Source organism: Alkalihalobacterium elongatum (genome assembly GCF_019024285.1).
GTDB lineage: Bacteria > Bacillota > Bacilli > Bacillales > Bacillaceae_F > Alkalihalobacterium > Alkalihalobacterium elongatum.
The window spans coordinates 57,672-112,395 of sequence record NZ_WMKZ01000011.1 but is presented as its reverse complement, the minus strand read 5'-3'; the positions used below and the strand labels follow the sequence as shown (position 1 = coordinate 112,395).

Below are 54,724 nucleotides of genomic sequence, written 5' to 3'. Positions count from 1 at the left end.
TGGCGGAATTGGCAGACGCGCTAGACTTAGGATCTAGTGTCTTTGACGTGGGGGTTCGAGTCCCTTCACCCGCACCAAAAGAGCGCCCTTAGCTCAGCAGGATAGAGCAACGGCCTTCTAAGCCGTCGGTCAGAGGTTCGAATCCTCTAGGGTGCGCCATATAACTATACATATATATAACGTTAGTAAATTTTATATATCAATAACCCAAAAGGACAAAGAACATTGTCCTTTTGGGTTATTTTTGTTGTGAAAGTCTTAAAATCTTGCGTAGAATTTGACATGTTTAAAAACATGGAGTATACTTTTATAAAACAAAAGGGGGAGATAATTTTGAAAAATCAATATTCTGAAAGTACAGATATAACAGATATTCTAAATTCATTTACAAGATATCTCTCTCAAAAGGGCAGATCTGAGAATACAATTAAAACGTATTGCGGTGTATTACAATCTTTCTTTTATTGGTTAGAAAGTCAAGATAAATTCCTCAAAAATCTTAATAAAGACGATGTTAAACGATATATCTGTTACTTAGAAAATGAACAGCGTAGTGCATCAACAATTAAGAAGATTATTAATACAATTAACACATATGCTAAGTCCATTAATCAATTAGAACTCACCAAAGATATAGAATATGTAGAGACTAAAAGTGGTAAAGTGGAAATTACTCCAGGATTTTTATCTAATAAAGAGGTTGGGTATCTATTAAACAAAGTTGAAAAAGATGGTAATAAGCGTAATGTTGCCATTGTTTATACTTTATTAGAAACAGGGATAAGGGTATCAGAACTTTGCTCGCTTAATAAAGCCGACGTTGAATTTAATCAAAAAAATCAAACTGGTCAAATGGTTGTTAGAAGTAAAGAGGAAGCAAACACTCGAACGATTCCTCTCACAAAACCTATTGTTCACCATTTGAAGGAATATTTAAACAATAGAAACGATACTGAGGAGGCACTTTTCTTATCTAATTACCAAAAACGAATTGCCCCTCGTACCGTTCAGCATACGCTAAAACAATACGGAGTTCACCCTCATAAGCTGAGACATACTTTTTGTTACAATTTAGTACAAAAAGGGTTAGACTTATCGATGGTTGCTCAATTAGCGGGCCATTCTGACATTCACTTAATAAAACAATATTTAAAGTCTCAAATACAAAATACTACTGATGAAAAATATGCCTAATAAGAGGATTTAGGCTAAACACAGAGTGATTTTTTAGAGAAGATAAAGCAGTATAAAAAATCTTGTTAGGTACACAAAAAAGCATTCTTTATGAGAATGCTTTTTTGTGTACAGTAATTAGATAGAGGTGTAAGGTTGGCTCGTCCAAAGAGCCTTGTTAGTTTTATAAGCTAGCATTTTAATGATGAGTAAATAATGAATTTAAAATTGTTTCATATAAGAACATATTCTTTCTCTGTTTAAAATTGCTTATATTTTTTAGTGATAGATAGTGTATGAAAAATCAATTCTTAAGTATTAATGTTTAGTTGTATTTCTATCTCATGGTTCATCTTTAATGATCCTCTAGTATAGCAAATCAACTACAGTATTAGTTTTTAAATACATGAGCTCCAATGACAATGGTTGTCTCTCTAGTATCTAGCCATCGACTTGTGGCTATGGCTGGATTGTAAAAGAATAAGGAATCTTGAGAGATGTTTCTCATGTCTGATAGTGCAGCTGTTACTGCTTTAATAGACTCTTTACATGCTGGGTTATTGATTTGACCGTTTGCAACAGGTTGAAATTGTCTAGGTTGATAAATGACTTCTTTTAATGTATTAGGGAATTTGGGGCTTTCTATTCGATTTAAGACTACATCAGCAACTGCTACTTTACCTTCGAAAGGTTCTGTTTGCGCTTCAGCTCTTACTATTCTAGCCAAAAGATCTAATTCCTTTTTGGAGAAATTAAATTCGTTAGAATAACTTGTTCCAACCCTTTGTTCAGTATTTTTGTCATTACTATTCACACGTTTACCTTTATCTTTATTCTTATCTTTATCTTTATGTATATTGATATGCTGTCCTACGAAGATCATATCAAGATTTTTAACTTGAGGGTTAACCTTTGCTAACTCTTCTAAGGTTACGTCATGATTTTTTGCTATCTGGGACATTGTATCTCCTTTTTCAACAGTATAACCAAAAGCAGGTGTAGCAAAGAATAGAGCTGCTAGTAGTGTTAGTAGAAAAAATAGTTTTTTCATAATATTCATATTCCCCCTAGTTAATATAGTTTTTTGGAAGCTCTTATATAACTCTATCTCTATGAAAGAATGACGTAGATTAGTATTACAATAAGATTACATAGAAATTAGGGTTAAACTAGGGTGTTTTTTACTAGGTTACCTAACTGACATTATTAGTATCCTATAATTTCAGATTTACTAACCCAAGGAATTTTATATATTCAAATTAAAGAATACATTTTCAGAACCTTCTAAAACACAAAGGTGTAATTTTCCAAGAGATTGGGGATTACACCTTTTATGTTTCAGCTTCCTACAAACTGCTGTAGTTCTTCGGTGTGTTTTTGGTTTCCTTTGTTCCTTACTTTGCTTGAACTATAATGAGGCTGGCTCAAAAATTAAAGAGTCAAGCACCACAACCACCACAAAAAGAGGTGCTATTAACCATAGAAACATCTATTTTTTTTGTGAAATCCAGGAGACAGAAACTTTGAGCTACTCTCTTTGAAATTTGACTTTGAACTACACCTATTCAAACCACTGTAGATGTCAATAGGTAAATAAATTCAGAAAATTCAAAAATAATATTGAATTTCACAGTTGAAGTGATATAATGTAAATCAAACAAACGTTAGATTTATTTAATAACCAAAATTACTAAAAAGGGTGTGGTAACATGTTCAACCAGATTGAAGAGGCAATTGTTGATCTGCAGCTTGGGAAAATAGTTATTGTATGTGACGATGAAAATCGTGAAAATGAAGGAGATTTTGTCCTATTAGCTGAACATGCAACACCAGAGAATATAAATTTTCTCATTAAATATGGGAGGGGTCTTGTTTGTGTTCCAGTTGCTGAACAACTTAGTAAGAAATTAGGACTTTCCCCAATGGTTAGTAACAATTCAGATATACACGGAACAGCTTTTACGGTCAGCGTTGATTATAAGAGTACAACAACTGGGATATCAGCCTTCGAACGGTCAGAAACCATTTTAGCTATGATCGATAATCAATCCGAAGCAAACGATTTTAAAAAACCTGGTCATGTATTTCCACTGATCGCAAAAAATGAAGGAGTATTTGAAAGACCTGGACATACAGAAGCAGCAGTTGATTTGGCTCGTTTAGCAGGTTCAACACCAGCTGGTGTCATTTGTGAAATTATAAAAGATGATGGAACAATGGCTCGGGTAAATGATCTAAAAAAAATTGCAGACAAACATCAGTTGAAAATGATAACGATAAAAGATTTAATTCAATATCGCATGACTAATGAAGTATTAGTAAAACAAGAAGTAAAAATTAATCTACCAACAGAATATGGAAACTTTCAAGTTGTAGGTTATTCAAATAAAAGAAATAAAGACGAACACATTGCTATTATTAAAGGAAAAATCGATTCTAATAGTGTACCTCTTGTACGAATTCATAAACAGAATTTGTTAGGAGATGTATTTGGCTCTTTCAATACTAAATCCAGTTTATACCTACATTCAATATTTGGTGAAATGGAAAAGTATGAGTCAGCAGTATTACTTTATTTAAGGAAAGAAGAAAAAGAAGAGGAACTTATAAGAATGCTAAAAGTTTATAAGTTACAAGAACAAGGTTTTTCCACTAATGAGGTTGATGAAAAACTTCGTCTCAACTCAGATTATGAAGACTACCATATGGCTGCACAAATTCTAAAAGATCTTGGGATCAAACAAATGAAACTTCTTGAAAATAAACGCAAAGAAGTTGAGATATTAAAGCGGTATGATTTAGATATTGATAGAATGAATTTACACCAATCCAACAGTCATATAGCAAATCATTTACTTTTTAAACATAGTATTAAAAAACAAGCTCAATTAATAAATAAATAATTTTTATTTGTAATTAAATCAAACTAACAATTGTTCGAGTTTCGTACAGAAGGATGATGTAAACTATTACAGTTTAGCATCCAACTTATTATGCCAGACTTTATATAATCTTTAACGGTAAATTGACTTATCTCCATTGAGCTACATTTCATTGTAATCTCCACCTGGGAAATTCAGACTATTTCTCCAGGGTAATAATGGTATCATTCTCAGGATTTTCCTTTCACCCCTTCTAATAACATTTTAATTTGTTTACTACTTTCTTTTACAAGGTCAAAATTATTATTTGCGGCAATTGACCAATCATAAATGGCTCCACGCATCCATCTAGTAATTAACTTAGTAATCTCTTCGGCTGTAAATGTTGACGTGAATTCACTTGTATTTTGACCTTCAACAATAAGTGTATTGATTAATTTGTAAATTTGTCGGTCTGTACGAGCAAGATAATTTTGATATTCTGGATTATAAAGGTATAGAACCCTTAATAATTCTCTACCAATGATTTCACAAATATAGTGCATTTGACCTTCAGTAATTTTAAGTATTTTATCGGAAGAGCTCAGGTTGGGTGACAAGGTTTGTAAAAATTCATCATAAAATCTATCCATTTCAATGAAAATTTCAAAAAAGATTTGATGTTTCGATTTGAAATAAATATAAAAAGTTCCCTTTGAAACTCCTGACTCTGCTACAATTTTATCAATTGTAACATTATCATAACCGTGCGTACTTACTAGACGAATAGCGGATTCCAATAGTTTCTTTTTTGTATTTTTTGCTTGCTTTTGTCTGGTAGTCATAGTAGTAACTCCTTAAAGTTCTGAAAATTTTAAAAATTTTAAATATTGACAATTAAAAACTAGCAGTTTAAGATGTTTTTGAATAGGTGACTATCAGTCAGTGACTGATAGTATAAAGTTATGTTATAGAATTCTCACTTTTTCGTCAATAAAAATATGTTCTCATATTAGAGATGGAGGGAATGAGTTGAATTATGGCAATTTACACACTGGCTTGGCGGTTCATGCTAAAAATAAACCTAATGATAAAGCGGTCGAATATTACAATGAGTCAAGAACATTTAAGGAACTTTATGAAAGGGTTAATGCTTTAGCTAATTCTTTGCGTGAATTTGGAGTAGAAAAAGGAGATCATATCGTTCTCTATATGAGAAACCGGTTGGAAATGATGGAAATCCTGTTTGCTATATCTGCATCGGGCGGTGTGTCAGTACCAATTAATTATATGGTTGAAGGAGACAGTCTCCAATCATTAATTAATGATTCTGATGCGAAATACATTTTTGTTGAAGAGGAACGGCTAGCTTCGTTTAATGAAATTAGTAACCGCTTACAAAATATAAGTGAAGCAACAACAATCTTGGTTAGTGAATATGAAATGAATACTCGCTACTTACCCTATCAGGATTTTATAAATAAGGGGTCAATTCAAGCACCAAATGTTGAAGTAAATTCTGATGATATGGCTTCTATGCTTTATTCATCAGGTACGACGTCTTTACCTAAAGGAATTATGATTAACCAAGGAAATCAAATTTTTAGGACGTATTCGTTTGCTGTTGAGTGGGGAATAAACTACAACGATGTTGTGTTAGTTACTCTGCCAATCTATCACGCAGTTGGGCATTTTTATATGTTCTGCCTCAGTATCCTTGGTTGCAAAATGATTATTACAAGAGATTTTGATGCAGAAAACACTTTAAAAATGATTGAAGATCATAAAGTTACCCATTCTTTTTTTGTACCAACTCAGTACATCATGATGCTTGAATTACCAAATTTCAATCAATATGATCTCTCCTCATTACGGTCACTTGTTTCAGCAGGAGCTCCTTTGGCGGAAGTAACGAAAAAGAGAATTATTCAACATTTTAATTGTGACTTTAACGAATATTACGGAACAACAGAAATTACTCCACTAGCTTGTTTACGTCCAGAAAATGTACTAAGGAAATCATCGAGTGTCGGACAACAACTTTCCTTCATGGAAATTCGCCTGATTGATGGGGAAGGGAATGATGTCGGGGTTGGAGAAGAAGGGGAATTTGCTGCGAGAGGGCCATCGATGTTTACTGAATACTATAAAAATCCAGAAGAAACGAAAAAAACGAGAACACCAGACGGATTTCATCGTACAGGTGACATGGGGATGATGGACAAAGACGGATTTTATTATTTACTAGATCGTAAAAAAGACATGATTATTAGCGGTGGTGTTAATATTTATCCAAAAGATATTGAGGAAGTCATTTATAAGCATCCTTTAATATTAGAAGCAGCTGTAATTGGAGTACCCGATGAAAAATGGGGAGAAAAAGTGAAAGCATATATCGTTTTAAAACAGGAAGCTGTCTTGGATAAGCAAGAACTAATCGATTTTTGCAACAGTAAGCTAGCAAAATATCAATCAATTAAAGAAGTAGAGTTTATAGATCGATTACCGCGGAATCCTTCTGGAAAAATTTTAAAAAGAGAACTGCGTAATTTAAAGGAAAGCACCCAATAAGGAAAAGTGTAATCTATAGTTAAACGGTTAATATTGTAAGTCATCATTAGTTTGAAGTAGCAGAAAGGAGCTTGAAAATGATCTATCAATTTCTTCCAGTGGATCGAATTCATTACGGGATTAACGTTGTGAGTAAACAGCTTATAAATGAAATAAAGAACTTAAATGGAACGAAGGCTTTAATTGTAACAACAAACAGTATGCTAAAAACGAAAGCGTACCAAAGTATGATTCAAGTAATTCAGGATAACGAAATTGAAATAATGGAAACATGTTCAAAACAACATGTTCCTGGTGAAGTATTAATGGAAGATATAAAAGAGATTTACAAATTTCATCCTGATGTAATTATTAGCTGTGGAGGAGGGAGTCCGATTGATGCAGCAAAGATTATTTCCTTTGTTTTAGCTGAAAGAGTTCAAATGGAAGAGGAAGTGTATCCTTATTCAGAAAATTTTGGGGAAAAAGAATTGACAATGGCAAACCATCTTCCCCATATTGCAATCCCAACTACACTATCAGCTTCGGAGTTTACAAGTATTGCGGGAGTAACAAATGGAAAGGATCATTTGAAGTATAAGTTCTCTCATTTAAATATGACACCAAAATACGTTTTTCTAGATCCTGTTTTCACAGAAGAAACGCCAGACTGGCTTTGGATTTCAACAGGAATTCGTGCAGTAGATCATGCAGTAGAAACGCTATATTCCCCAACTCCGAATCCGATTAATACAGGTTTGGCATTACAAGCGCTAAAAAAATTATATAATTATTTACCGCTTAGTAAAAAGGAGCCGAGCAATTTAAAATATCGACTCGAATGCCAAGTTGGAGCATGGCTTTCTCTATTTTCAGTTGTCAATATTAAACTTGGATTATCACATAGTATTGGACATCAATTAGGAGCTACTTACAATATACCTCATGGAATGACGTCAGCAATCATGTTACCTCATGTAATGAAGTTTCTTTTGCCACGAACCTACGAAGAGCAGGCACAAATTCCAGAAATATTAGGGAAAGCCGAAATACACAAAAGTGTTCATGAAAAAGCGAATATGGCTCCAGCTTTAATTAGAGGATTGATTGAAGATTTAGATATTCCACATAAGTTAAGAGATTTCAACGTTCCAAACGAAAGCATTCCAGCAGTCGTTGAAAATATTCTTAAAGATATTCAAGGAGAAGAGAATTCCTTTGTTTTGAGTACAGATGATTTAAAAACAGAAATTACTCATTTGTTAGAAGCAGCATGGTGAAATTTCTAACAACCTGGAGATAAAAGAGTATTAAAGGTCTTTCTTAAAGGTTGTTTTCGTGAACTTTGTTGCTATTGGACCGTTTTTTGACATAAATTAGCCCTAATGGACAAATTCATTTGTCCATCTGGCTAATTTATGTTCAAAAGCTTCACGCTAAAGCGTGAAGAACCAAGCTTCGCTTGGTTAACGGTCCAATAGCTTAGAGCAACAATCTTTGAGAAAAGAGCTTTCTTTACAGAGTAATTCAAACAGTTATTTGTTTGAAAAATCAAGACCATTTTACTAAATAAATTTTACTATTAAATAGGAAGCTTTTAGTCATGAGGATCTATTTTACATGAAATAGGCAAATACAAAACGTTTTTTCTAATTTGTTTTCAAATAAAGCAGGTTAATGAAAGTTAGCAGGGAGGGAGACCATGATGTACAAAGGTATAGAAACATTTGGAAAAATTGTAGAACATCGTGCAATAGAAAAGCCTCATGCCAGGTTTGTTCGATTTGAGACTGCAGACCTTAATTATGAGGAGTTCCATAAAAGTGGGAATAAACTAGCTCATGCCATTTCCTCATTAGGACTTTCAAAGGGAGATACTTGTGCTGTTATGCTTCCCAATAGTCCCGAGTTTTTGGCAACATGGTTAGGCTTAGCTCGGCTCGGTGTTATTGAAGTTCCAGTTAATGTTGGATTACGCGGAGACCTGCTCGCATACATCCTTAACAAAGCAGAGTGTCAAGCCATTGTTATATCATCACAATGGGTGGACCGTATAGCAGAGCTATTAGAAAAATTACCTCATCTCAAGCATGTTATAGTCGTTGGAGAGAAATTTGAACAGGGCTTAAACCAAGTAAATTGGTATTCTTATGCAGAGCTAATCGATAAGTCAGTTGATTTGCCAGTCGATGTTGAAATTACGCACAGTGATCCGTCACTTATTTTGTTTACATCGGGGACAACAGGTCCATCAAAAGGTGTCCTCCTAAGTCACCGCGCGAACTTTAGTCTTGCTCAAACAGCCTGTGAATTGATGGATTATGGACCAGAAGACCGTTTATTTACAGTGTTTCCACTATTTCATGTCAATGCTCGTTATACAACGATTTTAGTTGCGTTAATGGCAGGTTGCGATGTCGTCATGCATGATAAATTTTCGGCATCAAAGTTTTGGGACATATGTCGAGAAGAGCATATAACAGCTTTTAACTTTATGGGTTCCCTTTTAACGATACTTATGAAACAGCCTGAGCGGCCTGACGATGCAAATAATCCAGTCCGAAAAGCTTATGGAGCACCAACTCCATTAGAAATCTATGAGGATTTTCAAAATCGTTTTGACGTACAAATTTCTGAAGTTTATGGATCGACAGAGCTAGGAACGGCGTTATATAATCCAGCTAAATCATTTCGAAAAGGTTCTTGTGGTTTCCCTGTCTCAATTTATGAGGTTGAGATTCACGATGAGAATGACCAACCTTGTCCAGCAGGTGTGCCTGGTGAGATTGTCGTCCGGCCGAAAGAACCTTGGATTATGTTTTCAAGTTATTATAAAATGCCAGAAGCAACCGTAAACGCTTGGGAAAACTTATGGTTTCATACTGGGGATCGCGGACGTATGGACGAGGATGGATACTTTTACTTTTTAGATCGAATGAAAGATGTTGTGAGGCGCCGTGGCGAAAATATTTCATCGTATGAAGTGGAAAGTGTAATAAATGAGCATCCAAAAGTTTTGGAAGCAGCCATAATCGGTGTTCCTTCTGAACTGTCCGAAGAAGAAGTGCTAGCGGTTGTTATTTTGCGCGAGGGTGAAGAATTAAAGCCAGAAGCATTGCTAGATTTCTGTCAAATGAGATTGGCTCATTTTGCTTTACCTCGTTTTGTACGGTATGTAGAGAAGTTACCTCGAAATACATCGCATAGAGTTGAAAAATATAAACTTCGTGAAGAAGGTGTTACTCTCGACACGTGGGACCGGGAACTTGTAGGGTATAAGGTACAACGGTAAAATGTTTTTTTCAAAGGCGCTCTTATTTTTAAGTAGTTAATAATTTTAAATAGCACGGAGCTCAAACTAGCGAACCGTCTAGAAAATTAAACTATAATACAGACATTGTTCCCTAGAAATAGTAGGAGCTTCGAGCAATATATAAAATAATTAAAGGTAAAAGACTTCATCAAAAGAATAAAATACAGAATATTTAAAAAATGGTATTGAAATTAGTTTTTTAGGTTGATATAATTACACCAAACAAATGTTAGTTTTATTAGGTAGATTGATATAACTGAAAGATGCTACACATTAAAAAACAATTCAATCTAAAAGCCCGATAAGATCTAATGTCTACTACATCCAAATTATACAGCGCTTACTACTCCATTTACCTTTAACCACTTCAATTTTTGAATAATAACGCTATGAAACTACTGATTAAACTACCTCCGCATAGCTCGTAAAACTTTCCTGAAAAAATGTTGTTAATTAATAGCCAAGACAAATGATTATGTTCCTTGAGAGGGGTGATGTCGTAAAGGTTTGAAATAACTATTGACCTCTATATGAGTGCTTAAGAGGGTTTAACTAAAAATCAGCTTGATTAATTTTGTACAATCTATCTTTATTCACATGTAGAGTAAAAATTAGAATTCCACAGTTGAATTTTAAGGTTTAGTATATTCAGAAAAAGAGGAGGATCAAATTTGGAAAGGAATGTTTTATGTAAAAAGGAAGATATCCCCCAGGGTGAAACAAAAGTTTTCCAAATTAGAAGAATGTCAATTGTAGTCATTCAAAAAGAAGGTGAGTTTTATGCTCTGCGAAATTGGTGTCCTCACCAAGGAGCAGAGTTAGATAAAGGTGTATTGAGAGGTGCTGCACGAGCAACGAGTGATGTTAAAGAAGTTTGTTATGAAAAACCTGGAAAATTTTTATACTGTCCATGGCATCATTGGAGCTTTGATATAGAGAATGGTTGTTCCATGCATGATCCAGAAAATACAAAGGTAAAAACATATGATGTAAAAATTGAAGGGGATGACCTCGTTATCTACGCATAAATAGGACCAGCGGAATGATTTATTGGAAACTTGAAAGGAGATTTTTATGTCTACTATTACTGATAAAAGTAGTGAAAAATCCACCAAAAAGCGTAAGCTAACACCCGTAATTGATGTCGATGTTCACCCTAATCCTAAAAGTTATGAGGATTTAAATCCATATTTAAGTAATTATTGGAGAGACTTCTTGACTGATTGTAAATGGAAAGGGGTCTTTCCAGGAATACCATTTTTTGCAATCGTTGCAAATGCGGGACACCGGATGGATAGTATTCCACCAGAGGGAGGCCTCGGTTGTTCTTCGGTTAGTTTCTTTAGAGAACAAGTGGCAGATAAATATAATTATTCCAATGCTGTTTTATTTCCAGACTCTACATTTATGTTATCAGCTTCCCCACAACATGAAATGGCAACGGCTGTAGCCTCGGCATATAATGACTGGCAAATCGAACACTGGTTATCTAAGGATCCTAGTCTTCGCGGTTCTGTAGTTATTGCTTCCCAAGATCCAGAAGCTGCTGCCCGAGAGATTGATCGAGTAGGAAGCCATCCGCAAATGGTCCAGGTTGGATTATCTATTCACACACCTTATGGTGGGTGGGGAGATAAACGTTATCACCCTATTTGGGAAGCTGCATTACGAAATGACTTACTCTGTTCATTCCATGTATCCGTTCATGGAGGATTATTTAGACCAGGACCGGTTTTTGGAAACTACTACCCAGAAGGACAAACAAATAATGGACTAATATTCCAAGCTCAAATAAATAGTATTGTTTTTGGCGGTGTCCTTGAAAAGTATCAGGATTTACGCATGGTATTCACGGAAGGTGGGTTTGCATGGCTGCCAAATTTAATGTATACCATGGATACTCATTGGCGAAATTTAAAACGCGAAGTTCCTTGGGTTAAACGGCCACCAAGTCAGCAGGTAAGGGACCATATGTGGTTTGGTACTCAACCATTAATTGAACCAGAACGTCCAGAAGATCAAAAACATATTTTACAGATTATTGAAATGATTGGTACAGATAAAATCCTTTTTGCTAGTGATTACCCACATTGGGAGTTCGATGCACCTCATGCAGCATTAGCTCATTTCCCGAGTGAAGTTAGAAATAAAATTCTCTATAAAAATGCCGCAAAATTATACGGGTTTGAAAATCCAATAAATAAAGAAGGCTAAAGGATTAAATACTTACTTTTATTAAAAACTTAATAAAACAAATGTTTGTTTTATATTATGGAAGCGTTTACAAATGCAATGCCTTTAACAATTACTTTAATAAATTTAAATAAATAAGGAGAGTGTTTTAAATGAAATGTGGACTTTTTTATGTATTAGAGTGTACGGATGGACAATATGATCGCGCTTATAAAGAAATGTTAGAACAAATTCAGTATGCTGAAGAGCTTGGGTTTGGCAGTGTTTGGTTAGCGGAACACCATTTTACTGATTATGGAAGTATGCCTTCACCACAGGTAGCTGCAGCTGCAATTTCTCAAGTTACAAAAACAATGGACATCGGAATGGGAATTAGTATTTTAAACTTTGACAATCCAGTTCGAATTGCAGAAGACTTTGCGATGGTTGATATTTTAAGTAATGGTCGCTTGAAATTTGGGGCTGGTCGCGGCTACCAACCGATTGAATTTAAAAAGTTAGGTATTCCAATGGAGAATTCACGTGAAGTTTTCTGGGAAGCAGTTGATATTATCCAAGGATTATGGGCAAACGACACATTCAGCTATCAAGGAAAGCACTTTCAACTTGATGATGTTAAATTAACTCCAAAACCAGTCCAAGAAAGAGTTCCGTTTTATTATGCGTGCATTAGCCCAGAAACATTTGATTACATGGTAGAACGTGGGGCACAAGAATTCATGTGCACGCCAACATTAATGGTAATGGATGAATTACTGCAATATATTAAATCAACAAGAGATCGTCTTCTACTTAAAGGGGTTAATCCAAAAATTCATATGAACTTGCAGATGAATATTGCTGATAGTCCTGAACAAGCAATTAAAAATGTTGAAAAAGAAATGGAGATGTATTTCGACCGTGTACTCGCGTTAGTTCCAGGTGCGCGAGGAGAAAAGGCTGCTAAGGGATATGAGCGCTTCGCAGAAGTCGCTGAACAAATGTCAGGGCCAGTTGATGTTGGTATGTTAAACGAGGCGGGTATCGTTTTATTGGAGAATTCAAAAGCAGCTGTCGATAAACTTGAATTAATTGAACAAGCAGGCGTTGATAGTTTATCGTGCTGGTTCCGTATGGGTGGAATGGAACATCGCAAAGTTATGAAAACAATGAAGCTATTTGCTCAAGATGTATTACCATATTTCAGACCTACAAGTGCACCACAAAAAGTCGAGCAATAAATTACTAGGCTATAGTTTTAGATTAATAAAAATACAGAATACTAAATAAATAATAATTAGAGTTTAAATACCATTTTAATTCTAATGGGAGGGGGAAATAAACTTTAATATCTTATCATTTAAGCCTCTCCCTATCTATGATCTAATTTAAGTTTATGATAAATTGCTAACCAAAGTATGTTAAGTAATACTGTTTGCTAAAGGAGATTTCAGGATGAGTAGTTTATTAACTGAAGAAATAAAAAAAAATATTGGTCGAGTAGCCCCACAAAAAAAAGAATTGGTAACACGTCGAGATATCCGTAAGTATTCAATTGCTACGGGGCAACGACAAAAGAAATTCCTTAATGGTGATGAAGCACCGCCAATGTTTCATCTATCCTTATTTTGGGATGTAGTTAATTTAGACCAACTGATGCCAGATGGTGTTTCAATTGATATGTTACTACCTGACTTTCCTTTAAAAAAGGCAATGGCTGGTGGGTTGAAAATTGATTATCATAAACCAGTTTATCCGGGAGACTGGTTAATTGCAACCCGAACATTAACAGATATTTATGAAAAAGTAGGTTCTAAAGGTCCTATTATTTTCTATGAAGTAACAATGACAATAGAAAATGAGTTAGGTGAAAAGGTGATTACTGAAAAGACTACGAGACTATTACGTTAAATTAGTAATATTAATGAAGGTGATATGGAATGAAAACTTCTAATTCTAGAATTACGAATATACAACCCGGAGATAGATTGCCGGAGCGTAAGTTCAAACCTGATAATGTGCAATTATTTTTGTATAATGCTGCTTTATGGAATGCACATCGTATACATTTTGATTATCCATATGCAACTGTTGAGGAAAATTACCCTGGTTTAGTCATAGCTGGACCACTATTAGGGGACTGGCTTAATCAATGCGTAGTGGATTGGGTAGGGGACGATGGATATCTAGCCTCGATCGAATATTCTAATCGCAAGGCGTCGTATATTGGTGAAACACTTCTATCTGGTGGAAAAGTTGTTGCAGTTTTTAGGGAAGTAGGTGAGGTGCATATTGAAATCTATATAAAAAATGAAAATAACGAGATCATTGCGCCAGGTAAAGCTATTGCTCAATTTAATTTGATCAATTAATAAAATATATAAAAATACCCCTTTTCAAGAGAATTAAAATTAGACAAAGATTCTTTGGAGGTTAGCTCTTATGGGAAAGCGATTAGATGGTAAAGTTTGTATAATAACTGGTGCAGCTTCTGGATTCGGGAAAGCAATGGTACATGAATTTATTAAAGAGGGGGCTAAAATCTTTGCGATTGATATTAGTAAAAAAGTTCAAGATCTAAAAAAAGAAGTTGATGGAGAACTACACACATATTCTGCAGATGTATCAAACCTAATTCAAGTTGCAGAAGCTTTTAAAAAATGTAATGAAATTTATGGTAGACTAGATATTCTTTGTAACAATGCTGGTATTACTGGGTTAGTAGAAACTCCGTTACATGAATTTAATCTTGAAGCATGGGATAAGGTATTTGCTGTGAATGTAAGAGGAGCATTTATTGTTCTACAGGAAGCCATTAAAATGATGCTCAAAAGTGGTGGGGGTTCCGTAGTAAATACTGGCTCAATTGGTGGATACAGAGCTACTCCTGGATCATCTGCTTATATTGTCTCTAAAGGAGCAATGGTAATGTTAACGAAACAAGCTGCTCTTGAATATGTAAAGGATGGAATTCGTGTTAATTCTATAAATCCTGGTACTTGTAATACACCTTTACTTGATGATTTCTCACAAGAAGCAAAAGATTTCTTAGCTAGTCAAGTGCCAATTGGCAGACTTGGAGAGCCTGTGGAAGTGGCAAAACTTGCTCTTTTTCTAGCCTCAGATGAATCTTCTTATATTTCTGGTCAAGACCATATCATTGATGGTGGGCGTTCAACAGAATAAAACTTATTAATTGGATGATGATATTTGATTATAAATATAGCAACAAGATAATAAAAAGAAAATCTGAGGTTTTTTCATTTAATTAAAGGAGGAAATATTATATGGAAAACTTAACTGAAAGGTTTGAAATTTCAGAATTATTAAACAGATCTGCTTATGGTTATGATGAGCGTGATATAGAGATGCTTGAAGCTTGTTTTACCAGTGATGCAGAGATGTCAATTCGTATTGATGGAGGAGATTTGATTGGTCCCTTTACTGGAAAAAATGAGATTATGAAGCTAATGACTGATTCTATGACCTCGCAAACGGATAAGCGACGTCATATAATTACAAATATTTTTTTTGAATCTGAGAGTAAAGATGCTGCTAAAGTAATTTCGAACTTATCTCTGTATTCAATAGAAAACGGAGAAATTAAGCTTATATCTTCCGGTGTATATCGAGATGAAGTGGTTAAGATAGACGGCGAGTGGCGGCTAAAAAAACATCATTTGGATCTTGACCTGCCATACTAGGTTTATTATCAAAGAAAAAGCAATTTTTTCATAAGATAAATTTCATGTTTTATAAAGTAAATTATGGAGGGTACTGTCATGAATATTGGTCAAATTCCTGCCAAGTATGCAAAACTGGATCCAAGTCGCATTGCGCTTATTGATATACCGAACAACCGTCGAATGAATTTTGGAAACCTAGACGAAAGAGTACGGAGGTTGGCAAACGGTTATGTTGAAAATTTAGGCCTGAAAAAGGGTGACCGTGTTGCGGTTTTATCTAAGAATAGTACAGAGTATATAGAAAATTACTTTGCTTGTGCAAGAGTTGGGTTAATTATTCAACCTCTAAATTGGCGTTTAGGGATTTCAGAATTAAGTAAAATTGTGTCCGATGGAAGTCCATCAGTTTTTGTTTCCTCAGGAGAGTTCATAAATGAGTGTAAAGCTCTTAAACAACAAATCGACATTAATCATTGGCTGGAATATGGAGAAAATAGTGATGGTTCTTATGAAAGTCTTATTAATATTGCTTCTAATAACGAACCTGAGCGATCATCTCAAGTATCAGATGAAGATCCAATGTTAATTCTTTATACTGGAGGCACGACTGGGGAGTCAAAAGGAGCTATTCATACTCACAAAAGTTTTTATATGGGAATGTTGAACCAAACCGTCGCAGAACGAGTAGTACCTTCAGATGTTTATATGTTGACTGGACAGATGTTCCATATACCAATTGTTCTTGCAATAAATTATATGGCTCATGGTTGTCCTTTAGTATTGGTGAATTTTGAAGCCAAACAAGCACTTGAAGTTATTGAAAAAGAACGAGTATCTGCTTTTTTAGGGATTACCACTATGCTAAATTGGATGATGTCTGTTGAAAATTTTAATAGCTACGACCTTAGTAGTCTGCGAAATATTCAATATGGTGGCGGTCCGATGGGGATGAAAGTTGTTAAGGCGGCACTAGAAGCATTTCCGTGCACGTTAATTCAAGGATATGGACAAACAGAAGGAATGGGAATGACTTTTCTCTCTCAGGAAGATCATCTTAATGCAATCAACGGAATACATCCTGAACGTTTGTCATCTTGTGGTCGTGAGGCGTTTGTAAACACAATACAATTGGTTGACCCTCAAGGTCTACCTGTTCCACGTGATGGCAAGACACCAGGAGAAATTGTAGTCAAGTCCGATGCGAATATGATCGGTTACTGGAATAAGCCGGATCTTACTGCTAAGACTATACGTGATGGTTGGCTGTGGACTGGTGATGTTGCTACTTGGGATGAGGACGGTTATATATTTATTGTCGACCGTGCTAAAGATATGATTATCTCAGGGGGGGAGAATATATATAGTACACAAGTCGAAAATGCAATTTACCAGCATGATGGAGTCCTCGAAGTAGCTGTATTTGGTGTGCGAGATGACGAGTGGGGTGAAAATGTAACTGCAGCAGTAGTTTTAAAACCTGGGAGGAAAGCTACCGAACAGGAAATTATTGATACAGCTAAACAACATCTTGCATCTTATCAAAAGCCACGTAAAGTGTATTTTGTTGATAGTCTACCTAAGTCACCAACAAGTAAAATTCTTAAACGTGAATTAAGGGAAATCTATAGTGGATCAAAAGGTCAGAAAGAAAGTATAAGTGATTAAATGTTATTTAAAAAATAATTTGTTTAATTTGAAGTACTTCAAGGTGTGTAAGTATCATGTTACCTGATTTCTATAATAAAGGGAGGAATTTAAATGACAAGGTTAAAAGATAAAGTTGCGATTATTACAGGAGCTGGTGGAGGATTAGGAAGACAAACTGCAATTAGAATGGCAGAGGAAGGAGCAAAGCTTAGTTTAGTAGATTTTAATGAAGCATCAGGTCGAGAAACAAAAAAAATAGTAGAAGAATTAGGGGCTGAAGCGATTTTCATTAAAGCTGATGTAACAAATTCGGAAGAAGTTCAAAACTATGTTTCTATAACAAAAGATAAATTTGGAAGAATCGATGTATTTTACAATAATGCAGGGATTGAAGGTATGGTTGCTCCAACAGCGGAGTATGATGAGGCTGAATTTGATAAAGTTATCGCAGTTAATGTAAGAGGTGTATTTTTAGGCTTAAAGTATGTATTAGAGGAAATGAAAAAACAGGGCTCCGGGAGTATTATTAATACTTCTTCTATAGGCGGACTTGTGGGACATGAAAACTTTTCTGCCTATGTCGCTAGTAAGCATGCTGTTGCAGGAATGACAAAAGTTGCTGCGATAGAGTATGGTAAACATGGGATTAGAATAAATGCGATTAGTCCTGGGCCAATTAAAACAGACATGGTTATCAATGCAGCTCGAAAGAATAATCCAGATAATCCTCAAGAATATTATGATATGCTTGCTAACCTTATACCAAGTAGGAAATTGGGTGAACCAAATGAAGTTGCCAACTTAGTAACTTTTCTTGCAACTAATGAATCACCATATATAAATGGATCAATTATTGCTATCGACGGCGCAATGACTGCTATCTAGAGTCCCTTTCAAAAGATAAACTTATCTTGATCAGGTGGAGTAAATCTACACTTCCCCTGATCATATAAAATAGTTAGTATAAGAAAGATTAAATAGAAAATTATTTCTATACTTTTTTTATAATTTCGTATTTTATTGTAAAAAACAAACGTTTGATAAAAACTTTTTTATTGAAGTAATATATCAATAATTAAATCGGCAAGCGATAAAGTTGCTATTATTACAGATGACAAATTGAAGTTTGTGAGGTAAACAACTGTTATTAAAATCTTAAGGGAAAAGTTTATAAAGGAATTTCAATTAAATGAATATAAACACTAAAGAAATAGCCAAGTAAACCCTATTTGGAAGAGTGCTAAAATTTTATCAATATTCTGTCTATTGTTTCTCAAGCTAAAAAAGGATGGTAAACAAGGTATGAAGTTTAAATAAAAATAGATAAATCAAATTTCTAAGAAGTGATACTGAATAATTATAATACGAATATTTATAGATCGATTATTTCCTAAAATGATAATTTTTGCTTTAAAATCTGAATAGTAAGAAAAAGGGGGGTTAAATGTCGAATCAATTAGTAGAGAATTTTAACGAAAAAAAATGGGGAAAGCGACATACCGTTTTCTTAGCGGTATTTTTAACCAACTTTATTATATTTGTAGATGATTCAGTATTTGATATAAAATTTCGGTTAAATTAAGTCCAATTGGACCCGTAATAGAATATGCTGCAAAAGCAGAAGCAAGCCAGATTGCAGTATACCGAAATCTTTCATGAGGAGGAAACCAAAGAGCTATCATCCTATTACACGGTCCCCATAAAAATCCATGGAAAATACCAAATATTAAGTTTCTCCACCACATTTGAGTGTATGTTTCAATAAAAATAGTTAACATACTAAGTGACGTACAAGCAACTAAACAAATTATTAGTGCTCTTTTCGCCCCTATCCGATCAGATATTATTCCTGCAAGAAATACAAGTGGAAAATACCCAAGTAAGTAAGCAGATTGGATTTTTCCAATTTCTACTGCATTTAAGTTTAATCCCTCTGCCCAAAAAGGCGTTAAATTACTTGTTGCAATCTTAGGAACACCGATCTTAATATTTTTTTATATAGTTACTAAAGATAGACCAGAACAATCAAAGAAAATTAAACAAGGAGAATTAAATTATATTTATGGCGAAAGTGTTAACAGGGAAGAATTAAAAAACCAGGAATTTAAGTGGAGTCATTTAGCCCAAGCTTTCAAAATGCCAAGTGTATTTTTTATGGCAATTGCTACTGGTTTGGCGACATCTCCAGCCTGGTTATCAATCTCTTGGGGAACCTATGGTTTAATAAATGGATTTAACATGGATGGAAAAACAGCTGGTTTAATTGTTGCTATTATGTGGGCAATTCCTGTTGCATTATGTTTTTCAAACGGTTGGGTGGTCAACAAGCTATTAAAAGGGAATGTTCGTGCAGGATTAGCTTTGGGAGCAATAATTGGTTCTATAGGTTATTTGATAGCTAGTTTTTATGCCCCAAACTATTTAGTTTTTGCAATTCTCGTAATCGGAATGAGCCAATCAGGTGCAGTTTTTTATTGGGGGTCAATTAATGGATATTGGTCTGGATTAGCACGTCCGGAAGTCGCTGGTACATTAAATGGTCTGGGTAATAGTATGATGTCATGCTTTGGTTTCATTCTCCTTGCATTAAGTGGGGGCTGGGTAAATGAAAGTGTTCAAGGAGTTCATTCTTTGAGTAAACTTTGGTTAATAGGTGGAATTGTATATTTAATATCACTTATATTTATTTTCATATCCAAAGATGTTACGATCGGTAGTTCAACACCAGATAAAGAAGAAGCGGAAAAACCTGCGATATAAAAATCAAGACGACGTAAAGGTTTGCATATGTTAAATTTTCTTTTTAAGTATGCCGAAGACATATATATAGATCCAGACTAAGATAATTGTAAACAAAACATCATAGGAATACCGTTGATCATCTGATACTTTTGGGGATAATTTTGAAACCTGTGAGAAGAGAAATTCCTACTATCGTATTCAAAGCAGGAAGTTGAGGTTACCTAAAGAAGTTGCATACTTGATGACTTTCCTTGTCTTAATTGGAAGTGTTGACGTAGTCAATACTATTTATTAACTTATAAGGTCAGGTGGAGTACAGTAACTTAACTTGTCTTCACAAAAAAATTAGTTAGTGGCTCAATCAGTGTGTAGTTAAATTGCTAGGACGTAATGGCAATTAGTTTCAATTAATTACTCAAACCAAAAAGCATCTTATATTGTCGAAACACTTCAGTCTGGTGTAAAGTCTTTGCGATAAATGAAGAAAAAGGCGAAGTTACTCTTGGAATCTTATAAAAAAATAAGCTAACAATATCATTTCTCCTGCACGGCTGTCGTACGTTTTTAACTATTTAAATTACCTGAAAAGTTCCTATATGCATTGGGAATTAATTAAAAGATATGGGTGTGATCATTTAATATTAAAGTAATTTTTTCTTGGTATTTATAAAACAAATGTTTGTTTTACTTGAAGATATTCCCACGTTAACATCTAGTCGTCTTAAATAAAATAATTTTTAGGGAGGTAGTTATTTTGAAAAAATTCAATTTAGTTTTATGTCTTTTGTTTGTGATGTTCCTAGCAGCATGTGGAAACTCTGCTAGTACTACACAAGAAGAATCAAAGAGTAGTAATTCACCCAGTACATCAGACTCAACCGTGCAAGAAAAATATGTCCTAAAGTTGGCTCATGCTTATCCAACAGCATCATATATGCATACGTTTATGGAGTGGTTTAACGAAGAAGTCCAGGAGCGTAGTGATGGGCGGCTATCGTTAGATATATACCCAAGTGGTCAGTTAATGCCAACAGATCAAGAAGTTCCTGCAATTTTACAAGGGCAAATCGATATGAGTCACTCCCTTTCTCCAGTCCTTGCAGGTTTTGACCCAATTTGGAATCTTTACGAACTCCCTTTTATCTTTGAGTATGACCCGAAAGATCCTACTGTATTTATAGAAAATCGAGCCGAATTTAACAATAGTGAATACGGTGGTAGAAAGATTGCACAGTTAATGGAAGAAAAAGGATTGAAAGTTTTGTCTCTTGGTTTTGTTGATATGTTTGGTTCATTATATACGACGGATAAAAACAATTTGGTTACTGATCCAGAAAGCGCAAAAGGCTTAAAAATAAGAACCGCTGGCGGGATCATTGGTCCTGAAACGGTAAAATCATTTGGTGCAAGTGGTATGACCATCCCAGCAGCTGAATTAGTAACGGCTCTTCAACAAAGGGTTGTCGATGGGCTGTTAACAACACCAATCTATACTAATGATGCGAAGTTGCCTGTAGAGACATTAACAGTAATCCCATTGTTTAACACGGTAACTCCACTTATTATGTCACTTGAAAAGTTTGAGTCTTTACCAGAAGATCTTCAGGAAATTCTTGTTCAGACAGGTAAGGATTTGGAGGAATATGGTAAGGAACAGGTAATCGAAAAAGCAAAAACAGCTTATACAACTTTGGCGGATGAAGGTGTGGAAATCTACTATCCTACTGAAGAGGAAATTAACGCATGGAAAGAAGCAACAAAACCAGCTAGAGAAGTCTTTGAAAATCAGGTTGACGGTGGAAAAGAGCTTTTAGAAGAACTTTCGAAGCTTAATTAATAAGTCGGATCCTATCGAATTTACTCTAGTTCAATAAAAGAGTAAATTATTGAACTAGAGTTTTTATCCCGTTTAACTAACGCTAAGACTCTGACTTCAAAGCTTTGAGAAAAACAAGAAAGGCTAAGTGGGAGACGGTGGAACACAGGCTAAGGTCGCCACGTCCTGTGACAACGTTTGTGTGACCCACATCGTGTGGGCCCCAACTAACATTCAGTGGGGAATGATGGAAAACCACACTGAATGAAGTTTCACTTTATAAAAGGAGTTGGAGTTTTCATGGATAAATTACAGAAGATCGATTCCTCGACCCGGTTTTTGGATAAAGGCCTGGAAATCACTGCAATCGTTTGTTTAATAATAAGTGTTGCTGGTGCCGTCATTAGTGTCTTTTCCCGTTATTTACTAGGTATGTCGTTCCAGGTTATTGAAGAAATCTGTCGCTACGCTATCATTTATGGTGCGTTTGCCTATATCGGTCCCTTGGTAAAAAGAAAAGAACACCTAAAAATGGATATACTGCAAGGTCTCTTAAAAAATAAGGTGAAAAAATCTAATGAGTTATTAATTAGTGTTATTTTATTTGCTTCTTTTGGTTTCCTCTGTTTGTCAAGCATCATGTGGACAATCTCACTGTTAAATATGCAAGTCAAGACGGCTTCTGGAATTATGTTAATGTTTATTCCAGCCCTTGCAATACCAATTGGAATGCTATTGGGATGTATCTACTCCTTCCTGCAGATCCTTCAAAATTTTTATAAGTTACGCCAACCCGAAAATGAAAAAATCGAAGATGTCAGTTCAATAGAATCAGAGGTAGGCTCCTAAAATATAACAAGGAAGGCCATTGTGAGGAAATGGTTGGAAGCACTTTTATAGTTGAAGGAAGGGGGAGAATAGGGTGTTAGTTGTTGGATTTTTCATATTTATAATTCTATTAGTTATTGGAGCTCCTATATGGTTAGCGTTAGCGATGAGTGGTGGGTTTTGGGTATATGTTCAAATGGGATTGCCGCTAGTAAGTATTCCATCCCAATTCTTCATTGCTACTGATGCTTGGATTTTATTAGCAGTACCTTACTTCCTCCTAGCTGGAAATTTAATGACTTATATGGGGCCAGCTAATAAAATGTTTACATTTATAAAAAATCTTGTAGGCCATCTGCCAGGTGGGATGACTGCTGCAGTCGTAGTTACTGCAGCTATATTCGGAGCTTTGTCAGGTTCGTCAGTTGCGACTGTTGTAGCCGTAGGATCTATGGCTATACCACAAATGATTAAAATGGGGTATTCGAAGGAAAACAGTTATGGTGTCATCGCTGCTTCAGGAACATTAGGTCAGATGATCCCACCGAGTATTTTTATGATTTTATTTGCCGCAACTACTCAACTTGACCCAGGTCAACTTTTTTTGGCAGGGATTGCACCAGGAGTATTTATGGCAATTGTATTAATCATTGTGGCAATTGTTGTTAGTTTTCGTGATAAAACAGAAAGACCAGAAAAAAGCAGTTTTGCTGAAATATTTACTTCTTTCTTACATGCAATTCCATCCTTGTTAATGCCAGTAATTATTTTGGGAGGAATTTACGGAGGAATTTTTACACCTACTGAAGCAGCTGCAATTGCGGTATGTTATGTACTCATCATAAGCTTTCTGTTTAATAGGAAAGATTGTACCGTTCCAAATTTCAAGAAAAGCTTAATAAATACAATGATTACAACTGCAGTGATTTACATTTTACTAGGCGGTGCTAAATTATTTTCTACTGCGATGACATATTTACAAGTTCCACAAATTTTAACCCAATTTGTAACAAATATACAGGTTGCAGATTGGATCATCATGTTATTAATTATATTACTCTTTTTGTTCTTTGGAATGTTCTTAGATGCGATTCCTATTTTATATATCACATTGCCTATTTTATATCCAGTCGTACTTTCATTGGGGTATGATCCGATTCACTTTGCAATGATAACGGTTGCTAGTTTGATGATCGGTCAGATCACGCCGCCAGTAGGTTCTAGTTTATATGCAATAAGCGGCCACTTTAAAGAAAACATGGGTGTAGTCGTAAGAGGATCTTATCCTTATTTAGTTGGATTAATTGTTGCGACTCTAGTTATACTGTATATTCCATGGCTTAGTATATTTTTATTTCAATAAATTTAGGGGGCTAAAACTTGAAAAGAACCTATCTAGTAGTTTGTCTTTTTCTCGTTATTCTTTTAACAGCATGTGGAAATTCAAATAGTTCTGTAAACCTTGGAAATTTAAGTGAAGAAGCTCAAAACAGCAATAATGAGATGACTTCTCCAACTTCCAGTGATGAAGAAACGTTTGTACTAAAAGTGGCTCATGGCTTTCCAACAGCTTCATTCATGCACACCTTTATGGAGTGGTTTGATGAAGAAATACAAAAACGAAGCGATGGACGGTTATCATTAGAAATCTTCCCTAGTGGTCAGTTAATGCCAATAGACCAAGAAGTTGCTGCAGTTTTACAAGGTCAAATCGATATCGTGCATTCAACGTCTCCAATTCTTGCAGGTTTTGATCCGATATGGAACTTCTACGAATTACCATTTATTTTTGCTTATGACCCTAAAGATCCTTCAGTGTTTCTAGAGAATAGAATTAAATTTAATAGCAGTGAAAATGGTGGTCAAAAAATTGTAAAAATGATGGAGGCAAAAGGACTAAAAGTATTGTCACTTGATTTTATAGATATGTTTGGTTCGATATATACAAATGATGAAAGCAAACTAGTAACTGGTCCAGAAAGTGTTAAAGGTTTAAAGCTTAGAACGCCAGGTGGCTTAATTGGAACCGAAACAGTAAAAGCACTAGGGGCTAGTAGTATGACGATTGCTGGAACTGAAGTAATCACTGCTTTACAACAAGGGGTTGTTGATGGGTTATTAACAGTTCCAATCTATGCTCATGATGCTAAATTGCCGATAAAATCATTTTCAGTAGCCCCACTTTTTAATAGTGTAACTCCAGTCATTATGTCTCTTGAAAAGTTTGAGTCATTGCCAAAGGATCTTCAGGAAATTCTTGTAGAAACAGGCAAAGATTTAGAGCTGTATGCGAAGGAACAAGTTCAAGAAAGAGCTAAAACAGCTTATATTAACTTGGAAAATGAAGGTGTAAAAATTCACTACCCTACAAAGGAAGAGATTAGACAATGGGAAGAAGCGACCAAACCAGCTAGGGAAGTATTTGAAGCTCAAGTCGAAGGTGGAAAAGAGTTATTAGAAGAACTTGCTAATCTTAATTAACACTTATTACTTTGGTAATCCCATCTCAAATAATGCTAAGGGGTGGGCCTCCTCTAAATGAATCAGGGAAATTTGGATATAAAATCTACCCTCTAATCGAAAGAAGATGAAAAATTGAGTGCAAAGCGAATGAAATTAATACTGTTACTCGTGATCCTTATGTGGGGAAGTAATTTCGTAGTATATAAGATTTTGGTAGAGAAATTCCCTTTTTGGACATTAGTATTCTTCCGGAACTTTTTTGCTGCACTCGCATTAGTTTGGATTGTGCGAAAATTTCTCCATATTAAGCCCAGTAATAAAAAATTGTGGGGTTATGTATTAGCTGCTACCTTATTAGGTGTATTTATAAATAATGTCTTATTTCAATATGGCCTTCAGTATACATTAGCTACTAACGCCTCACTTATTATGGGGTTAACGCCTTTGTCGACAGCTTTAATTTCTTATTTTGTATTTCATGTGCCGTTACAACGTAAGCAAATACTAGGTATTTTCCTTGGATTTTTTGGTGTCTTCCTTATAGTAATGAAAGGATCGCTGCAAAATTTAATAGAGTTTTCCTTTAACATCGGTGATTTATTTATTGTCGGGACTTTAATATTTTTTAGTTTAAGCTTTATTTTTGTAAAGAAAGCGACTGATACTAAGTTTCCAGCAGAAATCATCACATTGTATGGATATACCATTACATCGATTTGTTTATTTCCGATGGTATTTTGGGAACAAACAAAGAATGGGTGGGGTGAACTTCCAACTAGTTTAATATATTGGATCATGTTGCTTTATGTAGGCATCTTTCCTACAGGGGTAGGTACTTTATTGTGGAATCGTGGTATTAGCGTTCTTGGACCTAGCCAAGTTGCTATTTTTATGAATGGAGTTCCTTTAGTAGCTGCGGTTGCATCCGTATGGGTATTAGGAGAACCTATTTTATGGTTTCATATATTCGGATTTATTTTTATAGCAACAGGTGTTATTTTAGGCTCCCAGAATAGGGAAGAGATAGTGCAAAGAAAAAAGGGTGAGGAAAGTAAAAGTATTTCAGTTTAAAACGAGAAAGAGGGAAATTCACTATTTGTTTTATTAATTATTAAGGGAAGTGGAGGTATTAGAGAATGGAATCAATTCGCGGAAAAGTCGCTATTGTAGGAGCGGCAGATACAGATGTGGGAGTTGTGCCTCACATGAGTGCGACTCAGCTTTGTGTAGATGCTGCACTTCGCGCCCTTAAAGACGCTGGAATTAGTAAAGACCAAGTTGATGGTTTGATTACTTGTAATTCGTTTGCAGAGCCATACATGTATCATGCTGAAGCCATTGCTGAGTATTTGCAAATCTTTCCACGGTATTGCATGGGTGTAAGTACAGGAGGTGGTACAACATTTTCTATTCTTCATCATGCAGCTTCTGCGATCTTAACGGGAGTTTGCGATACGGTATTAATTACGATGGCTGATAGTTTACGTAGTGGGTTAACTAGAGATCAAGCAATGGCTATGCAAGCAGCAACTGGGCATGCACAGTTTGAAACACCATATGGGCCCACTGTACCAGCTTATTATGCACTAATTGCACAAGCACATATAGCGAAATATGGCACAACACCTGAGCAGTTTGCACGAATTGCTGTTACTGCAAGGATGCATGCTAGTTTAAATCCAAGTGCACAGATGCGTGAATTAATTACGGTAGAGGATGTGTTAAATTCAAGGTTGATTGCTGACCCTCTTCATTTGTTAGACTGCTCACTTGTGTCAGATGGTGGTTCAGCTGTAATTTTAACTTCCGCTGAGCGAGTAGCAGATTTTCCGAATCATCCTGTGTACATACTCGGTGTTGGCGAGGGGCACGGACATGAACATATTAGCCAAGCGCGTAGTCTGACAACTTCAGCAGCTGTAGAATCAGGGCAACGTGCATATGATATGGCTGGCTTACGGCCGGAAGATATGGATTTAGCCCAACTTTATGATTGTTTTACGCCTACGGTCTTAATTGAATTAGAGGACCTTGGTTTTTGTAAAAAAGGCGAAGCGGGCTCATTCATAGAGAGCGGGGCAATTGAGCTTGGGGGTTCGTTACCTGTCAACACACACGGTGGACTGCTGTCTCACTGTCATCCAGGAAACCCGGGTTCGATGTTTGCGTTAACGGAGACAGTTCTACAACTTCGGCATCAAGCTGGTGAACGTCAAGTACAAGGAGCTGAAGTTGCACTTGTTCATGGTCAGGGTGGAATTATGTCTAGTCATACGACACTGATTCTCGGTCGCGATAGAGGTTAATATGAAATGGGAGAGGTGAGAAAAATGGTAGATCATTCAGGAAAGAATCTTCCACGTCCGACTATAGAAACTGAAAAATATTGGCAAGGATGTCGGAAGCATGAGTTACTCATCCAAAAATGTACAGAGTGTGACCATTATCAATTTTACCCACGAATTATGTGTACGAGATGTTCTAGTAATCAAGTTGAATGGGAACGTACTTCAGGCAAAGGTATAGTAATTAGTTTTACAATTATTCGACGGCCTATTTCTAAAGCTTACAAAGCGGAAACCCCGTATGTAGTTGCGCTAATCAAATTGGAAGAAGGGCCAGTGATGATGAGTAATATCATTCATTGTGACCTAGAAGCAGTTAAGGTTGGCATGGGTGTAGAAGTTGAATTTGAAGATTGGTCAGAAGAGATCTCCATACCCAAATTTCGCCCAGCTAATGAAGGAGTTTAATATCTGTTAATCTTAATTTTTAAAGACGTTTTAATCATTAAGGGGGTGATACATGTTTTGTAATGTTAATTTAAATAAGTATCTAGTAGACTAAGCAAATTACTAATTCGTTAGGTGAGAAAATTTTAGGGAGGGATTTATATGAGAATTCAAAACAAAGTAGCTATTGTTTCTGGATCTGGGTCTGGTATTGGAAAAGAAACCGCTCTTCGTTTTGCACGTGAAGGGGCAAAGGTGCTCTGCATGGATATTAAAGGACAAGAAGATACGGTTAGGCAAATCGTTTCTGAAAATGGTAAGGCAATAGCTTTCGAAGGGGACGTAACGAATAGTTCGGATTGGAAAAAAGCTGTACAGTTGGTTTTGGAAGAGTACGGTACAATTGATATTCTCGCTAATATAGCTGGAGTTGTATCAAGAGGATCAGATAAGCTTCTTGAGCAAACCGAAGAGGAATGGCATCACGTAATCGATATTGATCTAAAAGGAACTTTTTTAGGAATGAAAAGTGTCATGCCTGAAATGGTAAAAAATAAAAAAGGCAAGATTGTGAATGTCGCGTCACTAGCTGCACATATTGGATTAACCAATTTAGTAGCATATTCTGCGGCAAAAGGTGGGGTTGCTGCAATGACAAGGCAAGTAGCTATGGAATATGCTGCAGATAATATTCAAGTAAATGCTGTATCACCAGGAATCATCCAGACGCCAATTCTAGGTGATACAACTCCAGAAATGACAGAGATTTTTTCAGCGGCAACCCCGGCAGGACGTCTGGGAAAACCAGAGGAAATTGCTAATTTAATTCTTTTCTTTGCCTCAGAAGAAGCAGACTTTGTTACGGGACAGATTTGGAAAGTTGATGGCGGTTGGGGTTCTCAATAACTTTATACAAATCGAAAGAATTATAGTTTCTAGATAGTGTCGAACTTCACCAAACAAATATTTGGTTTATATAAACAGTTAAAGTAAAAAGTTTTTTAGTTCATTTATAAAAAAGAGGTGAATGGTATGGCCAAAACTTTAGAAGAAAGAATTGCAGTGTTAGAGGCTCGTGAAGAAATTAAGGAAGTCATCGCGAAATACAATCATGGTGTCGACAAACATGATGAAGAGATGTTTATGGATATTTGGGAAGAAAATGCTATATGGGATATTGGTGATCCTTGGGGATATTGTGCTAATAAACAAGAAATATTAGAAAAGACTAAAGCGATTTGGGAAGGTCTTCCTGAAACACACCATTATGCAGTGAATGAAGTAGTTGAAGTAGATATTAATAATGGTACTGCTACTGCTATAGCTGATGTAGATGCAACAGCAACTAATGCTGTAGGTGTACCTCTCGTTATCGCAGCTACTTATTGGGATAAGCTAAGTAATCGAACAGGTAGGTGGCGATTAACTGAAAGAAAAGTAAAAATTCATTATATGACTCCTGCACTGGAACCTTGGTCAGATAAACCAGAAACACGTATTAATCCTAAGCTATAAATAAATTATCTTAATGGCTTTATCTTAAATAGTTTTTACAAGGCATGACAATGTAAAGGGAGGTAAGGATTTGGAAAACGTAATAAAAGAGACACTACGAGAATTTCCAGGGATAACAGCAAAGAAAATCCTTAATCTATGTAAAAAGTACAACTATCAGAATATTACAAGAGATACTATTTATAAGCACCTTAGGAAATTAAAGCGAAAAGGAACTCTTGTTAATAAAGGAGATCGTTGGTACTTAAATAATAAACTATAAGCTGCTCATTTAAGAGCAGCTTCATTTATAGATTATCGTTGTTGGTTTTTTCAATGGAAGTAAAAAAAAAGTAGATTAACACGAAGAGGTTGATCGAAATACCTAAGTATTTATCGATCAACCTAATCACGTTTAATAGTTTTATAGCTTCTGGATTAAACGGATTGTTTAGAAGAAAACTGTTTTTTCAGTGCAGTTGCAATTTGTTCAACGCCTTTTTTCGCGTCATCCATAATGACAGGCATCCATAAAAATCCGTGAATTTGTCCTTCATATCTTGTTAATTCAACCGGAACCCCTGCTTTTTTTAATCTTTCAGCATAGGCCTCTCCTTCATCACGCAAGACATCATATTCACAAGTAATCACTAACGCTGGAGGTAGTCCACTAACGTCATTTGCCAGTAATGGAGAAGCATATGGGTGTAATTTTTCTACTTCTGTATTTGAGAAGTATTGGTCTGCGAACCAGTGCATTGCTGGTTCTTCTAAGTAATAGCCTTTTCCATTATCTATATATGATTGAGTGTTATATCTACAATCAGTTACTGGATAAAGAAGTACTTGATAGGCGATATCTGGACCACCACGATCTTTAGCCATTAATGGTACAACAGCTGCAATATTCCCGCCTGCACTATCACCACCAACTGCAATACGACTAGGGTCACCGTTATACTTGACGATATTTTCTGCCACCCATTTTGTTGCAGCATAGCAATCCTCTACAGGAACAGGGAATTTATTTTCAGGAGCTAAACGATAATCGACTGAAACAACCAAACATTCGGTAGAATTCGTGAGCGAACGAAGCAAAGGATCAACCACTTCTAAATCACCTAATACCCATCCACCACCATGGTAGTATACAAATACTGGGAAAGGTCCTTCTCCTTTAGGGGTATAAATACGAAGACCGATTTCAGCACCATCTACAGGGATGTTAATATTTTCCACTTTTGCTACTTCTTGAGGCTCACCAATTACTCCAGCATAAAAGGCAAGTAACCCATCACGATTTTCTTGTACAGACATTTCTTCGATCTTTGGAGCACCATCTGCCATGGCTGCTGCAATTTGATCTAATAGATTTTTCACTTGAGGTTGTAATGTCATAATCATTTTTCCTCCAATCAATAAGTAGTGTAACCGCTTTCAAAACTATTATAAATTCTGGTAAAAAATAATGCAAGAAAAAATATAAAAAATTCTGAAAATGTAAACTTTTCAGAAAATGATTATAAATAAATATTTTGAAAGGTACAAAAAAGCACTTGATTGTTTTTAGGCTTACATTATTGCTCAAAACTTACTGTATTAACTTAATATATAGAAAGTTTTAGGCTGTTATGTTACTAGTGTAAAGCTTAATTAGTAGTAAGTAGGGGGGAGAAAATCGCTGCTGAAACCAATTTACCTTTAGACCATTCTTCTTAATAGTTTTTTACAATTAAAGTAATTTTTTCAGAAAATTTTAAAAATAGTATTGAAATTGATTACTTTGGTTGCTATAATAACGACAAATCAAACAAACGTTAGATTTTCTCCACTTTAAAAAGACCTTTTATTTTCTAAAATCTTCCTTCGAAAAATATGGCTGATCATTTGGTTTTAATTCGCTGCAATAAATATAATACCTCTGTTCATACACACGTTCGTACTATAATTCAACTAATCTACTTTTAAACTTACTTCAAAAATATTATTTAACATGTTTACTCAGTTATATTTTCTTGCTGATCATTTTTTGTTAGTTCTTTTAGGGGGTGATGTTTACTAAGGTACCTTCTCTGCCTATTTTTAATATTATATTTAGCAAAACGCTTTATATGTAATACGCGTAAGCTATTTTATCTTTTATTAAAACAAATGTTTGGTTGGAGATTTTTGTGAACTCTTTTATTCATTTTTGTTTTTTTGCTTTATCTAATGAACTTAATTTATTTTCTAAAGGAGTGTTTTGATTTATGAATTGTGGACTTTTTTATGTATTAGAGTGTTTAGATGGGCAATATGACCGTGCATATAAGGAGATGCTAGAACAAATTCAGTATGCAGAAGAATTAGGGTTTGGAAGTGTTTGGTTAGCGGAACATCACTTTACTGATTATGGAAGTATGCCTTCTCCTCAAGTAGCTGCAGCCGCTATTTCTCAAATTACAAAAACAATGGACATTGGGATGGGGATTAGTATTTTGAACTTTGATAACCCTGTTCGTATTGCTGAAGATTTTGCAATGGTCGACATTTTAAGTAACGGCCGCCTAAAGTTTGGTGCTGGACGTGGTTATCAACCTATTGAATTTAAAAAGCTAGGAATTCCAATGGAAAATTCACGAGAGGTATATTGGGAAGCTGTCGATATCATTCAAGGTCTATGGGAAAATGATTCATTTAGCTACCAAGGAAAACACTTTCAATTAGAGGATGTGAAATTAACTCCTAAACCAGTCCAAGAAAGAATCCCATTCTATTATGCGTGTATTAGTCCAGAAACGTTTGACTATATGGTAGAGCGAGGGGCACAGGAATTTATGTGTACACCAACACTAATGGTAATGGATGAATTACTACAATATATCAAATCAACTAGAGATCGTCTTCTTCTAAAAGGAGTTAATCCAAAGATTCATATGAATTTGCAAATGAATATTGCTGAAAATCCTGAACAAGCGATTAAAAATGTTGAAAAAGAAATGGAGATGTATTTCGACCGCGTACTTGCGTTAGTTCCAGGTGCCAGAGGAGAAAAGGCTGCTAAAGGATATGAGCGTTTTGCGGAAGTAGCTGAACAAATGTCAGGCCCTGTTGATGTCGGTATGTTAAATGACGCAGGTATCGTATTATTAGAAGACGGAAAAGCGGCTGTCAATAAGCTTGAACTTGTTGAACAAGCAGGAGTAGATAGTTTATCGTGCTGGTTCAGAATGGGTGGTATGGAACATCGCAAGGTAATGAGAACGATGAAGCGCTTTGCGGATGAAGTATTACCATACTTCAAACCGACTGCTAAAAAGGTTTCTCAATAATTAGCTAGATTTAAAATAATTGTTATATTAATGATAATAAAGTAATAGGGAGTAAGCTACAGATAAGCATTTATTTTCACCATTTTGCTCTCTCCCTATTTATACCGTTTAACCGCACTAAGTTATCTAACAAATGACGCCAGGGAACAGGGCTGGTTCTAAAAATCATCCAATGGTTTATAAACAGATTATCGTTTTCTTAATTTTGCAAATTCATTGTTAAACTACGGTAGTAATGATAAAATATAATTCAAACAACTAGTAGTTTAGTTATAATAAATGACCTACTAATAATTTATACAATAATACAGTTTATAATAAGGTAATTTATGAACTATATGGGTAGGAAGGAGCCATTGCCAATGAACAAGCCAAAAATGAACAGAAAAGCTGTAAATAGCAAATCCAATAAAAGATTTAATGAAATTATAGATGCAGCAGCTAAAGTTTTTCGAGAAAAAGGCTATAAAGAAGCGACATTAGAGGATATTGCAAATGAAGTCGGTATGCTTAAAGGAAGTTTATATTATTATATTAATAAAAAGGAAGACCTTCTTTATGCGGTTGTCGAGAGACCGCTTGTTGAAATGACAGATAGTTTGAAACAGATAGTCAATTCATCCTATACGCCGACGATTAAATTAGAGAAAGCATTACAAAATCATATTCATGCATTTGATCAATATCAAAGTGAGCTATTTGTCTGGATTTCAATCGAATGGTTCAAGTCCGAATTTGGTGGAGAAATTGCAACATTAGGCGATGAATATGACCGCCTGTTTCGAAAGATTATTATCGAAGGTGTCGAAAAGAAGGAATTTAGAAGTGATTTAGATACTAAACTTATGACATTTGCGATATTCGGTGTTTATAATTACCTGCAACGTTGGTTTTCACCAAATAACGGTTATTCTTTAGAAGACATCTCTGCTCAATTTAATCAATTTGTTTTACAAGCGGTTTGGGATAAGGTTCTAATCTGTTCAGATAAAAAGTAAAAGATTTTATTAATGAACCGAAAGAGGGATTGATTTTGAAATTAGTAGGTATATCTGGTACAATCGTCGGATCAAAAACTCGTATTATAGTCAATAAAGTTTTAGACGAGGTTAAAAAGCTAGACTCTTCTATAGAGATTGAACTACTGAATTTAAAAGAATATAATATTCAATTTTGTGATGGGCGTGACCCGAAAACGTACGAAGGTGATACAAAAAAGGTAATTGAGATTATGAATTCAGCAGATATGTTTCTTATAGGGACGCCGATTTTTCAAGCTTCATTATCAGGAGCATTAAAGAACTTAATCGATTTAACGCCAGTTGAAACGTTCAGAAATAAAGTGATGGGTTTTGTTGCGACAGGAGGAACCTATCAACACTATCTTGTCATCGAAAATCAATTAAAACCTATTGCAGGTTATTTTCGGGCATATGTAGCACCGAGCTATGTGTATGCTCAAAATGATCATTTTAATAATCAGAATGAAGTAATAGATGAAGAGTTATTAAATCGTATTCAAAATTTGGCAAAAGAGCTTGTTTTTATGCAAAAAGCATTAAAATATTAGCAATCAGAAAAGGTCCTCTCAAAAAGATGTACCGAAGTAAGTGTTGTGTACATAAATGAGATGGTCCTTTTTTATTTTTTCAGTAATGTAATTATTCTCACTTCAGGAAAAATCCAAGTGATAGCTTAAATAACATATTTAAGGAGCTAGTTAATAAGCACAGGGATCTAAAAAAGCTAACAGGATTATTCCTTTCCTATTTTGCTTGAAATAACTAATCCTCAAAATGCCGACGTAAAATTCAGAATATTCAATTTTAAGGTTGCGATAATTATTATGTATCTGTATAATATAAATTAAACAAACAGTCATTTGAATTATAGGCCAGACGAATTGTTTTTATAAATTTTTAATCTCTTTAGAGCTAGTTTTACAAGTGAGAAAAAAATTTGGAAATTAATCTAACAAACAGTCATTTGATTTTTAAGTTATTCTATGAAAGTGACTAGAATAACCTTTAAATTGATACTGAATGACCTAGTTAAAGGAGGGCGGAACTTGAATAAGCCACTTAATGGAATTAGAGTGATTGATCTGTCGCGTTTGTTACCTGGTCCTTATTGCACCTCGTTCCTTGCTGATTTTGGTGCAGAAGTAATTAAGGTTGAAGAACCTCATGTTGGGGATTATGCAAGGTGGGAAGAACCAAAAGTAGGAAAAGAGAGCGCCATTTTTTCTTCGTTAAATCGAAACAAAAAAAGTGTCACTTTAAATTTAAAAACTAATGAAAGCAAAGAAGTTTTTATAGAATTAATAAAGACTGCAGATGTGTTGGTAGAATCTTTTAGACCAGGAGTAATGGATCGGTTAGGTCTGGGATATAAAGAATTATCGGAAATTAATCCCAAGTTAATCTATTGTGCAATTACAGGCTTTGGGCAAACAGGACCATATGCCAAGTTGCCTGGCCATGATATTAATTACTTAAGTTACGCAGGCTTATTGGAATTGCAAGGTGAGTTGAACCAGAAACCAGCGCTTTCTAGTGTACAAATTGCTGATATAGGTGGAGGTTCACTAATGGCTGCAATTGGTATTTTGATAGCAATTATTAATAGAGGAAAAAGTGGGAAAGGGCAATTTGTAGATATCTCAATGTTAGATGGTGCTGTTTCATGGTTACAAACAATCCTACCTAACTATTTTGTAAATAAAGAAAAGCCAGTTCGTGGGGAATTGACGTTATCAGGTGGAAAGGCATGTTATGAAGTTTACGAGACAGCTGATCAAAGGTATTTATCTGTAGGTGCGCTTGAACCCAAGTTTTGGAAAGAATTTTGTATAGGAATCGAGCGAGAGGACTTAATCGATTTGCTCGATGCTCCTCAAAATAAACAAAACGAAATGAAAGTTGAAATAGGTGAAATCATCTTACAAAAACCATTGAATGAATGGATAAAAATATTTGAAAAGCTAGATACTTGTGTAGCACCACTTTTGAATTTTGAAGAATTAATAACAAATCCTCAAATTAATGAACGTAGGATGATCGAAGAATTTATTGGTCCTTCTGGAGAAGTCATAAAACATATCGGTATTCCGATCAAGTTATCTGACACACCTGGAGAAATCTACTCCAAAGCCCCAGAGTTAGGACAACATAATGAAGAGATATTTAAGAAAATAGGGTATACAAAAGAGCAAATTGAAAAATTAGGAAATATAGGAGTTGTTTAGCTAAATCTAAGCAGAATTAATGTTAGAAAATCTTCATTCTATTATGAAAAGAAAGCGATAAAAGTTAAGAGTCTAGTAATTTTAATGCGCAAAAATAAAACAACTGTTTGTTTTTACGATTTCTCTTATGAAAATAAACTTTATTATAAGGTGTGAAAGTAATGGAGCAATATAGTGAAACGATAGAAATTCGAAAAGGTGAAGACTTTGATCAGACCGCACTAAAACAATATTTAGAAGTGGTTATTGAAGGTATACCAACTGGTCCGCTTGAGGTGAAGCAATTTCCGACAGGGGTTTCAAACTTAACCTATTTAATTCGTTGTGGGGATTGGGAGGCCGTTATGCGCCGTCCGCCATCTGGCCCCCTTCCACCGAAAGCTCATGACATGAAACGAGAGTCTGAATTTCTACAACGGTTATACCCAGCCTATCAATTGGTCCCTAAACCTTATATTTATTGCGAAGACAAATCCATCATTGGTGTCCCTTTTTATGTAATGGAAAGAAAAAAAGGAATTGTATTAAATGATCAATTCCCACAAGGAGTTAAGGTTACAAAGGAATTATGTGAAACAATCTCAAATGAAGTTGTTGATGCATTAGCCCAGCTTCATCAAGTAGATTACAAAAAGGTAGAATTGTCAGGATTCGGCCATCCTGATGGTTTCTTAGAAAGGCAGGTTTATGGATGGATTAAGAGGTATGAACGCTCTAAAACAGACGAAGTTCCATATTTTGAACAACTAGCAAACTGGTTTGTCCATCATATTCCTAAATCACCTGATGCTACAATCATTCACAATGATTATAAATTAAACAATATGCTGCTTTCTAAGGATTTAACTCAAATTGAAGCGGTATTGGACTGGGAAATTGCAACCATTGCTGATCCGTTATTTGACTTAGCGGGTGCCCTAGGCTATTGGATGGAAGAAGATGATCCAGAAACTCTTACAAACAGTTTACCAACTGTAACGACGATGCCTGGGTTCATCAAAAGAAGCGAATTTATTCATAGGTATTCATTAAAAACAGGGCGAGATATTCCATCTTTACATTACTATTTAGCGTTTACTTACTTTAAACTTGCTGTTGTACTCCAACAAATTTTCTACAGGTGGAAAATGGGCCAAACATCGGATGAACGATTTTCAGAATTTGATGTAAGAGTTAAAAATTTAATGATTCATGCTTATGAAGTTAGTCAAAAACAAACGATTTAATTGTTAATTAATTTATTTAATAAAAGAAACTAAATGAAGAGGGTGATAACTTCCTGTAGGCCTCAACTAACATTCAGTGGGGATGACTGCCCCCACTTAAGGAAAGTTTTTACTTTATCAAAACTCAATTTTAATATAAAAAGGAGAGATATAATATGTATAATTTTAGTCCAACAATTGAACAAGAAGAGCTTTTAGCAAAAGCAAGGAAGATTATGGAAGAGGATGTGTATCCTGCAGAAAAACACATTATTCCTGGTGTAGGTCTGCCAAATGAAATTCTTAAGCCATTGCAGCAAAAAGTAAAAGACCAAAATTTATGGGCGGCTCATCTGCCAAAAAGTATCGGTGGTTTAGGGTTAGGAAATGTGTTTTTAGGTCTATTAAATGAAATATTAGGTAGTAGTGTCCTTGGACCGCGTGTATTTGGGACAGCAGCACCAGACACAGGAAATACTGAAATTCTATTAAAAGCTGGAACACCTGAACAAATTGAAAAATATTTAAAGCCAGTCATAGCTGATGAAATACGCTCATGCTTTGCGATGACTGAACGTGATGTATCAGGTGCTGATCCAACAGGTATTCAAACGACCGCAGTTAGAGACGGTAATGAGTGGGTCATTAATGGAGAGAAATGGTTTATTAGTAATGCAGGGTTAGCACAGTTTGCCATTGTCATGGCAGTTACGAATCCAGATGCAGCTCCCCATGAACGTGCAACGATGTTTCTTGTAGATATGGGAACACCAGGTTTTGAAATGATTCGAGATATTGGAACGATGGGTGATTTTAGTGAAGGCGGTCACTGGGAAATTAAATTTAACAACTGTCGTATTCCAAAAGAAAACATTTTAGGAAAAGAAGGCGAAGGCTTTAAACTAGCTCAAATGCGTTTAGGACCTGGGCGTATTACACATGCGATGCGTTGGTTAGGTGTAATGAATCGTAGTTTTGACTTAATGCTTGATTACGCCCTCAAAAGAAAAACAAGAGGTAAACCATTAGCTGACTTCCAAACGATTCAAAACTTTATTGCAGATTCAGCAGCAGAAATTTCAGCTTGTCGGTTAATGACGCTTCATGCGGCTTGGATGATGGACGAAGGTGGAGATGCAAGAAAAGAAATCGCTTTAATTAAGTTTTACGGAGCAAAAATATTAAATGATGTTATTAGTCGAGCGATTCAAGTTCATGGATCATTAGGGTATTCAAAAGATACGCCATTAGAAGGGTTTTATCGTGAAGCGAGAGCTGCACATATTTACGACGGTCCAGACGAAGTTCATCGTGTAGTTGTAGCTAAACGCTATTTAAAAGAATATAAAAATCGCAATAGCGACGTACTCGTTTAATTATTAGATCATCAGAGAAAAGGGGTGAGATTTTGGAAGACTTTACAGGAAAAGTAATCGTTATTACTGGTGGCAGCCGTGGTATAGGTGCACAAATGGTCCGCGATTTTGCTTCTAAAGGCGCCAATGTAGTTATATCAAGTCGTAATCAATATGTGTGTGAAGAATTAGCAGAAGAAGTAAGGCAATATGGTGTTAAAGCCTTGGCGGTTGCTTGTGATGTTGGTAACCTTGATGATATTCGTGGATTGTTTGAAAAGACAATAAAAGAGTTTAATAGAATAGATGTTTTAATTAATAATGCTGGAGCAAATGTAACAAAGCCTGCTACTGAAGTCACTGAAGAGGATTGGGACATGATCTACGATGTTAATATTAAGGGCTTATTCTTCTGTTCTCAAGAAGCTGCCAAAATTATGATTGAACAAAATCATGGGAAGATCATTAACATTTCATCAGTAGGTGGGGTTAAGCCGTATAAACGAATTGCTCCATATACAGCAAGTAAAGCAGCAGTCATTCATTTGACAAAATCTCTGGCAGCAGAATGGGCTAAAAATGGTATATTAGTCAATTCCATTGCCCCTGGGTTAATTAGTACTGAAATTAATAAGGCAGAAATGGAAAATAAACAATGGGTAGAACGAGCAGTCAAGGCTATTCCACTAAGAAGGCTTGGTGATCCAACAGATATTTCTTCCATTGCTCTATATCTTGTTTCAGATGCAGCCAATTATGTCACTGGTCAAACGTTTTTTATAGATGGTGGAACACTTTCTGAATAAAATTAAGGAACAAATTACCCTTTTGTTGTACTAATATTTAATGTGGAAAAGGTTTGAGCTGGAAGTCATCGTGCTTCCACTTAAGCCTTTACTGCGAGATGCCTATAAAGAAGAGTTGAAACATTTTCCTACTATAATTATTTTAAGCGTTTACTCACAAAGGGTGGTGTTTTTATTTTTTTTAGTTTATAGAGGAGGAAGGTAAAATGACAAGAAACAAATTAAAGGTTGTATGGTCTATTTTACTCGTAATACTTTTACTTGCACTAGCAGGGTGTGGGGGTACAACTGAAACGGGGTCGAGTCAGCAAGAAGATAACGAAGGTCAAACGGACACAAATGATGCACAACCGAATGATGCTAAAGCAGACGACGGTCAAACGTATACGATTAAACTGCCAACTGTTGTAAATGCTGATAATTTTGTTGCGATTGGTTTTCATAAGTTTAAAGAGTTAGTAGAGGAGAAAAGTAAAGGAAAAATAGAAGTAGAAATTTATTTAGGAGGAACCTTATCAGCCTCTGATGAAGAAAACCTTCAACTATTACAGGATGGTACAGCTCAAGTGATCGGTGCAGGTCCGTTTATCCCAGCACAAATTGCTGGAGTTAAAGGTTTTAATATTTATGACTTCCCATTTCTATTTGAAGATCGTAAACAGTTGTTTGACTTTATGGAAGGTCCAATAGGGGAGGAATTGAAAGTAGAGTTTGAAGAAGCTACAGGTACAAAAATTTTAGGTTATTATGATATCGGTTCATTGTCTATCCTTAACAGCAGTCATCCGTTAACTGAACCAGATGATTTAAAAGGCTTAAATATAAGAACGCCACAAGCATCGGTGTTGATGGATACAATATCAGTAATGGGTGGTAATCCAACTCCAATTACATTTGCTGAAGTGTACACATCATTACAACAAGGGACAATTGACGGCCTAACAACAACAGTACCATTAATGTCTGATTCTCAATTTTATGAAGTTAGTAAATATCTGACGTTAACAAAGCATGTGTTATTCCCATATATCTTATTTATCAATAATGACTTCTACGAAAGTTTACCTGCCGACCTACAGGAGGTTGTTTTAGAATCAGCAGATGGAATGGTCCAATTTGCTAGAGATCTTGCAATCGAACAAGAAGAAGCTGCACTAGAAAATATGAAAGCAAAGGGAGTAGAAATTCACGAATTAACCCCTGAGCAACTAGAAAGATTCAGAGAAGCCGTTAAACCGGCAATTGAAAATAATATTGATCTTCTTGGAGAAGACTTCTACAACCGTGCTTTAGAGGAATTAAAATAATAAACCCACGCTCAATAAGGCTGACCTTAGAAAAGTGTCAGCCTCTCTTATGGTTCTTAATCCTATCCATAGGTTACTTCTAATTAATAGTTGACCTTATTATCGGCTGGTGAGTATAAGAGAATAGAAGTATCCTACCGCATGTCATAGAATTTCTCCTCCCGCGTACGTATAAGGAGAAAGCTCAGATCCCAGAGATATTAGGTAAGACAGAGCTAAATAGAAGTATTAATGATAAAGTCGGCATCGCACCATCACTCATAAAAGGTTTAATTGAGGATTTGGAGATTCCTGATCAGTTAAGAGATTTTAATGTTAGTAAAGAAAGTATTCCTAATATAGTAAAAGATATTCTTATGGATATTCAAGGAGAAAAGAATGTCATTGTTATGGATACACAAGATTTATCAAAAGAAATTACTGCACTTTTAGAAGCTGCTTGGTAAAAAGAAGTAAGACAATACAAAATGATAAAGGTGGGAGCAATACGTGAATCGGATATGTGAAATGCTAGAAATAGAAGTCCCGATTATTGAAGGAGGACTTGCTTATGTTGGAAATGGATTATTGGCAGCAGCAGTTTCAAACGGTGGAGGATTCGGTCAAGTTGGTTCAGCTGGTCGGTCACCTGAAAGCTTTGAGAGAGAGATTTTAATAGCGAAAGAATCCACAAATAATTCGTTTGGAGTAAATATACCAATTAGTCAGCATACTGACTATACTCCATATCTTGAAATTATAAAGAAGTACAAAAACATAATAACAGCTGTAAGTGTAGGAGCTGGAAATCCAAAGGATCTAATCCCATTTATTAAAGATAATGGATTAAAGGCTCTAGTTTTAACTTCAACTGCACTTCATTCTGAAAAAGCCGAAAAACTAGGGGCTGATATTATAGTTTGTGAAGGTTTTGAGGCTGGAGGGAGTAATGGGCCTTCAGAATTAACAACGTTTACACTCATTCCTCAAGTTAAGCGAGCTGTTTCAGTCCCAATAGTCGCTGCAGGTGGTATTGTAAATGGGAGAAGTATGGTAGCGGCAATGGTATTAGGTGCAGAAGGAGTCCAACTAGGTACGAGGTTTGTTGCTACAAAAGAGTGTGAAGCTCATGATCATTTTAAAGCAGCAATACTTGAGGCTCAAGATGATTCTACGACAATTTTAACAAGGTTGGTTAAAGGGCCAATACGAGTATTAAAGAATGAGTATTCTCAACATGTTCAAGAAGAAGAAAGAAAAAATCCGACATTAGAACATATTCTACCTAAGGTTCGTGGTACTTTTAATAAGCTCGCAATGTTTGAGGGTGATATCAAAGGTGGCTATGCTAGTTGTGGGCAAGTTGCTAGTTTAATAGATGAATTAGAAAGTGCAGAAACTATCGTTAAACGAATTGCCCAAGAAGCAAGGAGCTTACTAGCAACAAACTTTCAATTGTCTAATAACTGAAGAAGGAAAATGATAAGTATAAGAATAAGAAAAAAAAATCTTAGCGATTAGGTAAACTCTCTAAGATTTTTTATGAGCGAAGGTATTTAGCCCGTTTAACGGGCGCTAAGACTCCCGCTTCAAGCCTTTGCGGAAGCAAAAAAGGCAAAGTGTGACCCACTTCGTGTCGGACAGAGGAACAAACCGATTGGTTTAACTAACATTCAGTGGGGGATGAAGGAAAACCCCCACTGAATCAAGCGAGAAAGCTTGGTTCTAAACGCTTTAATGTGAAGCTCAACGGTCCAATAACAACAAGTTTACGGAACAGCTTTATAAAAAAATCACTCATTAATATTATATTTTCGAATCCTTGAATATAGCCAGGTACGACTGATGCCTAGAATTTTACTAGCCTTTGACTTATTTCCTTGTGCTTGATTTAAAGCTTTAATTATTAGGTCTTTTTCTTGCATAGGGACATTTCTCTTATTGGTGGTTTGTAAAGATGAATTATCCTTTATAACATTACTATCCTCAATCATAAATTTTACAGGGTGCTGTTGGTGCTCTAAAATATATTCGGGTAACTCAGAGACATTAATAAAGCCACTAATATTTAAGTTTGCTGCACGTTCAAGTACATTTTGTAATTCACGAATGTTACCAGGCCAATTATATTGCTTTATGAAGTTTAATGCAGAAGATGTAATCCCTTTAATGTAAAAACCATTTTGATTTAATCTTTCAAAAATTATGTCTGTAATATCATTAATATCTTCTTTTCGTTCTCTTAATGGAGGAATATTAATTCTTAGAATATTAAGTCTGTAATATAAATCTTCACGAAAAGTACCTTCTTTTATCATTTCCTCTAAATTTCTATTTGTGGCGGCTACGATTCTAATATCTAGTTTAATAGTCTTATGACTTCCAAGTGGTTCAAATTCTTTTTCTTGTAGTACACGTAAAAGTTTTGACTGCAGGTTTAAGGGCATGTCCCCAATTTCGTCCAAAAATAAAGTACCGTTTTGTGCAAGTTCAAACTTACCTTTCTTACCTCCTTTTTTAGCACCTGTAAATGCACCTTCATCATAACCGAAAAACTCTGACTCTAATAAGTCACCTGGTATAGCGGCACAGTTTACTTTAATAAATGACCCAGGAAGGGAAGAAGCGGTATGAATACCATGAGCGAAAAGTTCTTTTCCAGTCCCGCTTTCACCAATTAGTAAAACTGTTGACCTACTTTGTGAAGCTGCAAACGCTTCCTTTTTTGCTTTTTTTATTTGATGGGAGGATCCTACTATATCTGCAATTGAATATCTTGTTCCTAAACTTTCTTTTTGGTCTTTATGTATAGGTGCTACTTCTGTATTACTAGCTTCATTTATGGCCTCCTGAAGTTGTTTTAACCCTCTAAAGGTAATTTTTGAAACAATACCAACTAATTCTCCATTGTTTAAAATCGGTAAATTAGATATTAAACATTGTTGTGAATTAATCCGTTTTGAAATTCCACTGAGTGGTATCTTCATATCAAAAACATCTTTAATCCCTAAATCTGGGAACTCCTTCAAGATGGGTTGCCCGATTATTGTATTTTCTGCCGTAGAAAAAAGATCACAAAACCCCTTATTAGCCATTGTGATTAAACCATTTTCATCAACTAAAACAATTGCATCATAAGCTGTTTCTACTAAGGTTCTTAGCTTTTCCTCCCATTGTTTTGTAATTTGTAATTCTTTAATTATTTCTTCGATATTCGTGAGGTCATCAATGATCGTCATGACACCCATTAACTTTTTATTTTCAAATAATGGATAACAGTCTACAACAAAGCTATAACCATTTAAAGATATTTTATTTTTAGGTGGTTTTTCACGGTTCACGAGTACGTACTGAATCATATTTTTTATTACTGTGTATTCATTCAGTAAAAGACTTGAGTCGTCATCCTCCTTCTTAAATTGTAGAATTTCTTTTGCTAAAGGGTTGATGGCGTTAATATTCATATCTGTATCTACAGATAACAAGCCGAACTGTAAACTATTAAATAAAAGCTGAAGGTGTGATTGAACTAAATCAAGAGTCTTCTCGTAACCATATAAAATTTGTGAAGTTGAAATAACGCCAATCGGTTGTTTTCTTTTGTTAACTACTGGGGCATGACCAATCATATGGTGTAACAGCTTCTCTCTTGTAGTTAATATGGAAGAACATGGATTTACATAAATAGGACTAAAATTAATAAATGGTTTAATTGTATCAGTAAGAGAGTAATTATTTGAAATCGCGTTAATTAATTTGTTTTTTGTAAGAACTCCAATCAATATATTATCTTCGTCAATGATAGAAATAATATTGGAGTTATATTTAGAAAAAATTTTAAAAGCATCAATCAATGAAGTGTTAACATTACAAGATTGGAATGAAACGGTCATAATATCTCGAGCTTTCATAATTACTCTCCTTTAAAAAATATTTATTGTTAATATTGTAAACATGTAAACTGTTTACAAAAATTCTATAAACTGTACACTTCTGTTTACATTAAAACACAAAATATTCTGAAATTCAAACCTATTTTCAAAAAATAAATAGATAATTAAATGATTGTTATAACAGTTATTTTATTATTAATTTGTCTTTTCTTCTAAATAACTTAAAGTTTGGCATGTTAATTGCATATTAAAACTGAAAACAAAAAATGTAAGCGTTTACCTTTTAGGGTGAAAGAGAACAATAAACCTTCAATAAGGGGGGTAGGTATGCGTGAAGCTGTAATTGTAGAAGCAGTACGTACCTCGATGATAAAAAAGAAAGGTATTTTTAGTAGATTACAACCAGAACAATTGGCTTCAGAAGTAATTAAAGCATTGATTAACCGTAGTGGAGTTGCAGCAGATTTAGTTGAAGATATTATTATTGGTTGTTCTTCAAAATCAGATGAGCAAGTTGCACAGTTGGTTAAGTTAGCAATGTTGAATTCTGGTATCCCAACTAGTGTTCCTAGTACAACAGTTGAAAGACATTGTAAGTCTAGCCAACAAGCAATCCACTTTGCTGCACAAGCGATTATAAGTGGTGACATGGACATAATGATTGCTGCAGGGTTAGAAAGTATTGAACAACATGGCAAACCTCAATTTAATAATCGCAAAAAAGAAAAGGGCCATTTTAAGCATCAATTGCTCGAACAAGGATTAGCAGCAGAGCGCATTGCTGATATCTGGGGATTAAGTAGACAACAATTAGATGAGTATGCTTATGAAAGTCATGAGAAAGCAATTCAGGCACAGAGTCAAAATCGATTCGAGAAGGAAATTGTACCATTATACGTTACGCTTCCAAATGGAAAAAAAACTTTAATTCAAAAAGATGTAGGACCGAGAAAAGCTTTAAGAGACAATATGTTTTCCAAATTAAAGGCTACCTATAAAGAAAACGGAAAAGTTCATTCCGGTAATTCTAGTTTTTTTAGTGATGGCTCTGCTGCTGTATTAATAATGTCTAATACAAAAGCAAACGAATTAGGATTAAAACCAAGATATAAGATTATAAATAGGTCTGTAGTAAGGTCGGATCCCAAAATTTTATTCACAGGACTAATTATAGGAACCAATAAAGCACTTACAAAGGCAGGGCTTAGAATAGAGGATATCGATGTATTTGAAATTAGTGAAGTTTTTGCCTCTGTTCCACTTATTTGGCTACAAGAAACTGGAGCTGACCCAAAAAAGGTAAACCCAAATGGAGGAGCTATAGCATTGGGGCATCCTCTTGGAGCAAATGGAACTCGATTATTAACAACGTTAATTCATGAACTTGAACGAACAGGTGGAAATTATGGCTTGTTAGGACAATGTGAGGGACATGGAATCGCAAATATTACAATTATTGAGCGAGTAAATGAATAGAAAGTAGGGATTTCATGAATCTAGCTTATTCTATTGAAAGGCATGCTTTTTTAAATGGAGCTCGAATTGCTGTAAAGTATAAAGATACAACTTATACTTACGAACAATTAAATAGAAATATAGACGCGTATGCTAACTTACTAACTTCCTATGGTGTTAAACAAGGTGATAGAGTATCTATTTGGTTACCTAATTGTATGGAATTTATTTATGCTTTTTATGCAACGTTAAAAATAGGGGCTATTTGTGTTCCGATCAATTATTTGTTTAAGTCAGCGGAATCTGAATATATTCTAAAGAACTCTGGAGCAGTCATCCTGTTTACAACTAAAGAAAAAATACCTCTAGTAGAAGAGGTGTTATCTACCACTAGTTTAAGGAAAGTTTCAATCATTGACGGGTGTAACAGAAATTTAGAAGGTTTTGAGGATATAAGTAGTAGTAAATTAAATAACTACAATCTGTTCCAGTCTGTTGATCTTTCCCCTGATGAAGGAGCTTGCATTCTTTATACATCAGGTACAACTGGTAAACCAAAAGGGGTTGAACTTTCACATTACAACCTAAATACTAATGCTGAATTTTACGCTGATAGTATTGAATTAAGTGAAAATCACTATGGTTGTATTGTTACCCCATTATCCCATTTACTCGTTTTAATGGCGGGACTAATTTTAATATTGATGAAGGGTGGAAAGTTTTACCTATTTGAAAAGTATAGTACGGAGACCGTAGCATCAATGATAAATCAAGAAAAGATTAATTTCTTTATTGGGGTACCAGCGATGTATTACATGTTACTTACTTTACCAGAAGAGTCTCGTTATGATTTGTCATCTTTAGAAATTTGTATTACTAGTGGTGGGCACATGCCTCTAGAAGTACGAAATCAGTTTGAAGCGCGTTTTAATACGGTTACAATTCAAGCTTACGGTCAAACAGAAAGTTCACCTGTAATTACTGTTGATTCGTTAAAACGTGAGAGAAGATTTAGTAGTGTGGGATATCCTCTGCCCCACTTAGATGTAGCTATTGTAGACGATAATAATAATTTTTTATCACATGATGAACCTGGAGAAATCATTGTTCGAGGGCATTGTGTTATGAAAGGGTATTGGAATAACACCGAACAAACGGCGAAGACAATAAGAAATGGATGGCTACATACTGGGGATATCGGCAAAGTTGACGAAGATGGGTATGTCTATTTATTAGATCGTAAAAAAGATCTCGTTATTGTAGGTGGTTATAATGTCTATCCCGTAGAACTTGAAAATGTACTTTACACCCACCCAGCAGTACTAGAAGTAGCAGTGATAGGAAAGAAAGATGAGAGGCTCGGTGAAATTCCGAAAGCTTATATAGCTTTAAAAAAAGGGTTTTCAGTGACAGAAAAAGAAATAATAAGATTTTGTTTAGACAGACTAGCAAGTTACAAACAAATAAGAGAAGTAGAATTTATAAGGGAAATTCCCAAAACACCAACAGGTAAATTAATGAAGCGAAAACTTAAAGGCTCATAAAGATTTATAAAATAATATTGAAACTTAAATTTATCTGGAAAGGTTGTGATGTTTCGGGTGAACAAAGGACTTAATGACCCATTAATTTCTGTACGCTCTGGGGAAGATTTCAATCGTGAAAATTTGAGACAATTTCTACTAGAACAAAATTTAATACCAAATGAAACACTTGAAGTTAAACAGTTTCCATCGGGTTCTTCGAATTTAACTTATTCGTTACGTTGTGGTGGGTGGGAAGGAGTTATGAGGAGGCCTCCTTTTGGTAAATTACCACCGAAAGCACATGATATGAAGCGAGAGGCCAACCTATTAGAGATGGTGTATCCACATTTTAAACATGTTCCAAAACCATATGTGTTTTGTGAAGACAAATCTATCATAGGGGCACCGTTTTATATTATGGAGCGTAAACACGGAGTAGTTATAGATAATCATTTCCCACCTGGAGTGAGTGTGACGAATGAGAAGTGCAAAAAACTATCTACTGACTTTGTTGATACACTAGTAGAACTACATCACATTGATTACAAGGTTGCATCTTTGGAGGATTTTGGAAAGCCAGAGGGTTTTTCCGAAAGGCAGGTACACGGATGGATTAAACGATATAACCTATCAAAAACGGAGGATATAGAAGTAGTTGATAGGTTGTCGAAATGGTTAATTGAAAATATTCCCAAGTCCTATGAGGCTACAATTATTCATAACGACTATAAATTAAATAATATGTTGTTTTCCACAGATTTAAATGAAGTAGTCGCATTACTAGATTGGGAGATGGCAACAATTGCAGATCCAATTTTTGATTTATGTGTTTCTTTAGGTTACTGGGTTCAAGATGATGACCCCGATTATATAAAAAATGTTCAGCCAACTGTTACACATCATCCTGGATTTTTAAACCGTCGAGAAATCGTAGAACTTTATGCTTCTAAAACGGGTAGGGATGTAACTTCAATTCACTTTTATCTCGTACTAGCTTACTTTAGGTTAGCAGTGGTACTACAACAAATGCATTATCGTTGGAAAATGGGACAAACGCAAGATAAACGCTTTGAAAATCACAATATCAATGCACGAAATTTAATACTTCATGCTGATGAAGTTTCTCATCTTAAAAACTATATTTAGGATGAAAAGGGAACTAAAGATAAACAGTATTTTCTGAATAATTTAAATTATAAAACTATTAAAATAAATTTTGGGAGGAAGAAAATGTATTTTGAACATAGTGAAAAAATTAAAGAATTACAATCTAAGGTTGAAGCTTTTATGGAAGAACATGTAATCCCAAATGAACAAAAATATGAAACAGAACTAAACGAAATTGGTAGATGGGAAATTTCACCAACTATGGAAGAGTTAAAGGCTAAAGCCAAAAAAGAAGGGTTGTGGAACTTCTTTTTACCGAAGAGTGAATATGGCGAAGGATTAACAAATGTAGAATATGCCCCGCTATGTGAAATTATGGGTCGATCCTTAATTGGGCCAGAGGTTTTCAATTGTAATGCACCTGACACGGGAAACATGGAAGTTCTCTTGCATTACGGTAATCAAGAGCAAAAAGACAAGTGGTTAGTTCCATTACTAAATGGTGAAATTAGGTCTTGCTTTACAATGACTGAACCAAATGTCGCTTCCTCTGACGCAACTAATATTCAAAGTAGTATCCAACGAGATGGCGATTATTATGTGTTAAATGGAAGTAAATGGTGGATTACAAACGGAGGTGATAAACGCACAAAAATTGCCATTTTTATGGGGAAAACAGATCCGACTGCACCTCGTCATGAACAACAATCAATGGTGTTAGTGCCGATGGATACACCAGGTATTACAATTAAACGAACTTTATCAGTTTTTGGCTACGACCATGGACCAACAGGTCATGCAGAAATTATTTTCGATAATGTTCGTGTACCTGTTTCCAATATTTTAGTTGGAGAAGGCAAAGGGTTTACGATTGCGCAAGGCAGACTTGGACCTGGTAGAGTCCACCATTGCATGCGTGCAATTGGAGCTGCGGAAAGAGCACTTGAATTAATGTGTAAGAGAGTAAATGAACGAGTGACATTCGGTAAGAAACTCAGTGAACAAGGTGTAATTCGTGAGTGGATTTCAAGATCAAGAATTGAAATCGACCAAGCAAGACTTTTAACATTACAAGCAGCTTACAAGATGGATAAAGAAGGTAACAAAGCAGCTAGGAAGGAAATCGCAATGATTAAAGTTGCTGTACCAGAAGTTGCTTTAAATGTAATTGATCGTGCGATTCAAGCATTTGGGGCTGCTGGTATAAGTGAAGATTTCCCACTTGCGTCTCATTGGGCTAATTCTCGAACACTTCGTCTAGTTGATGGACCAGACGAAGTACACAGAAGAGATATCGCGAGATTAGAATTAAAGCAATACTCATAAACCTTTAGATCATAAGAAGCTTTAATACTTACAGTTTAGGACCATGAAAGGGGATGATTAGTAAAATAGGCTAGTTTTATTGTTGGATATATTGGGGGCCATAACATAGAAGGAGGAGTAAAAATGGTAAAGGGTAAAAAGCAATTTTTTTACATCATTGTTATTAGTATGTTGGCAATGATCGCGTTAATCGGTTGTAGCAATGAGGAAACAGGTACTAATAATTCTGAAGGGGGAACAAGTGAACAAACAGATAAGGGGGACAGTGTCGAACTAGCTCAAGGTGTAACAGATTCTGAAATTTTAGTAGGGCATTTAGGACCACAAACAGGTCCAGTTGCTATTTATGACTATATTAGAAAGGGTATTGAATCCCATTTTAATTATGTAAATGAAAATGGCGGAGTTCACGGACGACAGTTAAAGCTTGTTGCTTATGACGATCAATACCAACCAGCTAAAACTGTCCAACTAGCATCGCGACTTGTTGAGGAAGATAAAGTTTTTGCGACACTAGGCAACGTTTGTACTCCTTGTAACACAGCAGCAAGAAATACGTATGAAAGTGCTGGTATTCCTATGGTTATGGTTAGTACGGGTGCACAAGAGTTTGTAAATCCACCGATCAAAAACTATTTTGGTTCAAGTATCTTAAACTATCGAGTCGAAGCTAGAGTCTTTTTAGATTATGCAGTAAATAAATTAAACTCAAAAAAAATCGCTATCGTATACCAAAATGATGACTATGGAAAAGAAGGGCTTACAGCGCTTCAAGAAAATGTTGGTTCTTATGATGGAGTCGAAATTGTAGCTGAAATTCCATATGTCGCAGGAGATACAGATTTCAGTACACAATCACAGCATTTAAGTCAAGCTTCACCTGATGTTGTAATTGCAATGGCAACACCAAACCCAGCGGCTAGCTTAAGGAAGGATATGGACCGAATTGGTTTAGGTGACATCCCGTACATCGTTTCTTCAGTTGGTGCGAATGATAGAAACCTATTTAGCTTAGCAGGTGAAGGTATTTGGGAAGGAACTATTAGTGCAGCAACATTCCCGATGCCAGGGTTAACAGATGATCCTAGTATGAAGTTATATGAAGAGAGATTTAGTAAAGATTTTCCTAACGATCCTATTGATGGATTCGGCCCAGTAGGTTGGGCAATCGGGGAAGTATTTGTTGAAGCACTTGAAAGAACAGGTGGAGAACTTACTTGGGGTAAATTCTTTGAGTCATTGTATTCATTTGATAATTACACTGATTCCATTTATGAAGGGGTAACATTCACAGAAGAAAACCACTACGGATTAACAACAATGATCTTAACAGAAGCGAAAGACGGACAAATTGTTCCAGTCTCAGGAGCAATCACATTTGATCCAGCTACAGGAGAAATTACGTACGAAGATTAATAAAACCTAAACAATAAGGAGAGGGATAGTAGAAGTTATTTCTATTATTCCTCTACTAAAATACTTCATGAGAGTATTGTAGGAAGGTAGGGGTAATTAATGCAAATTCTTGTAAGTGGATTAATATTTGGTTGTATATACGGGTTAGCTGCGCTTGGATTAGTTTTAATTTATAAAACTACTGATATTGTTAACTTTGCCCAGGGTGAAATGGCAATGGTTACGACGTTTGTTAGTTTTGTTTTCTTAACTCAGTTTGAATTGGGGTATTTTATCTCATTTATACTAGCGTTATTGTTTGGAGCTATATTTGGAACGGTTGTTCATCAACTCATCATGAAACGGGTTCAATCCGCACCTCACTTGAACCAAATTGTAGTTACGCTAGGGTTATTCATGATATTTAATGGAGCAGCAGGGTTAATTTGGGGACATAAACCAACGGGGTATCCTCAAGCAATCCAAGGAAATTCTATCCAAATTGGAAATGTGTTCATTACCCCAAACGAAATTTTTGTCATTGTCCTAACGATTGTATTAATGTTAATCTTTTTCGTTTTATTTAGGTTTACGAAAATTGGCTTAGCGATGAGAGCATCTTCACAGGATATTAAAGCTTCCCAATTAATGGGGATAAAAGTAACTACTGTTTTTACAGCCACTTGGGCAGTTGGAGCAATTCTTGGTGGGGTAGCTGGAATGATGACAGCACCGATAACATTTTTAGATACGCATATGATGGCTGATGTACTAATAATGGCATTCGCAGCAGCTGTATTAGGTGGATTTGTAAGTTTGCCAGGTGCTTTAATTGGCGGGATTATTATTGGAATATTCGGAAATTTAATTAGTTATTATATTGCACCAGAAATGAAGTTAGTTTACACGTTTTTATTAATCATAATTGTACTTTATATTCGTCCTCAAGGAATTTTTGGAGGTACTCAAACTGTTAAAAAGGTGTGATGAACTTGAATTTTATTTATAATAAAAAATTAACTTTAGGGCTATTAGTTATTTTTATGCTCATTTATCCGCTGCTCGTAGGAAAGTCCAATTATTTTCTGACACTATTTGTAATCACATGTATATATATCATTACGTCAATGTCATTAAATCTATTAATAGGATATGGAGGACAAATTTCTGTTGGGCATGCAGGTTTCTTAAGTATTGGTGGGTATTCAGTAGCTATCTTATCAACAAAAGTTGGATTACCGTTTTTTATCATCCTTCCATTAGCAGGTGTGATTACGGGTTTAATTGGTCTTTTAATCGGTCTGCCAGCTGTTCGTTTGAAAGGACACTTTTTAGCGGTAGCTACTCTAGGTTTTGGGTTATCTATACCACAAATTGCTTTAAACTGGAGTAGTCTAACAGGTGGATACTCTGGGATCGCTGTAGCAAAACCTAGCTTATTCTCTTCCAACTTTCAAATGTTTTATGTCGTTGTAGCTATTACTATTTTAATTACATGGTTAATGTATAACATTGTAAAAAGTAGACTTGGCCGTGCTTTTATCGCCATCCGGGATAGTGAAGTAGCCTCTCAATCTATCGGAATCAACATTTCTTTTTATAAAACGGTCATGTTTGTTATTAGTGCATTCTTTACAGGTATTGCCGGTGGACTTTACGGATATTGGGTAGGATTTATTAGTCCAAATGACTTTACAATGGTAACATCCTTCCTAGTTTTAGCAATGATTGTAGTTGGAGGGTTAGCATCGATACCAGGAGCTGTTGTAGGTGCTATATTATTCTCTGTTCTTCCGCATTTCACGGATAGTTACGTAGGAATTACGAATATGGTAATTGGTGTAGCTGTTGTAGCGATTATTTTATTTAAACCTGAAGGCATTGTCGCCATTTTCGAAAGTCTAAAAAGGAAGAAACCTAGTGATAAAGCAGAAGTCGTTCAAAGGGGTGAGGAAAGTAATGTTAACGTTTAAGGATGTAACAGTACAATTTGGAGGACTAACAGCTGTCAATAGTCTTTCATTTGAAGTACCTGAAGGATCAATTTATTCCATTATTGGGCCAAATGGTGCAGGAAAGACAACGGTTTTTAATTGCATTAGTCGTTTTTATACTCCTACTCAAGGACAAATTACGTTCAATGGAGAGGATATAGCGAAATATAAGCCACATGAAGTCATAAAAAAAGGGATTGCACGAAGCTTCCAAAACGTAGAGTTGTTTTCTAAAATGACCGTATTAGAAAACCTACTTACTGGTTTGCACCCTCAGTTAAAAAAGAACATTTTTGCGATTGCCTTAAATCTACCTTCCATAAAAAGGACAGAAAAAGAGGCGAATGAAAAGGCATACGATGTAATGAAGCTATTGAATATTACACATTTAGCGCATGAAAAAGTATCTAATCTATCATTTGGGTATCAAAAAATGGTAGATATCGGCCGAGCGATGATCGCTAATCCTAAGCTTATTTTGTTAGATGAGCCAGTAGCTGGAATGAATCCTGTTGAAACTGAAAGGGTTAGTGAACTAATCTTGCGCTTAAAAAATGAGATGAATTATACGGTTTTATTAATTGAGCATGATATGTCACTCGTCATGAAAGTTTCTGATGCGGTAATGGTCATGAACTTTGGAAAGAAGATTTCTGAAGGAACCCCAGCTAAAGTACAAAACGATCCAGTAGTTATTGAAGCGTATCTTGGGGAGGTGGAAGAAGATGTTGCAGTTAACTAATGTTCATGCATATTATGGGCATGTCCATGCATTACGAGGGGTCTCGTTAAAAGTTCCAGAAGGAAAAATAATCTCCTTACTTGGTGGTAACGGTGCAGGAAAATCTACTACACTAAACGTTATTTCTCGACTCGTTCAACCAAAAGAGGGGAACTTTGAGCTCCAAGGTCAGTCGATGAACAAAAAGTCAGCAAGTGAGATGGTGAAGAATGGTGTTATACAGTGCCCAGAAAACCGTCGAGTTTTTCCGCTATTAACTGTGGAAGAAAACTTAAAGATAGGGGCATTTCAACGTAAAGATAAAAATATTAAATCTGATATGGAAAAAGTATTTAGTTATTTTCCACGATTAAAAGAACGCGTGCAGCAAAAAGCGGGTACATTAAGTGGTGGAGAACAACAGATGTTAGCTATTGGAAGATCTTTAATGGGAAAACCTAAAGTGTTATTACTAGATGAGCCTTCGTTAGGAATTGCACCTAAATTAGTTAGGGAGATTTTTAAGATTATCAAAGAGATTAACAAAGAAGGCACTGCAATTTTGCTAGTTGAGCAAAATGCTCATATGGCAATGGAAATTTCTGATTATTCATATATTT

Annotated in this window: 50 protein-coding genes and 1 tRNA gene (1 of these 51 running past the window's edge); 46 read left to right on the top strand and 5 right to left on the bottom strand. The window is 35.3% G+C overall.

Annotated elements, in window-relative coordinates; genetic code table 11:
• Window positions 1–82 precede the first annotated feature (82 nt).
• Both GKP30_RS13040 and GKP30_RS13035 read left to right on the top strand, forming a co-directional pair.
• Window positions 83–159, top strand: a tRNA-Arg gene (locus GKP30_RS13040).
• Between the two features lie 174 nt (window positions 160–333).
• Window positions 334–1,194: a tyrosine-type recombinase/integrase gene (locus GKP30_RS13035; protein WP_216829887.1), complete on the top strand. Its 861-nt coding sequence runs from the start codon at window positions 334–336 to the stop codon at window positions 1,192–1,194.
• A 370-nt stretch (window positions 1,195–1,564) separates the two neighbouring features.
• Here GKP30_RS13035 and GKP30_RS13030 read toward each other — a convergent pair whose 3' ends face one another.
• Complete coding sequence (locus GKP30_RS13030; RefSeq protein ID WP_216829886.1) at window positions 1,565–2,224, bottom strand: cell wall hydrolase; 660 nt, start codon at window positions 2,222–2,224, stop codon at window positions 1,565–1,567.
• 658 nt (window positions 2,225–2,882) lie between these two features.
• On the opposite strand from GKP30_RS13030, the gene ribB reads away from it, so the two are divergent.
• Window positions 2,883–4,076 (top strand): 3,4-dihydroxy-2-butanone-4-phosphate synthase, encoded by a 1,194-nt coding sequence (gene ribB, locus GKP30_RS13025; RefSeq protein WP_216829885.1) that lies wholly within the window; start codon window positions 2,883–2,885, stop codon window positions 4,074–4,076.
• A gap of 209 nt (window positions 4,077–4,285) precedes the next feature.
• Here the strand turns inward: ribB and GKP30_RS13020 are convergent, their stop codons facing one another.
• Entirely contained in the window at window positions 4,286–4,879 is a 594-nt protein-coding gene (locus GKP30_RS13020) for a TetR/AcrR family transcriptional regulator (protein WP_216829884.1), read from the bottom strand.
• Window positions 4,880–5,066: 187 nt separating this feature from the next.
• On the opposite strand from GKP30_RS13020, the gene GKP30_RS13015 reads away from it, so the two are divergent.
• From GKP30_RS13015 to GKP30_RS12955, 13 genes are all read left to right on the top strand, one after another.
• Complete coding sequence (locus GKP30_RS13015; RefSeq protein ID WP_216829883.1) at window positions 5,067–6,605, top strand: class I adenylate-forming enzyme family protein; 1,539 nt, start codon at window positions 5,067–5,069, stop codon at window positions 6,603–6,605.
• A gap of 77 nt (window positions 6,606–6,682) precedes the next feature.
• A complete protein-coding gene (locus tag GKP30_RS13010; protein WP_216829882.1) occupies window positions 6,683–7,864 on the top strand; it encodes an iron-containing alcohol dehydrogenase in 1,182 nt (393 codons plus the stop codon).
• Window positions 7,865–8,286: 422 nt separating this feature from the next.
• Window positions 8,287–9,876: an ATP-dependent acyl-CoA ligase gene (locus tag GKP30_RS13005; protein ID WP_216829881.1), complete on the top strand. Its 1,590-nt coding sequence runs from the start codon at window positions 8,287–8,289 to the stop codon at window positions 9,874–9,876.
• Between the two features lie 692 nt (window positions 9,877–10,568).
• A complete protein-coding gene (locus GKP30_RS13000; protein ID WP_216829880.1) occupies window positions 10,569–10,925 on the top strand; it encodes a Rieske (2Fe-2S) protein in 357 nt (118 codons plus the stop codon).
• A 46-nt stretch (window positions 10,926–10,971) separates the two neighbouring features.
• A complete protein-coding gene (locus tag GKP30_RS12995; RefSeq protein ID WP_216829879.1) occupies window positions 10,972–12,111 on the top strand; it encodes an amidohydrolase family protein in 1,140 nt (379 codons plus the stop codon).
• A 131-nt stretch (window positions 12,112–12,242) separates the two neighbouring features.
• Window positions 12,243–13,310: an LLM class flavin-dependent oxidoreductase gene (locus GKP30_RS12990; RefSeq protein ID WP_216829878.1), complete on the top strand. Its 1,068-nt coding sequence runs from the start codon at window positions 12,243–12,245 to the stop codon at window positions 13,308–13,310.
• Between the two features lie 214 nt (window positions 13,311–13,524).
• Window positions 13,525–13,980 carry an FAS1-like dehydratase domain-containing protein gene (locus tag GKP30_RS12985; RefSeq protein WP_216829877.1) on the top strand — a complete coding sequence of 152 codons (456 nt, stop codon included), beginning with the start codon at window positions 13,525–13,527 and terminating at the stop codon, window positions 13,978–13,980.
• Between the two features lie 29 nt (window positions 13,981–14,009).
• On the top strand, window positions 14,010–14,441 hold the full coding sequence (locus GKP30_RS12980) for a hotdog family protein (protein ID WP_216829876.1): 432 nt from the start codon (window positions 14,010–14,012) through the stop codon (window positions 14,439–14,441).
• A 70-nt stretch (window positions 14,442–14,511) separates the two neighbouring features.
• Window positions 14,512–15,255, top strand: a complete 744-nt coding sequence (locus tag GKP30_RS12975) for an SDR family NAD(P)-dependent oxidoreductase (protein ID WP_216829875.1) — start codon at window positions 14,512–14,514, stop codon at window positions 15,253–15,255.
• A 101-nt stretch (window positions 15,256–15,356) separates the two neighbouring features.
• Window positions 15,357–15,773: a nuclear transport factor 2 family protein gene (locus GKP30_RS12970; RefSeq protein WP_216829874.1), complete on the top strand. Its 417-nt coding sequence runs from the start codon at window positions 15,357–15,359 to the stop codon at window positions 15,771–15,773.
• Between the two features lie 78 nt (window positions 15,774–15,851).
• On the top strand, window positions 15,852–17,420 hold the full coding sequence (locus GKP30_RS12965; protein ID WP_216829873.1) for an AMP-binding protein: 1,569 nt from the start codon (window positions 15,852–15,854) through the stop codon (window positions 17,418–17,420).
• 93 nt (window positions 17,421–17,513) lie between these two features.
• Window positions 17,514–18,287 carry an SDR family NAD(P)-dependent oxidoreductase gene (locus tag GKP30_RS12960; protein ID WP_216829872.1) on the top strand — a complete coding sequence of 258 codons (774 nt, stop codon included), beginning with the start codon at window positions 17,514–17,516 and terminating at the stop codon, window positions 18,285–18,287.
• A 559-nt stretch (window positions 18,288–18,846) separates the two neighbouring features.
• Window positions 18,847–18,984 carry a hypothetical protein gene (locus GKP30_RS12955; RefSeq protein WP_216829871.1) on the top strand — a complete coding sequence of 46 codons (138 nt, stop codon included), beginning with the start codon at window positions 18,847–18,849 and terminating at the stop codon, window positions 18,982–18,984.
• Here GKP30_RS12955 and GKP30_RS24020 read toward each other — a convergent pair.
• The gene (locus GKP30_RS24020) at window positions 18,935–19,300 is read right to left on the bottom strand and encodes an MFS transporter (RefSeq protein ID WP_407928612.1); all 366 of its coding nucleotides are present in this window, start codon (window positions 19,298–19,300) and stop codon (window positions 18,935–18,937) included. The genes GKP30_RS12955 and GKP30_RS24020 overlap by 50 nt on opposite strands.
• On the opposite strand from GKP30_RS24020, the gene GKP30_RS12945 reads away from it, so the two are divergent.
• The 11 genes from GKP30_RS12945 to GKP30_RS12895 all read left to right on the top strand — a co-directional run bounded on the left by GKP30_RS12945 (window position 19,299) and on the right by GKP30_RS12895 (window position 29,760).
• A complete protein-coding gene (locus tag GKP30_RS12945; protein WP_216829895.1) occupies window positions 19,299–20,162 on the top strand; it encodes an MFS transporter in 864 nt (287 codons plus the stop codon). The two genes, GKP30_RS24020 and GKP30_RS12945, sit on opposite strands and share 2 nt — an antisense overlap.
• A gap of 736 nt (window positions 20,163–20,898) precedes the next feature.
• Window positions 20,899–21,981, top strand: coding sequence for a TRAP transporter substrate-binding protein (locus tag GKP30_RS12940; RefSeq protein ID WP_216829870.1), 1,083 nt, complete (start codon window positions 20,899–20,901; stop codon window positions 21,979–21,981).
• Between the two features lie 279 nt (window positions 21,982–22,260).
• Window positions 22,261–22,809 carry a TRAP transporter small permease gene (locus tag GKP30_RS12935; protein ID WP_216829869.1) on the top strand — a complete coding sequence of 183 codons (549 nt, stop codon included), beginning with the start codon at window positions 22,261–22,263 and terminating at the stop codon, window positions 22,807–22,809.
• 73 nt (window positions 22,810–22,882) lie between these two features.
• Entirely contained in the window at window positions 22,883–24,151 is a 1,269-nt protein-coding gene (locus GKP30_RS12930; protein WP_216829868.1) for a TRAP transporter large permease, read from the top strand.
• A gap of 17 nt (window positions 24,152–24,168) precedes the next feature.
• Window positions 24,169–25,269 carry a TRAP transporter substrate-binding protein gene (locus GKP30_RS12925; protein ID WP_216829867.1) on the top strand — a complete coding sequence of 367 codons (1,101 nt, stop codon included), beginning with the start codon at window positions 24,169–24,171 and terminating at the stop codon, window positions 25,267–25,269.
• Window positions 25,270–25,383: 114 nt separating this feature from the next.
• Entirely contained in the window at window positions 25,384–26,322 is a 939-nt protein-coding gene (locus GKP30_RS12920) for a DMT family transporter (protein WP_216829866.1), read from the top strand.
• A 65-nt stretch (window positions 26,323–26,387) separates the two neighbouring features.
• Window positions 26,388–27,557, top strand: a complete 1,170-nt coding sequence (locus GKP30_RS12915; RefSeq protein ID WP_216829865.1) for a thiolase C-terminal domain-containing protein — start codon at window positions 26,388–26,390, stop codon at window positions 27,555–27,557.
• 24 nt (window positions 27,558–27,581) lie between these two features.
• Complete coding sequence (locus GKP30_RS12910; RefSeq protein WP_216829864.1) at window positions 27,582–28,004, top strand: Zn-ribbon domain-containing OB-fold protein; 423 nt, start codon at window positions 27,582–27,584, stop codon at window positions 28,002–28,004.
• A gap of 141 nt (window positions 28,005–28,145) precedes the next feature.
• On the top strand, window positions 28,146–28,889 hold the full coding sequence (locus GKP30_RS12905; RefSeq protein WP_216829863.1) for an SDR family NAD(P)-dependent oxidoreductase: 744 nt from the start codon (window positions 28,146–28,148) through the stop codon (window positions 28,887–28,889).
• A 126-nt stretch (window positions 28,890–29,015) separates the two neighbouring features.
• Entirely contained in the window at window positions 29,016–29,498 is a 483-nt protein-coding gene (locus GKP30_RS12900) for a nuclear transport factor 2 family protein (RefSeq protein ID WP_216829862.1), read from the top strand.
• Window positions 29,499–29,568: 70 nt separating this feature from the next.
• The gene (locus GKP30_RS12895; protein WP_216829861.1) at window positions 29,569–29,760 is read left to right on the top strand and encodes a hypothetical protein; all 192 of its coding nucleotides are present in this window, start codon (window positions 29,569–29,571) and stop codon (window positions 29,758–29,760) included.
• 155 nt (window positions 29,761–29,915) lie between these two features.
• On the opposite strand, the gene GKP30_RS12890 is transcribed toward GKP30_RS12895, so the two are convergent.
• Window positions 29,916–30,875 (bottom strand): alpha/beta hydrolase, encoded by a 960-nt coding sequence (locus tag GKP30_RS12890; RefSeq protein ID WP_216829860.1) that lies wholly within the window; start codon window positions 30,873–30,875, stop codon window positions 29,916–29,918.
• A gap of 851 nt (window positions 30,876–31,726) precedes the next feature.
• On the opposite strand from GKP30_RS12890, the gene GKP30_RS12885 reads away from it, so the two are divergent.
• From GKP30_RS12885 to GKP30_RS12840, 10 genes are all read left to right on the top strand, one after another.
• On the top strand, window positions 31,727–32,788 hold the full coding sequence (locus GKP30_RS12885) for an LLM class flavin-dependent oxidoreductase (protein WP_216829859.1): 1,062 nt from the start codon (window positions 31,727–31,729) through the stop codon (window positions 32,786–32,788).
• Window positions 32,789–33,150: 362 nt separating this feature from the next.
• The gene (locus GKP30_RS12880; protein WP_216829858.1) at window positions 33,151–33,786 is read left to right on the top strand and encodes a TetR/AcrR family transcriptional regulator; all 636 of its coding nucleotides are present in this window, start codon (window positions 33,151–33,153) and stop codon (window positions 33,784–33,786) included.
• A 35-nt stretch (window positions 33,787–33,821) separates the two neighbouring features.
• On the top strand, window positions 33,822–34,358 hold the full coding sequence (locus GKP30_RS12875; RefSeq protein WP_216829857.1) for an NADPH-dependent FMN reductase: 537 nt from the start codon (window positions 33,822–33,824) through the stop codon (window positions 34,356–34,358).
• A 498-nt stretch (window positions 34,359–34,856) separates the two neighbouring features.
• Complete coding sequence (locus GKP30_RS12870; RefSeq protein ID WP_236035074.1) at window positions 34,857–36,035, top strand: CaiB/BaiF CoA transferase family protein; 1,179 nt, start codon at window positions 34,857–34,859, stop codon at window positions 36,033–36,035.
• 161 nt (window positions 36,036–36,196) lie between these two features.
• Window positions 36,197–37,261: a phosphotransferase family protein gene (locus GKP30_RS12865; protein ID WP_216829855.1), complete on the top strand. Its 1,065-nt coding sequence runs from the start codon at window positions 36,197–36,199 to the stop codon at window positions 37,259–37,261.
• 155 nt (window positions 37,262–37,416) lie between these two features.
• Window positions 37,417–38,616: an acyl-CoA dehydrogenase family protein gene (locus GKP30_RS12860; RefSeq protein WP_216829854.1), complete on the top strand. Its 1,200-nt coding sequence runs from the start codon at window positions 37,417–37,419 to the stop codon at window positions 38,614–38,616.
• A gap of 32 nt (window positions 38,617–38,648) precedes the next feature.
• Window positions 38,649–39,401 (top strand): SDR family NAD(P)-dependent oxidoreductase, encoded by a 753-nt coding sequence (locus GKP30_RS12855; protein WP_216829853.1) that lies wholly within the window; start codon window positions 38,649–38,651, stop codon window positions 39,399–39,401.
• Window positions 39,402–39,607: 206 nt separating this feature from the next.
• Entirely contained in the window at window positions 39,608–40,708 is a 1,101-nt protein-coding gene (locus GKP30_RS12850; protein ID WP_216829852.1) for a TRAP transporter substrate-binding protein, read from the top strand.
• Window positions 40,709–40,839: 131 nt separating this feature from the next.
• Window positions 40,840–41,154: an iron-containing alcohol dehydrogenase gene (locus tag GKP30_RS12845; protein WP_216829894.1), complete on the top strand. Its 315-nt coding sequence runs from the start codon at window positions 40,840–40,842 to the stop codon at window positions 41,152–41,154.
• Between the two features lie 43 nt (window positions 41,155–41,197).
• On the top strand, window positions 41,198–42,157 hold the full coding sequence (locus tag GKP30_RS12840; RefSeq protein WP_328703156.1) for an NAD(P)H-dependent flavin oxidoreductase: 960 nt from the start codon (window positions 41,198–41,200) through the stop codon (window positions 42,155–42,157).
• Window positions 42,158–42,480: 323 nt separating this feature from the next.
• On the opposite strand, the gene GKP30_RS12835 is transcribed toward GKP30_RS12840, so the two are convergent.
• Window positions 42,481–44,598 (bottom strand): sigma-54-dependent Fis family transcriptional regulator, encoded by a 2,118-nt coding sequence (locus tag GKP30_RS12835; RefSeq protein ID WP_216829851.1) that lies wholly within the window; start codon window positions 44,596–44,598, stop codon window positions 42,481–42,483.
• Window positions 44,599–44,907: 309 nt separating this feature from the next.
• On the opposite strand from GKP30_RS12835, the gene GKP30_RS12830 reads away from it, so the two are divergent.
• The 9 genes from GKP30_RS12830 to GKP30_RS12790 all read left to right on the top strand — a co-directional run.
• Window positions 44,908–46,056 carry a thiolase family protein gene (locus GKP30_RS12830; protein WP_216829850.1) on the top strand — a complete coding sequence of 383 codons (1,149 nt, stop codon included), beginning with the start codon at window positions 44,908–44,910 and terminating at the stop codon, window positions 46,054–46,056.
• 14 nt (window positions 46,057–46,070) lie between these two features.
• Window positions 46,071–47,579: a class I adenylate-forming enzyme family protein gene (locus GKP30_RS12825; protein WP_216829849.1), complete on the top strand. Its 1,509-nt coding sequence runs from the start codon at window positions 46,071–46,073 to the stop codon at window positions 47,577–47,579.
• Window positions 47,580–47,627: 48 nt separating this feature from the next.
• Window positions 47,628–48,707, top strand: a complete 1,080-nt coding sequence (locus GKP30_RS12820; RefSeq protein WP_216829848.1) for a phosphotransferase family protein — start codon at window positions 47,628–47,630, stop codon at window positions 48,705–48,707.
• 84 nt (window positions 48,708–48,791) lie between these two features.
• Window positions 48,792–49,994, top strand: coding sequence for an acyl-CoA dehydrogenase family protein (locus GKP30_RS12815; RefSeq protein ID WP_216829847.1), 1,203 nt, complete (start codon window positions 48,792–48,794; stop codon window positions 49,992–49,994).
• Between the two features lie 123 nt (window positions 49,995–50,117).
• The gene (locus GKP30_RS12810; RefSeq protein WP_216829846.1) at window positions 50,118–51,410 is read left to right on the top strand and encodes an ABC transporter substrate-binding protein; all 1,293 of its coding nucleotides are present in this window, start codon (window positions 50,118–50,120) and stop codon (window positions 51,408–51,410) included.
• A gap of 99 nt (window positions 51,411–51,509) precedes the next feature.
• Window positions 51,510–52,376 carry a branched-chain amino acid ABC transporter permease gene (locus GKP30_RS12805; protein ID WP_216829845.1) on the top strand — a complete coding sequence of 289 codons (867 nt, stop codon included), beginning with the start codon at window positions 51,510–51,512 and terminating at the stop codon, window positions 52,374–52,376.
• A 5-nt stretch (window positions 52,377–52,381) separates the two neighbouring features.
• On the top strand, window positions 52,382–53,362 hold the full coding sequence (locus GKP30_RS12800; RefSeq protein WP_236035073.1) for a branched-chain amino acid ABC transporter permease: 981 nt from the start codon (window positions 52,382–52,384) through the stop codon (window positions 53,360–53,362).
• Complete coding sequence (locus GKP30_RS12795; protein ID WP_216829843.1) at window positions 53,349–54,125, top strand: ABC transporter ATP-binding protein; 777 nt, start codon at window positions 53,349–53,351, stop codon at window positions 54,123–54,125. The genes GKP30_RS12800 and GKP30_RS12795 overlap by 14 nt, the downstream gene beginning before the upstream one ends.
• A protein-coding gene (locus tag GKP30_RS12790) for an ABC transporter ATP-binding protein (protein WP_216829842.1) crosses the window boundary here: on the top strand, window positions 54,109–54,724 show its 5' portion. Its footprint extends 86 nt past the window's final position; only the first 616 of its 702 coding nucleotides appear in the window; it begins with the start codon at window positions 54,109–54,111; its stop codon lies beyond the right edge, outside the window. The genes GKP30_RS12795 and GKP30_RS12790 overlap by 17 nt, the downstream gene beginning before the upstream one ends.

Coding starts and splice junctions, on each gene's coding strand:
- GKP30_RS13030 (WP_216829886.1), bottom strand. CDS start 2,224: ATGAAAAAACTATTTTTTCTACTAACACTACTAGCAGCTCTATTCTTT.
- ribB (WP_216829885.1), top strand. CDS start 2,883: ATGTTCAACCAGATTGAAGAGGCAATTGTTGATCTGCAGCTTGGGAAA.
- GKP30_RS13020 (WP_216829884.1), bottom strand. CDS start 4,879: ATGACTACCAGACAAAAGCAAGCAAAAAATACAAAAAAGAAACTATTG.
- GKP30_RS13010 (WP_216829882.1), top strand. CDS start 6,683: ATGATCTATCAATTTCTTCCAGTGGATCGAATTCATTACGGGATTAAC.
- GKP30_RS13005 (WP_216829881.1), top strand. CDS start 8,287: ATGATGTACAAAGGTATAGAAACATTTGGAAAAATTGTAGAACATCGT.
- GKP30_RS12995 (WP_216829879.1), top strand. CDS start 10,972: ATGTCTACTATTACTGATAAAAGTAGTGAAAAATCCACCAAAAAGCGT.
- GKP30_RS12990 (WP_216829878.1), top strand. CDS start 12,243: ATGAAATGTGGACTTTTTTATGTATTAGAGTGTACGGATGGACAATAT.
- GKP30_RS12985 (WP_216829877.1), top strand. CDS start 13,525: ATGAGTAGTTTATTAACTGAAGAAATAAAAAAAAATATTGGTCGAGTA.
- GKP30_RS12980 (WP_216829876.1), top strand. CDS start 14,010: ATGAAAACTTCTAATTCTAGAATTACGAATATACAACCCGGAGATAGA.
- GKP30_RS12975 (WP_216829875.1), top strand. CDS start 14,512: ATGGGAAAGCGATTAGATGGTAAAGTTTGTATAATAACTGGTGCAGCT.
- GKP30_RS12970 (WP_216829874.1), top strand. CDS start 15,357: ATGGAAAACTTAACTGAAAGGTTTGAAATTTCAGAATTATTAAACAGA.
- GKP30_RS12965 (WP_216829873.1), top strand. CDS start 15,852: ATGAATATTGGTCAAATTCCTGCCAAGTATGCAAAACTGGATCCAAGT.
- GKP30_RS12960 (WP_216829872.1), top strand. CDS start 17,514: ATGACAAGGTTAAAAGATAAAGTTGCGATTATTACAGGAGCTGGTGGA.
- GKP30_RS12955 (WP_216829871.1), top strand. CDS start 18,847: ATGTCGAATCAATTAGTAGAGAATTTTAACGAAAAAAAATGGGGAAAG.
- GKP30_RS12935 (WP_216829869.1), top strand. CDS start 22,261: ATGGATAAATTACAGAAGATCGATTCCTCGACCCGGTTTTTGGATAAA.
- GKP30_RS12915 (WP_216829865.1), top strand. CDS start 26,388: ATGGAATCAATTCGCGGAAAAGTCGCTATTGTAGGAGCGGCAGATACA.
- GKP30_RS12910 (WP_216829864.1), top strand. CDS start 27,582: ATGGTAGATCATTCAGGAAAGAATCTTCCACGTCCGACTATAGAAACT.
- GKP30_RS12905 (WP_216829863.1), top strand. CDS start 28,146: ATGAGAATTCAAAACAAAGTAGCTATTGTTTCTGGATCTGGGTCTGGT.
- GKP30_RS12900 (WP_216829862.1), top strand. CDS start 29,016: ATGGCCAAAACTTTAGAAGAAAGAATTGCAGTGTTAGAGGCTCGTGAA.
- GKP30_RS12890 (WP_216829860.1), bottom strand. CDS start 30,875: ATGACATTACAACCTCAAGTGAAAAATCTATTAGATCAAATTGCAGCA.
- GKP30_RS12885 (WP_216829859.1), top strand. CDS start 31,727: ATGAATTGTGGACTTTTTTATGTATTAGAGTGTTTAGATGGGCAATAT.
- GKP30_RS12880 (WP_216829858.1), top strand. CDS start 33,151: ATGAACAAGCCAAAAATGAACAGAAAAGCTGTAAATAGCAAATCCAAT.
- GKP30_RS12865 (WP_216829855.1), top strand. CDS start 36,197: ATGGAGCAATATAGTGAAACGATAGAAATTCGAAAAGGTGAAGACTTT.
- GKP30_RS12860 (WP_216829854.1), top strand. CDS start 37,417: ATGTATAATTTTAGTCCAACAATTGAACAAGAAGAGCTTTTAGCAAAA.
- GKP30_RS12850 (WP_216829852.1), top strand. CDS start 39,608: ATGACAAGAAACAAATTAAAGGTTGTATGGTCTATTTTACTCGTAATA.
- GKP30_RS12835 (WP_216829851.1), bottom strand. CDS start 44,598: ATGAAAGCTCGAGATATTATGACCGTTTCATTCCAATCTTGTAATGTT.
- GKP30_RS12830 (WP_216829850.1), top strand. CDS start 44,908: ATGCGTGAAGCTGTAATTGTAGAAGCAGTACGTACCTCGATGATAAAA.
- GKP30_RS12825 (WP_216829849.1), top strand. CDS start 46,071: ATGAATCTAGCTTATTCTATTGAAAGGCATGCTTTTTTAAATGGAGCT.
- GKP30_RS12820 (WP_216829848.1), top strand. CDS start 47,628: ATGTTTCGGGTGAACAAAGGACTTAATGACCCATTAATTTCTGTACGC.
- GKP30_RS12815 (WP_216829847.1), top strand. CDS start 48,792: ATGTATTTTGAACATAGTGAAAAAATTAAAGAATTACAATCTAAGGTT.
- GKP30_RS12810 (WP_216829846.1), top strand. CDS start 50,118: ATGGTAAAGGGTAAAAAGCAATTTTTTTACATCATTGTTATTAGTATG.
- GKP30_RS12805 (WP_216829845.1), top strand. CDS start 51,510: ATGCAAATTCTTGTAAGTGGATTAATATTTGGTTGTATATACGGGTTA.
- GKP30_RS12795 (WP_216829843.1), top strand. CDS start 53,349: ATGTTAACGTTTAAGGATGTAACAGTACAATTTGGAGGACTAACAGCT.